Genomic DNA, 45541 nt, shown 5'->3' on the forward strand with positions numbered 1-45541 from the left:
GTCGATCGACGGTCCGTGAGGCACTTCGCGTCCTGCAAGCGCAGGGATTGCTGACTGGCGCGGACACTACGTCGACTGCCAGACCTCGTGTGACGCACGAGCATACGGCCGATTCCGCCGCCACCGCCCTCAGTACGGCGTTGCAGGTGGGTGCAGTTCCGCTGGGCGATCTTGTCGAATTACGAGTGCTGCTCGAAGCCGCCGCGCTGCGCACAGTCGGTGCGGTTCCAGGCGAGGCCAGGGACGCGATCGAGCGGATGCGCGTCGCGACGCTTGCCGACGACTCGGTCGCCTTCCACGACGCAGACGTCGACTTTCACGTCGCGCTCGCCGGAGCGGGCGGGAACAAGGCGTTCGGGTTGGTCATGACGGTTCTGCGGGACAGCATCGCCGGCTACTTGCTGAGCGAACTCGACGCGCGCGAGGACTCGGAAGCCACACTCGGTGCACTGCTGAAAGAACACGAGGGTATCGCCGACGCGATCGAGCGCGGCGCCTCCGACGAGGCTGCCCATTTGGTCGAGCGCCACGTGCGCGGATTCTACGAAGGACGAACGGAATGACCACGAGTATCGATCTGTTGGGCGAACGCTTGCAGAAAGTGCTGGGGGACAGGGCCACAACCGACCCCGACCGAATGGGCGCGTACGTCCGGGATCAATCACTGCTCACTGCGGCGGGAAAGCCTGCTGCACTGGTCAAAGCGCAGACGGTCGACGACGTCGTCGCCGTCATGACGGTGGCCCACGAACTCTCCGTTCCGGTGGTGACGCGAGGGGCGGGAACCGGGTTGGCCGGCGCCGCCAACGCGCTCGACGGATGCATCGTTCTGAGCGTCGCGGGCATGGATCGCATTCTGGAGATCGATCCCGCCGCGCGCACCGCCACGGTGGAGCCCGGAGTGATCAACGGCGACCTCGCCGAAGCTGCTGCACAGCAGGGCCTTTGGTACGTTCCTGATCCCGGAAGCCGGGCGATCTCGAGTATCGGCGGCAACCTGGCGACAAATGCGGGCGGCATCTGTTGCGCAAAGTACGGTGTCACCGGCGATCACGTCGCGGCCCTGACGGCGGTACTGGCGGATGGGCGTCTGATCCGTACCGGTGCGCGGACGCGCAAAAATGTCGCGGGGTTGGACCTGACACATCTGCTCGTGGGGTCTGAGGGCACATTGGCCGTCATCGTCGAAGCCACGATGCGATTGCGAACGGCGCCCACTGCAGCGACCACCGTCGTTGCATTTTTCGATTCCGCGGAGTCCGCGATCGATGCGGTCCTCGCCGTGTCGGCAGTGGCCGAACCGTGTCAGATGGAGTTGATGGACGACGTCACCATCGGCGCGGTCAACCGCCTGACGAAGATGGGGCTGGACGAGTCGGCCGGGGCGATGCTGCTCATCCAGTGCGACGGTAGGTCAGCTGCCGCCGAAGCTGCGGACTGTGCCGCAGCGTGCGAAAGCGTCGGGGCGCGAGAGGTTTTCCACACCGACGATCCGGTGGAAGGTGACGAGTTCACCGCGGCTCGGCGGATGGCATTACCCGCTCTCGAGGCGATGGGCACGGTGCTCCTCGACGATGTCGCGGTGCCCGTGCCCGCGTTGCCGTCGATGCTGGGGTGCATTCGTGAGGCGGCCGAGCGTCACGGTGTCACGATCGGAACCTTCGGTCATGCCGCCGACGGAAATCTCCACCCGACCATCGTGTTCGACGCCGCCCAAGCCGGAGTGCAGAATCGTGCGCGTGGAGCGTTCGACGACATCGTCGCCGGGGCGCTGGCGTTGGGCGGAACGATCAGCGGTGAACACGGTATCGGCGTGCTCAAAGCGCCGTACATGGCAGACATGGTCGGTCAGACCGAACGCGAGATGATGCTCGCAGTGAAGGCCGCATTCGATCCGAAGAACATTCTCAATCCCGGACGAGGCATCTGATCGTTTCGTCTGTCGTGCTCATCGTAAATTGCGCTACCAGACGAACGTGTTGCCGCACGACGCTTTTCGAGTGACGATGGCCGTCATGAAGCTGTTGATGCTCGGAGGAACACGGTTCCTCGGCCGCGCCCTCGTCGACGACGCTCTGGCACGGGGCTGGGAAGTGACAGTGCTCCATCGGGGGCTCACCGGAGCGCCACCGCCTACGGCGGAGGTCCTGTTCGCTGATCGCACCGATCAGCGAGCGATGGCCGAGGCACTCGATGACCGTCGATGGGACTTCGTCGTCGACACGTGGTCGGGTAGCCCCCGGGTGGTCGGTGAGAATGCACGCGTCTTGCGCGGTCACGTCGAACGGTACGCATACATTTCCAGCGGATCCGTCTACCAGTGGGGCTTGCACGTCGACGAGAGCTCACCTGTGGTTGCCGCTTCCGCGACGTCTGACGACGGCAGCGATTACGCGTCCGCCAAACGCGGCGCCGAACTCGCTGTCCTGGAATTCTTCCCGAATGCACTGCTCGCGAGGGCAGGGCTGATCCTCGGACCACACGAGGACATCGGGCGATTGCCGTGGTGGCTGCGGCGCATCGGCGCAGGAGGCCGCGTCGTTGCTCCCGGGGTGCCGACCAGGCCACTTCAATACGTCGATGTCCGTGACATCGCATCCTTTGTCCTGTCCGGACTGGCCGCAGGGATCGGCGGGGCATATGACGTCATCAGCCCGTCCGGGCACACCACAACCTCCGGGCTCCTTCAGGCGTGCGTGGACACCACCGGTTCGGGCGCGGAATTGGTGTGGATCGACGAGGACAGACTGGCGGCCGCTGGAGCGCAGCCGTGGACACAACTTCCGTGTTGGGTGCCGCAAGAGGGTGAGTTCGCAGGCTTCCTCGAAGCCGACACCGCCAAGGCGGCACAAGCAGGGCACGCAGGGCAGGCGGGGCTGCGATGCCGTCCGGTCGAAGACACCGTGCGAGATACCTGGGCGTGGATGCAACAGGAAACTCTGCCGGCCCAGCGGGAGGATCGTGCGGTGCACGGATTGCCTCCGGAGATCGAAAGAGAACTTCTTTCCGCCGGAGACTGAAACGCGTCTGGCCCGGTTCGCATTCGAACCGGGCCAGACGCTTGAAAGACGAGGATCAGGCGTACAAGTCGCTGATCTTGGTCTTGTGAGCTTCGTGAATGATGTTGCGCTTGAGCTTGAGCGTCGGCGTCAATTCGCCGGTCTCCTGCGTGAAGTCGACCTCTAGGATCGTGTACTTCTTGATCTGCTCGGGGTTGGAGACCTTCTTGTTGGCGTCGGCAACGGCTGAGTCGATCTCGGCGATCAGATCGGCGTTCTTCACCAGATCGGCAATCGCGGTGTTTGCGGGCAGGCCGTTGCGCTCGACCCAACCGGGCAGTGTTTCCGGATCGAGGGTGATCAGTGCACCGATGAACGGCTGACCGTCACCGACCACGAGGCACTGGCTGATCAGAGCGTGCGCACGCAGGGAATCCTCGAGGCCTGCCGGTGCGACGTTCTTACCGCCGGCGGTGACGATGATTTCCTTCTTGCGGCCGGTGATCGAGACGTAACCCTCGTTGTCGATCGATCCGAGGTCGCCGGTGTGGAACCAGCCGTCGACGATGGATTCGGCAGTGGCCTTCTCGTTGTGCCAGTAGCCGGCGAACACGACCGGGCCCTGCAGGAGGAGTTCGCCGTCTTCGGCGATCCGGGCGGCGTGGCCGTTGATCGGCTTGCCGACGGTGCCGACGCGCTGCGCGCTCGAGGTGTTGACGGTGATTGCGGCGCTGGTCTCGGTGAGTCCGTAGCCCTCGTAGATCGGGATGCCGACGCCGCGGAAGTAGTGGCCGAGGCGCGCACCGAGAGCTGCGCCGCCGGAGACCGCACGCTCGCACTCGCCGCCCAGTGCTGCGCGTAGCTTCGAGTAGACGAGCTTGTCGAATACCGCGTGCTTGAGCTTGAGTGCCAGTCCGGGGCCACCCTTTTCGAGGGATTCGCTGTATTCGATGGCTGTCGCCGCAGCCTTGTCGAAGATGCTGCCCTTGCCGCCGTCGACGGCTTTCTGGCGAGCCGAGTTGTAGACCTTCTCGAACACGCGGGGCACCGACAGGATGAAGTTGGGCTTGAAGCCGGCGAACTGCTCGAGGAGCGTCGTCAGATCCGACGTGTGGGCGACGGTGACCTTGGCGTCGAATGCGCCGAACGAGATCGCTCGCGCGAACACGTGGGCGAGCGGCAGGAACATCAGCGTTTTCTTGCCGGGGACCATCGACTCCGGCATCGCCAGGCGGCAGGCGTTGGACTCGGCGTAGAAGTTGGAGTGCGTCAGCTGGACACCCTTGGGGCGTCCGGTGGTTCCGGAGGTGTAGATCAGGGTCGCGGGCGAGGCTGCGGTGACCTGGTGACGACGAGTGTGCAGTTCTTCGTCGGTGATTGCGGAACCGCGGCTGGACAACTCGTCGATCGCACCCGACTCGATGACCAGGACTTCGCGTAGGGCTTCTGCGCCGTCGGTGACTTCCTTGTGGGTCTCCGCGTGCTTGGCCGTTTCGACGACCAGAAGCGTCGTCGCGGAATCCTCGAGGATCCACTGTGCCTGATCAGGGGAGGAGGTCTCGTAGATCGCGACGGTGCATCCGCCGGCTGTCCAGATGGCGTAGTCGAGAACGACCCACTCGTAGCGAGTCGCGGACAGGATAGCGACGCGGTCGCCGAGCTCGACACCCGAAGCGATCAGGCCCTTGGCGACTGCGGAGACCTGCTTCGCGAATTCAGCTGCGGTGACGTCGACCCATCCACCGTTCGACGGCCGCTTGAACGGCACGAAGGTGGGGTCTTCTTCGGCATGACGGAACACGGAGTCGGCCATTGAAACGTTCTCCGGAATTGAGAACGACTGTGGAACTGAGAACTCGCGCACTATTGACCCCTCCAGTGACTACTGACATTTCTGATGTGCATTGCATCACATTAGTCGTCATTTTGCACTGTCGTTACTATTCGGTAGAACTGGTCGGGCGCTGACCTGCAGTTTAGTGTGACCGGCTGTTTACAGGTACTCAGGCGACGTGTTGGAGCGTGCGGCCGTGCACGGACAACCAGCGGCGAATCGCGTAGTCCAATCGGTCCGGATCCACGCCGAGTTGCTCTGCAGTAGCTGCAAGGATCTCCGAGGTGTCTCCCGGCAGTTCGGTGGTGCCGAGTGTTGCGCTGATGAAGGTGTCGGCGGCGGTGCCCAGATCGGTGTGGGGGATTCCGGCCAACATCAACAGGTGCGCCCAGGTCACTTCGGAACCGTCGCCGCAGGCGTCGACCCAGGCGTGGTGAACGGCATCGAGAGCGTTGTCGGAATCAGCAGCGGACAGCAGGTCCTCGACGCTGTTGATCCGCAAGTGATGGAGTTTCTCGGCGACCTGTTGGATGTGACGTGCTTCGATCGGGACGCCCGTCGCCGTGTAGCGGCGCTTGTACGAGCCGATCTTGCCTGCCCACTGGTCCGAGCTCCCGGCTTCCTCGAACGTGCGGAGGAGTTCGCGTGCGCCGTCCGTGACGGGTTTGTCTTCGCGGGCTTTCCGGTAGGCGAGGTAGCGATCGACGACGGTCACTTCGCTGTGGCCCGACGTGGACTGCACGGATTCGATGATGCACAGGGCGAGGCTCTGTCGATAAGCGTCTGACGCAACCCATGCGGACGGGTCGCCCAGGCGGTCACGGCACGCAGCTGCGACGGCGTCGACGGTATCGGTCGAGATGGTCACGGTTCCTCCAGAAAGCTGATTCTTTTTGTTCCATTTGGGCTATCGGCACCGAGGAGCGAAATGTTGCACACATCACAAATTCACATAGTTTTCTTGGACTGCGCTCAGGTGAGAAAGAGTCAGGGCTCAGGCGAGGAAGGTCAGAACTTCGTCGTCGCTGAGTTGATGAAAGTCCTCGAATGCAGCACCGACGCCGCCCAACAGGGCAGGAACGAAGGGGCAGATGACGCGATCGGCCGAGCACGCGATCACTCTCATGGCTTCGGGGGAGGCGACGGGTACAGCGACGATCACGCAGGCAGCACCCGCGGTGCGCGCACACCGGCAGGCAACAGCGGCACTCGCTCCCGTCGCCATTCCGTCGTCGACGATCACCGCGGTGCGTCCGTGGAGGGAAACCGGGGTCCGTCCTTCACGCAGGAGGCGCGCTCGCCGCTCCAACTCGAGTCGTTCGTCGTGTTCGACGGCGGCGAGTTCTCTTTTCGAGACGCGAACCGCTGCGATGACGTCGTGGTTGAGGACTCGCACCCCGCCCTCGCCGATAGCGCCCATCGCGAGTTCCGGGTTGTACGGACTGCCGAGCTTGCGCACCACCACGATGTCCAGGGGTGCGTTCAGCGCTGCAGCAACCTCGGCTGCGACGGGTACTCCGCCGCGCGGGAGTCCGAGAACGACCGGCTTGTCGATACGCAAGGTCTCGAGCCGCCCGGCCAGAAATTTGCCGGCGGAAGATCGATCCCGATACTGGGTCACTGCGTTGTCCTCGAGAAGCTCGAACCCCGACCAGTTCGACGCTACTCGCTGCAGGTCACCGCGACGAGACTGTGAACCTCCGCAGCGCGAGAGCAGGATTCTTCTCGCGTACCTCGGCGATGCGAGCAGCCGAAACGAGTGCGGTGGCGACCCCGACCTGCTCGCCAAGGGAACACATCACGACGCCCATCGGGTCGACGATCATGCTGGCACCCGCGCCGCCGCGCGCGCTCTGATCTGCCGCTGCGATGTACATCGTGTTCTCGATGGCCCGGGCGCGCACGAGAGTGGTCCAGTGGTCTTCCTTGAGCGGCCCGGGCACCCACTGGGCGGGCAGGAGCAAGACGTCCGCGCCGACGTCGACGATGCGTCGGGTGACTTCCGGGAAGCGCAGGTCGTAGCAGGTCTGGAGGCCGAAGGTCAGGCCGTCGCACCCGAAAGTCTGCGGTTCGGTGATCTCGCCCGCGCGGATCACGGCCGACTCCTGGTAACCGAAAGCGTCGTAAAGATGCAGTTTCCGGTAGGTCGCCACCAGTTCGCCGTTCGGGTCCATCGCGACGAGGGTGTTGGAGATTCTGCTCACGTCGTCGATCCGCTCGTTCATTCCTGCCACGAGGAAGATTCCGAACTCCGCGGCGACCGCCGCCAGTGCCGAACCGAATTCGCCGTCCAGGTCCTCCGCGGACTCGATCAGTCGCTCGTCCGTCGTCGGGGCGGTGAACATCGAGTACTCCGGCGCCACGACAACTTTCGCGCCCCGTGCTGCTGCGTCGGAAGCCAGTGATCGCAGTGATTCGAGGTTGGCTTTCTTGTCCGTCCCCGGAGCGAATTGGGCAATCGCGACAACGGTCTGGGAGGTGGTGGCTGTGGTGGCTGCGGTCATGCTTCCTACGCTAGGCGAAACCCGCTGGGAGGGTGGATCTGTCGTAAATGCACCCCCGGTATGTCGTCGTGTCTATACTCTATCCGCTAAACTGCTGGTCAAATGAGTGATATTGAGCGTGACCCCGAACCCCCAACATTTGCCGACCTCGACATCGATGATCGGGTACTGAAGGCACTGTCAGACGTGGGCTACGAGTCGCCCTCGCCCATTCAGGCTGCCACCATTCCGCCACTGCTCGAAGGCAAGGACGTCGTCGGTCTCGCACAGACCGGTACCGGCAAGACCGCAGCCTTCGCAGTTCCCGTTCTGTCGCGGATCGACACGTCGATCAAGCAGACCCAGGCGCTGGTGCTTGCTCCCACGCGTGAGCTGGCGCTTCAGGTTGCCGAGGCATTCGGCAAGTACTCCGCCCACATCCCCGGACTCAACGTCCTGCCGATCTACGGTGGCCAGAGCTACGGCGTCCAGCTGTCCGGCCTGCGCCGCGGTGCACACGTCGTCGTCGGTACCCCGGGTCGTGTCATCGACCATCTCGAAAAGGGCACCCTGGACCTGACCAATCTCAAGTACCTCGTTCTCGACGAGGCCGACGAGATGCTCAAGATGGGTTTCCAGGAGGACGTCGAGCGCATCCTCCGCGACACCCCCGGCGACAAGCAGGTTGCCCTGTTCTCGGCAACGATGCCCGGCTCGATTCGCCGGATCTCGAAGCAATACCTGAACAATCCGGTCGAGATCACCGTCAAGTCCAAGACGTCGACCGCCTCGAACATCACGCAGCGCTACATTCAGGTTGCTCATCAGCGCAAGCTCGATGCACTGACCCGAGTCCTCGAGGTCGAGGCTTTCGAGGCGATGATCATCTTCGTCCGTACCAAGCAGGCCACCGAAGACCTGGCGGAGAAGCTGCGCGCCCGCGGGCACTCGGCTGCCGCGATCAACGGCGACATCGTCCAGGCCCAGCGTGAGCGGACCATCGGTCAGCTCAAGAACGGCGCCCTCGACATCCTCGTCGCGACCGACGTTGCTGCTCGAGGCCTCGACGTGGATCGAATCTCCCACGTCGTCAACTACGACATCCCCCATGACACGGAGTCGTACGTTCACCGCATCGGTCGTACCGGCCGCGCCGGTCGTCAGGGTGACGCGTTGCTGTTCGTCGCTCCGCGTGAGCGTCATCTGCTCAAGTCCATCGAGAAGGCGACGCGTCAGCCGCTTGCGGAGATGCAGCTTCCCAGTGTCGACGACGTCAACGCCCAGCGTGTGACCAAGTTCGGTGACTCCATCACCGAGAGCTTGGCATCGGAGAATCTCGCGATGTTCCGCAAGATGATCGAGGACTACGACCAGGAACATGACGTTCCGCTCATCGACATCGCTGCCGCCTTGGCGCTGCAGTCGCGCGACGGTGAGGCATTCCTGCTCGCTCCCGAGCCGCCGGCACCGCCGCGTCGTGAGCGTGAGCCCCGTGAACCTCGTCCCCCTCGCCGTTTCGACGACGGCCCGGCTCCTCGCTCGCGTGGACCCGAGGGTCAGGAATTGGCCGCGTACCGCATCGCAGTCGGCAAGCGTCACCGCGTCGTGCCGGGTGCCATCGTCGGTGCAATCGCCAATGAGGGCGGGCTTCGTCGAAGCGACTTCGGGCACATCAGCATTCGCCCGGATCACAGCATTGTCGAGTTGCCGGCCGACCTCTCCAACGAGACTCTGGAAGCTCTGCGTCGCACACGCATCTCCGGCGTTCTGATCCAGCTGCAGCCTGATTTCGGCCCGCCGCAGGGACGTCCGAGTGGGCGTGGCGACCGTGGTGGCCGCGATGATCGCGGTGGACGTGACGACCGCCGCGGTGGCGGACGCGATCGCTACAACGACTGACGCACAGCCTTCAACGTCTTGATGTAAAGGCTGAAACAGGCGCTGCCCTCCGTGAGGAGGTCAGCGCCTGTTTTTTGTGGGGCGGTGGCAGGGGCGGGCAGTATCAGATCGGCGTCGGTTCGAGGGCGCCGTTCTTCCTGGCGTTGGTGTCGAACTGCGTGCGGTACAACTCGGCGTAGCGACCACCGCGTGCAAGCAGTTCTTCGTGGTTGCCGCGCTCGATGATTTGGCCTGCCTCGACGACAAGGATCAGGTCGGCTGCCCGGATTGTGGACAAACGGTGTGCGATCACCACAGCAGTCCGCCCGGCGAGTGCTTCGCCGAGGGCTTCTTGAACCGCGGCTTCCGACGTCGAGTCGAGATGCGCGGTGGCCTCGTCCAGGATGACGACGCGAGGCTGGGCCAGGAGCAGTCGTGCGATGGTCAGGCGTTGACGCTCACCGCCCGAGAGGCGGTATCCGCGTTCACCCACCACTGTCTCCAATCCGTCGGGGAGCGACGCAACCAGGTCGGTGAGCCGTGCTCGCTCCAGAACCTCACGCAGATCTTCTTCGGTGGCATTCGGTCGCGCGAGGAGCAGGTTGGATCGAAGGCTCTCGTGGAACAGGTGCCCGTCCTGCGTGACCATGCCGACGGTCTCACGGATGGAATCGGAACTGAGGTCTCGGACGTCGACGCCGCCCAGCTCGACCGATCCGGAGTCGATGTCGTAGAGGCGCGGAATCATCTGCGCCACGGTCGACTTTCCGGCACCGGACGTGCCGACCAGGGCGACCATCTGTCCCGCTTCGGTGCGGAACGAGAGGTCGTGCAACACGTCCTCGCCGCCGCGGGTGTCGAGGATCGCGACCTCCTCCAGCGAAGCGAGTGACACCTTGTCGGCAGAGGGGTAGGCAAAAGTGACGTTCTTGAACTCGACGGATACCGGGCCCTCCGGCACCGTGCGTGCATCGGGCTTCTCGGTGATGAGTGGTGCCAGGTCGAGAATCTCGAATACCCGCTCGAAGCTGACCAGAGCGCTCATGACGTCCACCCGGGCGCTGGCCAGTGCGGTCAACGGCGAGTACAGCCTCGTGAGCAGCAGCGCCATTGCGACGACAGCGCCTGCGTCCAATTGACCGCGCAGCGCGTAGAAGCCGCCGAGTCCGTAGACGAGGGCAAGGGCAAGCGCGGAGACGAGCGTCAGTGCTGTGACGAAGACGGACTGCAGCATCGCGGTCCGGACTCCGATATTGCGCACACGCCTGGCACGAACCGCGAACTCCGCAGACTCTTGCGAAGGGCGACCGAACAGCTTGACCAGAGTCGCGCCGGGAGCGGAGAACCGTTCCGTCATCTGGGTGCTCATCATCGAATTATGGTTGGCAGCTTCACGATTGAGTGCCGCGAGTTTCGCGCCCATCCGCCGTGCGGGGATCACGAAGATGGGGAGAAGTACCAACGCGAGCACGGTGATCTGCCACGAGATCCCGAGCATGACGATCAGCGTGATCACCAGCGTGACCAGATTGCTGACAACTCCGGACAATGTGTCGCTGAAGGCGCGCTGAGCGCCGATGACGTCGTTGTTGAGACGGCTGACGAGTGCTCCGGTTCGAGTTCTGGTGAAGAACGCGATCGGCATCTTCTGGACGTGATCGAAGACGGTGGTGCGCAGATGCAGGATCAGATCTTCACCGATGCTGGCCGAGAGCCACCGGGTCAACAGGCCCAGCGCGGCCTCGAGAATTGCGACCAGTGCGATCAGGGCGGCAAGTTTGACGACCACGTCGACGGCGTCGCCGCCGACTATCGCGTTGACCACGCGCCCGGCGAGGACGGGTGTTGCCACGGCAAGCGCAGCCGTGACGACGCTCAGTACGAGGTACCAGCTGAGATTACGTTTCTGCGGGACTGCGAACGTCGCGATCCGCTTCAGTGTCGCCTTCGAGAACGGGCGCCGATCTTCTTGCGCGTGCATCGCGTTGTACATCGCGTTCCACGCGGTGACTTCCATACTCATGACTTCGCCCCTCCGGTCGCCGGCCACGAAGATTACGTGGCCGGTACGACACGAAGGTAGAACCTCAACCAAACTTCAGGTCAAGTGCGGCCTCAGCGGGCCACATCGACCACCACGCGCGGAGGGTCGCTGAGCGTCGTGACCGTGAACGGCTGCTTCTCGGTCACGCCGATGAACGATTGTGTGACTCCCTCGAAGACGTTGGACCCGTTGACCTCGGTCACGACTCCGCCGACACCGGGGACCGGGTTGGGGCCGGAGTACTGCTCGACTCCGCTGTCGAAGGGATAAGCGGAACCGTCGATCAGGACCTGGATCACTGCGGCGCCCTGGATGTCCACGGGCTTTCCGCTGCCTTCCTGGGTGGCCGCGTCGACGTACTTGACGCGCCATCCGGGTGTGCCGGTGCCGCCCATCTCGTAGACGACGCGATCGAATCCGTCGTGCTCGCCCACGCGGATGTCGACGACGGTGAGCTTGGATTCGGTGCCTGCTGCCGATGTCTTGTCGGAGCTGTCCGTCGGGACTGGTTCTGTGGTCGACGCTGCGGCACTCGAGGTCGAGGTGACGGCCGAGGTGGCTGCCGTGGGAGTGGTCTCCGCGTCCTGCGAACAGGCAGTCAGGCTCACGCCCACTGCGATGGCAGCGACAGCGGCAAATGATCTCGTCCGGTTCGTTGTCATGACTCGATCGTAGGGCTCGCGTGATCGGGTTCCGCGGCGGCGGTGCCCGGAGTTACCTAACCGATATCGCCGTCGACGTAGAGCCACTTGCCTTCTGCTCGTGCAAATCGACTGCGTTCGTGGAGCATTCCCCGCTCGCGTCCGAATGCGTAGTGAGCGCGAAATTCAACGATGCCGTCGGAATCGAACAGGCCACCTCGTTCGGTGCCCAGGATCTCCAACCGGAGCCATTTCTGGTCAGGATCGAGATCGAGTTCGGTCGGCCGATGGTCGGGATGCCAAGTCCGCGTGAGGTATTCGTCGTCCATCACAGTGAAAGCCGTGTAGCGCGAACGCATCAGGGTTTCGGCGGTCGGAGCATGCGCCGCCCCCCTGATGTACTTGCCGCAGCACTCGACCAACGCGTTGCCGCTGCCGCACGGGCACGGATCGTTCGGTCGGGGTGTGGTGGGGCGGCTCGAGGTCACCGCCCCATTACAGCACGGGTTCTCAGACCAGCTTGTGTTCGCGGTTCTCCCAGTACGGTTTGCGGAGGTCGCGTTTGAGGATCTTTCCGGTGGGATTGCGAGGAAGGATCTCGACGACGTCGATACTGGTCGGGCACTTGAACTTTGCGAGGCGTTCTTGTGTGTAGGTGATCAGTTCGGTTTCGTCGATCTGTGCATCGGCGGTGAGAACCACGACGGCCTTGACGGTTTCACCCCAGCGGTCGTCGGGAACGCCGATGACCGCGACCTCCGCGATTGCCGGATGCTCCACCAGTACGCGTTCGATCTCGGGGGAGTAGACGTTCTCGCCGCCGGTGATGATCATGTCCTTGAGACGGTCCTCGATGAACACGAAGCCGCCGGAGTCGGCGCGGCCCATGTCGCCGCTGCGCAACCATCCGTCGGCGGTGATGGTTTCGGCCGTCGCCTCGGGCTTACCCAGATATCCGGGTGTGCACTGTTCGGATCGCCACCACAGTTCGCCGGTCGTACCGGTGGGCACGTCCTCGAGCGTGACGGGGTCCACCACGCGCATCTCGACGCCGGGGATCGCTGTACCTGCTGATGCCATGCGCTCGACCTGCGACTCGTCGCGGTGAACGTCCGGCATCAACGCGGTAACGACACCTGCCATTTCGGTCATGCCGTAGACCTGGACGAATTCGGTGTCCGGCCAGGCTGCGAGTGCCGCTCGCAACAATGGGAGGGGCATGGGGGCGGCGCCGTAGGTGATGCGTTTGAGTGCTTTGAAGGCGGCGACTGCCTGCTCGCCGGCGGCCAGGACCCCGGCAATGACCGGTGGGACGAGGAAAGCGATGTTCGCACCGGCGGCGAGACCGGCGAAGATCGACGGCCCGTCGGCTTCTCTGGTGAAGTGACAGCGACCACCGGTGTGAATTGCCATGATGGCGTAGCAGGTTCCGCCGACGTGGAACATCGGCATCGCGATCAGGAATCGATGATCCTCGTGAGCCGGCAGGATTTCGAGAACATTGTTGCTGTGCGCGAACAGGTTTCGATGCGTGAGTTGGACACCTTTGGGTCGACCGGTCGTTCCGGAACTGTAAAGAACCAGAGCGGTGACATCGGGGCTCACCTCGGGTCGGGAACTGAGCGGGGTGACCTCGTCGATCCAGGGTTCGAACTCGTCGTGTTCACCGCCGACGGCGAAGATCGACTCGACGGCCGTCAATCGATCGCGCATGGCGACGATCTGGGGCAGGAGGTCGCTGCCGACGAACAGGATGCGTGCGCCACAGTCCGCGAGAACGTAATCCAGCTCTTCGCCCGAAAGTCGCCAGTTGGGAATGACATTCGCGGCCCCGAGCAGTGAGGCGGCGTACGTGACTTCGAGACAGGACAGATGATTCTTGTCGACGAAAGCGACAGTGTCGCCGGCACCGATGCCTGATTCGGCGAGGGCGGCGGCGATACGCAGGATGCGGTCCCGCCACTGGGCCCACGTGTACTCGGTCCCTTGGAAGGTCATCGCTGCTTGATCAGGCTTGACCGTCGCCCAGTGCTCTAGCCGATCGAAAATGATTCCAGCGGTGGCGTCGGACATTCGGCCGCCTCTCTCGTGTGATTGGTGTCACAAGGTTAGTGCGCGCCCGCCATTCATACCGCTGTTTCTCGCCAATGCACGCCCTTGGAGGGCCGTGAATTCTCAGACCCTGATCGGCTCGGCCGTGGATATCAGGGTGGTCCCCGATGGCGGGCGGGCCCCACACCCGACAGGATGGAACCAACCATTGCGGGCGTCCGTGTTTTCACGGGCGCCCGTCACGCCCGCAAAGTAGCACCGAAGTGAACAGGAAAGGCGATCATGAGTTCGCACGCCCAGGATGTCGCGGCCCGCGCAGTCGGCCTGTCCAAGACCTACGGCACCGGAGATACCCAGGTGCACGCCCTCAGTTCGGTGTCCGCAGATTTTGCCCGCGGTGAGTTCACGGCGATCATGGGGCCGTCCGGTTCCGGCAAGTCGACGCTGATGCATTGCCTCGCCGGTCTGGATTCCGCCAGTTCGGGTTCTGTCCTCATCGGCGACACGGAACTCACGACGCTCTCCGACAAACAGATGACGCAACTACGACGCGATCGCATCGGATTCGTCTTTCAGGCGTTCAACCTGGTGCCGACGCTGACGGCGCTCGAGAACATCACGTTGCCCCTCGACATCGCCGGACGCAAAGCGGATCAGACCTGGCTGAACAGCGTCCTGACCAAGCTGGGGCTCGGGGATCGGCTCGATCACCGGCCGGGAGAGTTGTCGGGTGGTCAGCAGCAGCGTGTGGCGTGCGCGCGTGCGCTGGCGGGTCAGCCGGAGATCATCTTCGGCGACGAGCCGACCGGAAACCTCGATTCGAAGTCCTCCGGGGAGGTGCTCTCGATCCTGCGCGCAGCGGTCGACGAGTTCAACCAAACCGTGGTGATCGTGACGCACGATCCGCGGGCAGCGGCGTACGCCGATCGGGTCGTGTTCCTCGCGGACGGCAAGATCGTCGACGAATTGCGCGAGCCGACGGCAGATTCGGTCCTCGATCGTATGAAGCGCCTCGACGCTCCGCAGGCGGTCGTGAACGCGGAAGCCGGGGCTTGAGCACATGGCTTCGGTAAGCAACTCGCCGATGCGCAAGGTCTCCCTGCGCAATTTGGCGGCACACAAGGTGCGACTTGCGCTGACGGTTCTGTCCGTCGTGCTCGGCACGGCTTTTGTCGCGGGGTCCTTCGTTTTCACCGACACCCTCCAGAAGACTTTCGATTCGATCTTCGAGAACACTGCCCAGGGCGTCGACGTTCGGGTATCGATGGAAGACCGCAACACCAGCGGCGTTCCGGTGGAGGACGTCGACAAACTTGCGGCGGTCGACGGCGTCCGGGCGATCGCGCCGGCGGTCAGCGGACAGATCGTCCTGATCAACGCAGACGGTGGTGCCGTTCAGACCGGCGGCGCGCCCAGTATCGGGCAGTCCTACCTACCTCCGGGCCAGGCGATTGCCGAACCCGACACCTTCGTCGAGGGCGCGCCTCCGACGCAGACCGGTCAGGTCGCGCTGAACACCAGCGCCGCCGAGCGAGCCGGTCTGAAGGTGGGGGACACTGCCAAGGTTCTGGCACCGGCCCGCGGAATCGTGGACGTGACGTTGTCCGGCATCTACGAAGGGGCCGGTAGTGACACCGGTGGATTCATCGGCGCGCTCTTCACCGACGAACAGGCTCGTGGACTTTTCACCGACGGCCGGCATGTCGAGTACATCGACGTCGCGGGCAACGGGGTCTCGCAGACGGAACTGCAGCAACGCGTCGAGCAGGTTTTCCCCGATCTCAAGGTGCAGACCGGTGACCAGGTTCGCGAGGAGACCAAGGCCGAGGTCGACTCGGCGCTGAGCTTCATCAACTACTTCCTGCTGGCGTTCGGTGCGATCGCTCTGCTCGTCGGCACGTTCATCATCTACAACACCTTCTCGATGATCGTGGCGCAGCGTCTTCGTGAGCTGGCGCTGCTGCGTGCGATCGGTGCGAGCCGAGCGCAGGTCGGTCGTTCGGTGGTCACCGAGGCGTTGGTGGTCGGGCTCATCGGCAGCATCATCGGTCTGCTCGGTGGTATCGGTCTCGCCTACGGATTGCGCAGTCTGCTCAACACATTCGACGTCGGTCTGCCGGAAGGCCCGCTCCAGGTGGGCGCGCGCACGATCATCGTCGCGTTGGTGGTGGGCGTCGTCGTCACGACGCTCAGCGCCTACGCTCCCGCTCGGCGTGCGTCGAAGATCCCGCCCGTAGCGGCCATGCGTGAGGAGTTCGCCTCCACGGGCGACTCGCTGCGGGTGCGGACGCTGATCGGCGCGATCCTCGGGGTGATCGGTGTGGCACTGCTCGTGTTCGGCTCTCGCGGGACCGGCGGCGGCGCCGCTCTGATCGTCGGACTCGGCGCGTTCTCGTTGATCATCGCGGTTCTTCTCGGTGCTCCGGCGCTGTCGCGGCCGATCGTCGGTGCGCTCGGTGCCGTGTTCGCCAAGCCGTTCGGTGCCATCGGGCGATTGGCTCGCACCAACGCGGTGCGCAATCCCCGTCGCACGGCCGCAACGGCATTCGCACTGACTCTCGGCCTGATGTTGGTGACCGTCATCGGAGTGTTCGGATCTTCGGCCAAGGCGAGCATTAATGCTCTAGTGGACGTGGGTGTCTCGGCCGACTACATCCTGACCGGTCCCAACGCGATCGGTGTGCCGCGCGGTGCGGCCGACGCCGTCCGGCAGGTGCCCGACGTGCAGAGCGCGACGTCCTTGCACGGAGTGCGCGCGAAGGTCGACGGTGAGGACGAGCAGGGCGCTTCGTTCGACGGCCCGATCGAAGGCGTGCTCGAGTACAAGATCCTCGAGGGCACGGTCGATCTGACCGGCAACAACATGCTCGTCTCGAAGTCGACTGCGGACGACAAGGGGTGGGCTGTCGGCTCGACTCAGACGCTCACCGGTCCCGGCGGCGTCGAATACCAGACCGTTGTCGCGGGAGTGTTCGAGGACAACCAGCTGATCGGTTCGTGGATCGTCTCGGACGAGGCGTACCGGAAGCTGATGCCGGCGGAGAGCCTGCCGGACTTCGTGGTTCTGGTGAAGGCGAAGCCGGGGGCGGATCTGACGACGCTGCGATCCGAACTCGAAACGGCGACGGAGAAGTACGTTGTCGTCCAGGTGCAGGATCGTGAGGAGTTCAAGGGAACTCAGGGTCAGCAGATCAACACGTTGTTGGCGATCCTCTACGGTCTCCTTGCACTCGCGGTCGTGATCGCGATCCTCGGCATCATCAACACGTTGGCACTCTCGGTGGTCGAGCGGCGACGAGAAATCGGAATGCTGCGAGCCGTCGGCATGCAGCGAGGACAGATGCGACGCACGATCTACCTCGAATCGGTGCTCATCGCGGTGTACGGCGCGGCAGTCGGAGTTGTTCTCGGCATCGCGTTCGGTTGGGCGTTCGTGAGCACTCTCGCGGATCAGGGCCTCGACAAGATCACGATCCCGTGGGGTCAGGTAGTCGGAATGCTGATCGGCTCCGGTGTGGTCGGCGTCTTGGCGGCGCTGTGGCCGGCCAACAGAGCGGCCAAGACGAAGCCGCTGGAGGCGATTGCGGACATGTAGGGCCTTCGGCCCCGTGCGCACTTTTGGTAGCGGTAACAGCCGAAAGTGCGCACGGTACCGTTGCCGCATGAGCACCCTTCAAGAAGTCGGCGAACGTGAATCCTGGCGCTGCTGGCTGTGCGACGAACCGGTCGACCCCGACATGTCCGTCAACGATCCGCGTGGCCCGAGCATCGACAGCATCAACACCGCAAAAAAGGGTGGCAAGACCAAAGGCGGCGTCGAACGTTTGGCACATCGCGCGTGCAACACCAAGAAAGGTGCGGTCAAACCTGTTGTGGAATGGCCGGATCGGCTGTTCGTCGTCGATCCCGCTCCGATCATCGGGGTCGTGGAGCAGCTCGAGCGCAAGGGTGGCCGCGTCGCCGTCGCTCGCTGCCCCGGCAAGGACGACGCCCAGGAAGCCTCCGACTGGCTGATCGATCGGTTGTCGCGTCTGGCTCCCGCGTTGAACGTCGAAACGAGCATCGACGCCGCGGGTGGGGGTTACCTGTTGGTCCTCAAAACCGTGTAGGAGCGCAGTTCGGGGGCCGTCTTTCGCGGTACCTGTTCCGCCTCCAGTGTCGTCGGGGTACGGTCGAACCGAACATGAATCCGGTTTCGAGTGCGAAGGAATTCCGATGAACCTGGCATTGACCGACGAGGAACTAGCGTTCCGCGACGAGATGCGGACGTTCTTCCGTACGCAAATCCCCGCGGACATCAGGGAGGCGTACGCCCACGGCGAGGAGTTGGGGCGCGACCGTATGGTCGAGGCGCAGCAGATCCTCAACGCTCACGGTCTGGCGGTGCCGCACTGGCCGGTCGAGTGGGGCGGTAAGAACTGGACCCCGGTCCAGCACAACATCTGGCTCGACGAACTCCAGCTCGCGTCTGTCCCCGAACCGTTGGCGTTCAACGCCAACATGGTCGGTCCGGTCATCGCGGCCTTCGGCTCGCAGGAGCAGAAGGAGAAGTTCCTTCCGGCGACCGCGAACCTCGACATCTGGTGGTGCCAGGGATTCTCCGAACCCGAGGCCGGCTCCGATCTCGCTTCGCTCAAGACTCGCGCGGTCCGCGACGGAGACGACTGGGTCATCAACGGCCAGAAGACGTGGACGACGCTGGGACAGTACGCCGACTGGATCTTCTGCCTCGTGCGTACCAACCCCGATGCGCCCAAGCGCCAGGCGGGCATCTCGTTCATCCTTGTCGACCTGAAGACGCCTGGCGTCACGGTCCGCCCGATCAAGCTGATCGACGGCGGCTACGAGGTCAACGAAGTGTTCTTCGAGGACGTCCGCGTCCCGGGGGAGAACCTGGTCGGTGAAGAGAACCAGGGCTGGGGTTATGCCAAGTTCCTGCTCGGCAACGAGCGCACTGGTGTCACGCGCGTCGGTTTCTCGAAGGTTCGTCTCGCGCAGGCCAAGGCTCGCGCTGCCGAGGTCAAGGTCGGTAACGGAACACTGCTCGAAGATCCGCTCTTCGCTGCCCGCCTCGCCGAACTCGAAAACGAATTGCTTGCCCTCGAGCTCACTCAGCTCCGGGTGGTCGCCAGTTCCGCTGACGGCCAGCCGAATCCGGCGTCGTCGCTGCTCAAGCTTCGCGGTTCCGAATTGCAGCAGGCGAGTGTCGAACTGCTGATGGACGTGGCCGGCCCCGATTCACTGCCGTACGACGCGGGCAGTGACATCGCCTCCGCGAGCTGGGCGCAGCACACTGCCCCGACGTACTTGAACTACCGCAAGGTATCCATCTACAGCGGATCGAGCGAAGTGCAGCGCAGCATCATCGCCTCCTCGATCCTCGGATTGTGAGGCGTGGCATGGACTTCGAACTCAACGACGAGCAAAAACTTCTCCGCGATACCACCAAGGATCTCCTCGCGCGCAGCTACGACGCCGAGAAGCGCAATGCGATCATCGACTCCGATCCCGGGTGGAGCCCGCAGGTCTGGAAGCAGTTGGCCGAGGTCGGCTTGCTCGGCCTGACGTTCTCCGAGGACGACGGCGGCATGGACGCCGGCCCGGTGGAAATCGGCGCGGTCATGACCGAGATCGGTCGACGCTTGGCACCCGAGCCGGTACTCGACGCGGTCGTGACGCCGGGCGGGCTGATCTCCGAAGGCGGCAGCCAAGAGCAGCGGTCGTCGATTCTTCCCGGTGTTGCCGAGGGCGTCACGTTCCTGGCGTTCGCCGATCAGGAACCCGGAATCCGTTGGCCGGCAACCGAACGTGCGACAGCCGCGGCGCAGGTCGACGGCGGCTGGACCGTGACCGGGATCAAGAATCCCGTCGGGCACGGCGCGACGGCGGACATCCTCGTCGTGAGCGCTGCGCTCCCCGGCGGTGGCGTCGGACTGTTCCTCGTCAAGAGCGATGCCTCCGGTTTGGTGCGCAAGTCCTACGCCACTCACGACGGTCTGCGCGGTGCGCAGATCGAGTTCACCGACACCCCGGCCGAAGCGCTCGGTGAGGGCGGCGATGCTTCCGCTCTGATTCAATCAGCGCAGATCCGTGAGCAGGCTGCTCTGTGTGCCGAGGCTGTCGGAGCGATGGAAGAGGCACTGCGACTGACCACCGAATACCTCAAGACGCGTAAGCAATTCGGTGTTCCGCTCGCAAAGTTCCAGACGCTGACGCACCGCGCTGCCGACCTGTACGTCTCGCTCGAATTGGCGCGCAGTATGAGTCTCTACGCGACGATGTCCCTTGCCGACGGCGTCGTCGATCCCGTGATCGCTTCGCGGGTCAAGTTGCAGATCGGGCGTTCGGCTCGGCTCATCGGTCAAGAAGCAATCCAGATGCACGGTGGTATCGGTATGACCGCCGAATACCCGGTGGGTCATTACGTGAGCCGACTCGTCGCCATCGAGCACACGCTCGGTAGTGCCGAAGACCACCTTCGGGTGTTGGCTGCCGGTGTGGCTGATCACGAGATGGTCAGCGTGGTCTGATCTTTCACGAACGACAGAGGGGCCGCATTCCGTTCCAAGGATGCGGCCCTTTCGTCGTTCAGCGGTGATTGCGCAATACATCCAAACGGAGTCGGCGCTGCTCGATATTGACTGCGCTGTCGGTGAATGCTTGTTTCCAGCCGGGGTCGCCCGTTCGGGACGCCGCGTCTTGCAGAAGCGGAATTGCGTCGAAAGGGAAGCGCGCCTGCACACTTCGCAGGGTGGAGAAGTGACTGTGACGCGAGTGGATGCCCAAGTCCTCGCCCGTCGCAGCGTGCTCCAACGCTTCGTTTTCCAAGGCATTCAACAGTTTTTCGGCGACGGCCAGTGGCCAGGGGCGGTCGATGCCGTCGAGTAGCGCGCTGCCGTCGACTCCCAGAAGGTACTCGTCCGCGTGTCCGGCGACGATGTACTCGACGCGCTCGCGCGGGTCGGCGATGGCGACGATTCTCCGGTCCGTCGTGCGCCCGTCCCGCTCCAGAAATGCCGACGCCCAGGCTGTATTCTTCTGGAGAACGGTTGCCGCAGTCCATGATTCGATCATCACGTTGCGCCACTGCTTCTCGATGGGGATGGTGAGGGCGCCGCGTGCCGACCCGGCCATCGATTCCCACAGCGCCAGTGGAGTAGCGGTCACAACTTGCCGTAACCACCAGCGCCGGATGCCTTTGTTCTTGTAATGGACGTCTTCGATGCCGTCTCGGAATGCGAGGTCGTCGAGCGAACCCGGCAATCGGACGGCCAGGCGGGGTCGCAACGGCTTCGTCTCGAGCCGCACCCACGACTGAGCGCGAGTGACCATGCGAGAGGCAAACGGAGATCGGGGGAGTTGCCGCAGGAGTTGAATTGCGCGCTCACGGACCCGCACGGCTGAATCGTCGAGTGCGCGCTCGAGGAGGGCGTAGTCGTGTTCACCCAGCCCGACGTCGAGATGGTCGAGAAAATGCAGGCGGCTTGAAGTGGCCTCGTCGTCCCAAGCGATCTCGAGCTCTTCGCTCGCCAGTTCCGGGTCGACCGTACGTATGTAATCGAACCAGGCCGTACGGTCGTCCGGATCGGGCGAGAGCCACAGCTCGTCCCGGCGTGATCCGATTCGTCGTAGCTGGGCCCAATCCGGATTCTGCTCCGCCAGATACTGCCCACGTCGACCGGCGAGGCGTAGTAGCGCCTCGCGGTGCTCGGGATGCTTCAGCGCGGCTTCCATGAAGAGCGGAACGCTGGCAGCGGGCGCGAGGAATCCGCGTTGGTCGGCCATCGCGAACCATTCCGCGAGAGTCCAGGAACGAACCTGCAACAAGGACTGAAGTTGTTCGATCGCGAGGTCGGGAAGCAGCGGTTGAACCGCTGGATCAGTCTTCGATGCGCGCGAGTGACCTGCGTGCGCGTCTGATCGCAGGGAGGTCACCCGCCTACGGTATGGCAGGGGTGCGTCGACTTTGGGGGCAGGGTCGGCCTGGGCTCACACACGGTGTCCCGGCCGCGTGCTCACGCTCAGTCGTGTTCGGTCCGCACGGAACAGGTCTACCGAGTACTCGACGGGACGCTCATGCTGGTCGTAGCCGATTCGTTCCAGCTTGAGCACCGGGGCCGGCATCGGTTGTCCGAGAAGCGTCGACACCGAGGAGCTGACTTCTGCCAGTTCGATGGATTCGTCGGTGGCCGAGATGTCGATTCCGAATTTGCAACGCAGGGCTTCGTAGACGGAATCCATGTGCGTTCGGAGCAGATCGCGGCATCCGGGGTCGCCCAGATACATCCGTTCCAGCGACAACGTGTCACCGTCGGCAAATCGTAAGCGCAACAAGGAAATCACATCGCGGTCCGGGGAAACTCCGAGTATCTGGGCGGCTCGCGGGCTGGGCCGCTCCAGACGTGCTGACAGCACTCTCGTGCCGTCCTGGAATCCTTGTTCCTGGAGCATTTGCGGTACGCCCATGACTGTATTCAGATTTCGGGACAGTCGTCGGCTGGCACACAGGGATCGTGCGTTCTCCGGAGTGGGTGCGTCTGCGTGGACGCTGGTGAGAAAGGCGCCGCCTGCTCGGCCTTTGACCCGATGTACCAATCCTTCACGTTCCAGCGCGTCGAGTGCGCTGCGCACTGTCGTGCGAGATGTCCCCAGTCGTGCTGCCAGTTCGCGCTCGGGCGGAAATTTGCCCACGGAGCGTCCTTCGAGTTCCTGAGCGAGCCGTAACAGCGCAGATCGAGTCTGCTCCATCATCGACATATGGCGTGACCTCGCAATACGGCAGTTCGTTGAACCCCAAAACTAGTGAGGCACCCGATCCACCACAACACGAAGTGTGATCTGTAACACGCCGTTAACAATTGGTGAGAGAACCAGAAATGGTCTAGCCCGAATCTCTGGGGAGTCCGAAGTCGTCGGTTTCGGACTCCTATTCAGGGAATGGAGGGCACCAGCAGTGAATCGAACGCTTTCGACCCGTGCCGAGATCGCGTTGGCGATTACTCGAGAAGCAGGAGATCTTGCCAGGCACTGGTTCGACAAGTCGACGCTTCGGGTCGACACGAAGTCGGATGGATCGCCCGTCACCCAGGCTGATCAAGAGATCGAACAGATGATTCGCGATGCTTTGTCCGAGAACTTCCCCGATGACGGCATCATGGGCGAGGAGTTCGACGACGTCGTGGGTTCGAGCGGAAATCGGTGGATCATCGACCCGATCGACGGAACGAAGTCGTTTGTCCACTCAGTGCCGCTCTATGCGAACCTCCTCGCATACGAAGAGGCGGGTGAAATTACATTCGGGGCGATCAATCTGCCCAGCGCCGGTGTGCTCGTGTCAGCAGAAAAGGGCGGTGGATGCTGGAGAAACGACGAGCCCGCCGCTGTCTCCGACCGGACGGATCTCGACGGCGCGTATCTGATGGCCACGTGGCTCGAGGACTGGAAGCCGGATACGATCCGCGATCTCAACTCGCGGGGCGTCATTCTCCGCACCTGGGGTGACGCGTACGGCTATGCGATGGTCGCCTGCGGGCACGCCGATGCGATCGTCGATTATACGACCAAGGCCTACGACCTCGCGCCGATGCCGGTGATCATCGAAGAGGCGGGTGGTCGCTTCTCGAGTCTCGACGGTCGTCGGAACTTCGACTGTGGCAACGGAATTGCATCGAACGGTCATCTGCACGACTCCATTCGCCAGCTCGTCAACTGAGGGAAGGTCCGATGAAGGATTTCATCCGCGGGCTCAGTCACCGAAAGATCATGGTGTTCTTCGGGTCCGTTTACGGTATTGCGCTGCTGTTTGCACTTTTCCCGCCCCTTTACCTCTGGGGCAGAGGAGTTTCGACGCTGGTGTTCGGAATCCCGTTCAGCATCATGTACTGGATTCTCGACGCGCTGGTTCTCGGGTTGGGCCTGTGGGGCTTGTACCTGGTCGAAGACCTTCGCGGTGAACTCGACGAAGAGCTGGCGCTGACGCCGGCCGGTCCGAATGGAGAATGACATGGCAATCATGCTCGGAATGCTGGCGTTGTTCTACGCCGGAGTGCTCTTCATTCTCTATGCGACTCAGCAGAAGACGAAGCCGACGTTCGAGGAATACTCGGTCGGCGGCCGTAGCTACGGCCCGTGGTACGTGGCCATGTGCTACGTGAACTCCTGGTGGCCGGGCGCGGTATTCATCGCTTTCTTCGGGATGGCTTCGGGTGCAGGAGTTTTCGGATTCTACGGCCTCGCCTACTCCAGTCTCGGTGTCGCGATGATGTACTTCATGGCTACAAGGGCGTGGCGATGGGGTGCCCGATACAACCTTCGATCACAGCCGGATCTTCTTGGCTTGCGGTTTAATTCACGTTCGGTGAAGATGATCGCCAGTCTCATCGGAATCGTCTCGGTCTTCCCGTGGGTGGTTCTCGGAATGCAGGCACTGGGGGAGGTATTTCAATACGCGAGTGAGGGTCGATGGTCGGTGACCACCTGCTTGCTTGTCGGGTTGGCGCTGATCCTGATCCGTCAGTACTGGACAGTGAAGATGGGCATGCGTGGGTTGATCATGACCGATGCGTTCCAAGGGATCGTCGCGTACGTGATTGCAGCACTTGTATGTCTGGTCTTGTTGTCCGGCGTCGCCGGCGGCCCGATCAGCATGAGTGCGCTGGCGCAGGTCCCGATCGAATTCCTGCGGGTGCCCGGCGACGGCGACGCTTACGGTCCGTTCTACCTCTTCAGCCTGATCTTCACCGGCGTAGTCGGATCGTTGTGCTGGCCGATGAGTTTCCAACGGATCTACACCGCGTCGGGAGTCCGTGCAGTAAAAGCGGGGACTATACGTACCGTGTTGATCTCGAGTGTGTTCTACACGCTGTTGATGTTGTTGGGTATCGCCGCATCCCAGATGCCGGAGGTCATCGCAAACCCACAGGCTGCATGGTTCACGATCATGGAGTCGTACGGGGGAACCTGGCTACTCGGTCTGGGTGTGACAATGGTGTTCGCGGCGTCGATGGGCCACATCGACGGAAGTGTCCAGGTGTGTGGTCTGCAAATTGCGAACGATCTCGTCAACTCCGACAAGCGCAAACTTTCGGATTCGGCACTTACCGTGGTCGCAAAAGTCAGCATGGTGGGGTTCATGGCATTGGCCGGAGTGGTGGCCTATGTAACGTACGACATGACTCGGTTGCAGCTCCTTGCACAAATCTCCTACCAGGGCGTAGTCCAGTTGGCCGTTCCGCTCTTCTTCGGAATCTTCTGGCGGGGTGGCAACAAGTACGGGGCAGTTTCGGGCATGCTGTCGGGTTTCGGGATTGCGTTGGTGTTGACCTTCATCTACCCGGATGACATCGCCGGACTTGGCTCACTGACCGGCGGTGTAGTCGGAATGGCCGTCAATCTCATCGTGTTCCTGGTCGTCTCCGCTCTGACCGGTATCTCGGCGGCCGAGCGAGTTCGGGTGGAAGAGATGTTCGAGATCGCCGCTCGTTCGGTTGTTCCGAATCATGTCTCCAAGGTGGAGGATTCCTCGGTGAGGGTAACGAATGTCTGATTTCCTCGCAGACTTCGACGCGATGTCGAGATTCGGCGCCACCGAGGGAGGTGGAGTGGAACGTCAAGCCGGAAGCGCGGCGGACGGGCAGACCAGAGACTGGTTTCGTATCTGGTTGACGGAGAATGGTTTCCATTGCCGCGTCGACGCAGTGGGCAACCTTTTCGGCTCCCTCGAATGGATCGAAGGCGCTCCGCACGTCTTCGTCGGCTCACACCTCGACAGTCAGCCGAAGGCAGGTCGCTTCGACGGAGCCTTCGGCGTTCTTGCCGGGGCGCATGCTGCCGCCGTTGTCGCCGAACGAGTCGCTGCCGGAAGTATCACACCGTCCTTCAACCTCACCGTCGTCGACTGGTTCAACGAGGAGGGATGCAGATTCAGCCCCAGCTTGATGGGTAGTGGGGTTTTCACCGGGAAATTCGCGGCTGATGAGGTCCTCGACACCGTCGATTCGGACGGTCGGACGGTCCGCGGCGCACTCAGGGATATCGGCTACCTGGGTTCGGACGAGCCGCCGGAGTGCAGTGCATACGCAGAGATCCACATCGAGCAGGGGCGAGTCCTGGAAGAGGAGGGGATCTCGATCGGTGTGGTCACCGCCAACTGGGCAGTGCGCAAGTATCTCGTCCGAGTTCGCGGCGAACAGGCACACACCGGCGCGACGTCGATCGAAGACCGTAGGGATGCGCTCCTCGGCGCAGCACAGATGATCGTCGCGGTTCGTGAGGTGGCGTCGGCGTTCCCTGCGGGAGCTGTTCTCACGTCGATCGGTAGATTGACCGTCCAACCGAACTCACCTGTTGTGGTGGCGTCCGACGTAGTCATGTCAGTGGACATCCGGTCAAGTGAGGAAGCGGCTCTCGACAAGGCTCATGAGCTGTTCCTGCAGGCGAAAGCCGATATCGAAGCGCTGGGCGAAGTCTCCGTCGACATCGAATCGGGTTCGCTGCGCCCCAGCACCTCCTACCATCTCGCCGGTATCGAGTTGTCCGAATCGGTTGCCGGCGGATTGGGTCTGAGCGCTCGGAGAATGCTCACCAGAGCAGGACACGATTCGATCAATCTCAAAGACCTGGTGCCGACGGTGATGTTATTCGTGCCGAGCGTCGGCGGCATCTCGCACGCGGAGAACGAATACACCGAACCCGAAGATCTGTTGGCTGGACTGAACATGTTGACGGGTGTGCTCGAACGGCTTGTAGTAGAAGGATTGTCGTCGGAACAGGAGCAATCGTGATGGACAAGGTACTTCCGCAGAACATGTCGTCGCTCGTTGAGGGGTACCGAACCGGTGAGTTCACGCCCGTGGATTCATTGAGTGCAACTCTCGCGTTGATCGACGCTGTCAATCCGTCGATCAATGCGATGGCGATGGTCGACGTGGACGGCGCCCGATCAGCGGCCGCAGAATCGGCGGCACGATGGGCTGCCGGCACCCCGTTGAGCAGTCTCGACGGCGTCCCGGTCACCATCAAGGACAGCGTCAACGCAGTCGGTATGCCGTGGCGCCACGGGAGCGCAGCGCACTCGGATGTTCCTGATGCCGAGAGTGATTCACCGCCCGCGGCGCGATTGAAGGAGGCAGGCGCCGTCATCGTGGGCAAAACGACGATGCCTGACTTCGGCATGATGGCCGCCGGCGTCAGTTCGCTGTACGGCATTGTTCGCAATCCCTGGGATCTCTCACGCAACACCGGTGGCTCCAGTGCCGGAGCAGGTGCGAGCCTTGCGGCGGGCATCGGATATGCCGCGGTGGGCACGGACATCGCCGGCTCGGTGCGATTGCCGGCTGGACACTGTGGGTTGGTCGCGCTCAAACCAACGCAGGGGAGGATTCCGCACTTACCGTCTTCGATGATGCGCTCACCGGGTCCGATGGCCAGGACGGTGGACGAGGTGGTCGACATGTACCGGGCCATCGCGCGCCCTGACAGCCGTGACGCCTGGTCACTCCCAGCGCAGTCCATCGACGAATCCCGCTGGGAGACAGAGGTGAGAGGTCTGAGAATCGGCGTGATGACAGGAATGGGCTACGGATACGAAGCAGAACCTGCGGTCGTTGCCGTGGTGGATGCTGCGGCGCAGGTACTCGCGGCGGCGGGGGCAAAGGTGACGAGGGTGACCCCGCCGTTCGATTCCGATCCCTATGCACCACTGGATCGATTGTTCCAGGTTCGCGCCCGGGCGGAGTGGGAGTCGATACCTGAGGAACGGAGAGCGGAAGTGATTGCTGCAGTGTCCGAGTGGGCTGAACCGGCGTCGCTCGCGAGCGCTACCGACTATTCACGCGATCTGGACGCGGTGAACACGGCACAGGCACGGCTCCAACGGCATCTCGAGCCGTACGACTTCGTGATAAGCCCGGTCATTCCGGTGGTGGGGTTTGACGCAGATATGGTCGGTCTCGACCCCGAACGGCCCTTGGCGCATTGCAGTTTCACAGCGTGGTTCAACCAGACCGGGCAGCCGGCGTCGACGGTGTGTTTCGGAATGGTCGACGGTTGCCCAGTCGGGGTGCAGATCGTCGGATCACGTTTTGCGGACATTGATGTTCTCGCGATGACCAAGTGGCTCGAGGACAGGCGGCCTTTCGACATGTCGTGGCCTGACGTCACGCTACGTGTATCCGGAGGTGTCCGATGACTGATACCAAACAGCTTGTTCGGCAAGAATTGTCGGCAGGTGGGCTGTTTCTCGACACCGAAGTAAGACTGGACGCTGGATCGCCGGTCATGGCCAGCCCGAGTTGGTGGGGCGCGGACTCCGATCATTGGATCGTCGATGACGCAACGCCGAATTCGGTTGGCAGTGACCGGGTCTTCGTTAAAGTGATGCAGCAGCATTCGCTCGAGTACGTCGATGTCGGAGCGTCATTCCGCGCTACGGTCGCAGCGGGACTAGCGGGTATCGGTCCTCGAGTCCGCCACTCGAATGCCGCAACAGGAGTGCTGGTGATGGACGATCTAGGGCAGATGGCATCGACGGCGACTCTTGATCTCTTCGATGACGTCGAGGCGATCGAACGTCTGGTGCATCTGCGACGGGCAGTCCACGCGCTGCCTCCGTTGACGCGAACATCAACGGTCTTCGACGATCTCGATGCTGCCTTGCTCATCGCGCAGCGCGCCGGTTCGTCACTGCCAGTTGACCTCGACTGGATGCTTCGGGCCTTGGATCCTGCCCGATCACGAATAGCGAGCAGTGGATTCGACGTTGTTCCGTGCCACGGCGACGGCAATGTGTCGAATGTGATGGTCGTGGAAGAAGACGCATCGTTGAGATTGGTCGATTGGGATTGCGCGGCGATGATGGATCCGCTGCAGGATCTCGGCGTCTTACTCGCGGAGTTGGCTCCGTCCGATCTCGAGGCGCGCCCTGTCTTCGAAATGTACTGGGGAGCATGGGATTCAAGCCTGTTCGATCGTAGCCGCATTTACGGGATTGCGGACTCGCTGAAGTGGGGTCTCATCGGCTCCTTCGTTGATGTGATTCGACCGGGAACATTGGAGTACTCGAAGTTCGCAGACTGGCAATTCCTACGTGCGCGAATCGGTTTGCGCGATCCGCATTTCGACGACCGAGTCCGAAACCTGTGAGGCAAGGATGACCATGACCGAGAATACTCAGCAACCTGACCTTACGCACTGCATGGCCGACGAGCGTGTGTGTGGCACTGCTCGAACGGATTTCGAGAGGGGCGTCGAAGAGGCCTTGGCTTCGATCGCCGACTGGCGCGGACGCGAGATCCGATACGCGCCGGTGCACGGTGGCCTGCAGAACAGTAATTGGCGAATCGCCGTCGAGGGCGTCGACCGCCGGTACTTCTTGAAGATTCCCGGTGCCGGAAGCGAGTCGTTTGTCGATCGCGTTGCGGCGAACGAGGCCGCGATGCTGGCGGGTTCGCTGGGAATAGCTCCGGAGATGATCCTGTTCGATCATCGGACAGGAATCGAGGTGATCGAGTACATGGAAGGGTATCGCGGCTGCACCAACGGAGATCTCAAGCGTCCGGAGATCGCGTTGCAGATCGTCGACCTGTATCGGACACTGCACTCGGCCCCGCTGATGTCCCTGACGAAGACGATTTTCGACATGATCGACGAGCATCTCGATCAAGCGCGCGAACACGGCGTGATGCTTCCTCGGGACTTCGCCCTGATCGAGCGTGAGTATCACACCGCAAAGTCTGCCTTGTTGGCTTCCGGTCTGGATCTGGTTCCGTGCCATAACGATCCGATGCCGGGAAACTTCCTGTATTCGGAAGGGCGTCCGCTCAAACTTGTCGACTACGAATTCGCAGCCAACAACGACAGAGCGTATGAGCTGGCGATTTTCGTCACCGAAATGTTCTTCGACGAGCGCCGGACGTTGGAACTGATAGACGCCTTTTACGGAAGCAGCGAGTGGTCCGTCGTGTCGCGTGTTCACTTGTTCGGGGCGTTGGCAGATGTCAAATGGGGCCTGTGGGGATGCATCAACAATCGACTCAATTCGGGTTGGGATTTCGACTATCACAAGTACGGAGTGTGGAAACTGATGCGTGCCCGCGCGAAGATGTCCGATCCGAGATGGGCCTTGTGGCTCGACTCGGTGTGAACGGTGCGGTTGGCCAGCCTATTTCGTACACCCACTTCGGAGGAATTGATGACGGCTCACTTTCACGATGCGAGAACATCACGTGTCTCGCCACTCGACGCAAACGGTTACGTGCCCGAAAACGCTGCAGGACTCGACGCGCGGACGCGAGATCTCATCAGGCGTAGAGCGGATGTTCTCGGCCCGGCATCGCCGCTGATGTATCGAAATCCGGTGGAAATCGTTCGAGCACAGGGACTTCGGCTCTACGATCGTGACGGCACGTCGTACCTCGACATGTACAACAATGTCGCGAGCGTGGGACACTCGCACCCCAAGGTCGTCGACGCCGTGCGTAGACAGATCGCCGAACTCAACACTCACACAAGATATTTGAACGAGGAAATTGTCCGGTACGCCGAAGATCTGGTGTCCACGTTTCCGAGTCAGCTCTCCACTGTGATGTTCACCTGTACGGGATCGGAGGCAAACGATCTTGCCCTGCGCATCGCGAGGGAAGCCACGGGTAATACCGGTGTCATCGTCACCGAAAATGCTTATCACGGAGGCACGATCAACATTGCCGCGTGCTCGCCGTCGATGGGTTCCGCTGATTCGGGCGATGAACCATGGGTCCGTGTCGTGCCTTTGCCTGATCCTCGTGTCGTAGCGGACATCGACCGAGAATCCTGGTTCGCTGACCGTGTCAGAGAGTGCATCGACGGACTGAACCGCGACGGCATCGGTGTAGCCGCACTACTAGTCGACACGATATTTGCTTCCGACGGAGTATTGACCGACTCGTTCCTTTCAACGGCTGTCGATCAGGTGCACCAAGCGGGTGGTCTGTTCATCGCGGACGAGGTGCAGCCGGGCTTTGGTCGGCTGGGGTCCGGTATGTGGGGGTTCGCGAGGCATGGGGTCGTCGCAGATATCGTTACTCTCGGAAAACCGATGGCCGGTGGCGTACCTCTCGCCGGGGTGGTGCTTGGTGACAATTTGGTCGAGCTGACGGCGGGCGAGCTTCGGTACTTCAACACGTTCGGTGGGAATGCCGTGTCGATTGCTGCGGCGCAGGCGGTGCTCGACGTGATTCGGGGAGAAGAGCTGATCGAGAATGCAGCAGTGATGGGGGCTCGTCTGACCGATGGGTTGCGGACGTCTGCACACCGCGACCCGCGCGTGGGTGCGATCCGTGGAGCCGGGTTGTTCGTCGGGGTAGACGTGGTCGATGCGGATTCGGGCGAACCAGATCCGTCCGGTGCGCTCGACATTGTCAACGGGTTGCGTGCACACGGTGTGTTGATCTCGGCGACAGGCAGACACGGCAACGTTCTGAAGATTCGGCCACCGCTCCCGATATCGGCCTCGGATGTCGACGAGTTCCTGACACGGTTCGAGATGGTGTTGGTCGCGTAACGGAGGGTCGACGCGCGTTCGGGCAGATTCTGGAACAGTGGTAACCGGCGACCACCAGGAGGCGTGAGATGACAGACGGAACTGACGACGTCTTTGTCGTGGCGTCGGTGACCGAACGGCGAACGCTCATCTCCACCCGAGTGAGGGAGTGGTGTGCGGCGGGGACCGTCGAGTCGAACCGGCCGGAGTTGTCCGACGACGTCGCACTGCTGATTGCCGGTGGCTATGCGGACGAGTCGACGCGATCGATCCTGGCGAACCGGCGCAGTGTCGGGCGCTCGTTCCCGGAGATCGGCGGCTTCTCGGAGTTGCGCTACCTCACCGACGAACTGGCCCGCACCAGACGCAGACTGCTCGCGACCCGCATCGGTCCTGTTCAGGTAGTCCTCGAACGGCGGGTGCAGACGCTCGACAAGCGCGTGCAGTCGATGCGTTCGGCGATAGTGCATTCCAATCGCCACTTCGCGAGCAGCGTCCGTGCCATTCGCAAGGACCGCCGCGACGGCCTTCATCTCGACGTCGAGCAACGTGAGGCGCTTTTCGCCGGGCTCACCCGCACCCCGGTTCCAGCCAAGCTGCCGGTGGGGTTGGGGGTCGTGGCAAGTGGTGGAAACGCTGCGCTCGACAAACTTGCCGCCCAGCTGGGGAAGGTCCAGGGAACCGGTGTCATCGCCGACGCGGGTAGGCGGATCGCGGAGGTCCTCGACGGACTGGTCGATTCCGAGCCCGAAGGACGTGCAGGGGAGTACGACGCTCTGCTTTACCTCGCCGGAAATCTGTTCGACCGGATCGAAAGCTCCAGCGCATGGCATTCCGACCACTTTGTCATTCAACGCAATCAACTCGACCTGGCCGACGAGATCACCCAGATCGCGGTCGATACCGTAGCGCTGCGTTCGATTCTCGCGGAGTTGGACGACGCGGCTGCGTTGGCACGCGACGAGGGAACCCGAGCCGGGATCGCTTCGCGCAAGGAAGCGCTCGGCGCGGTCTGGGACCAGTTGGTCGAACGCGTCGCGGCGCTCGCGCGGATCGGTGACCTGGTCGCACGGGCCGAGGATCAGTTGAGTTCGCAGCGCGCGGTTGCGCATGCAGCGAGCCTCGACAGCCGGATCGACGACCTACTTGCGCGCTCCGGTTCACGTGAACTTTCGGCCGCAAACACGCACTACGTCGGGGATCAATTCGACGGTGTGGAAGAGCTGATGTTCGCTCACCGCGCTGCTCTTTACGGGGACATTGCACTGCTGACCTCTGGGAACGAGCGTCGGGCGCCGTAGTCAGGCCGACGTCGGAGCTGTAAGGTCGGAGGTACTGACCGGCCGTACGATCGAAGAACAGGCCGAGAATTCGCTCCTTGCTCGACCCCGTGCCGATCCGGTGATGCGGGCGTATCCGCTTCAAGACAGGTCGATCATGGAAGACACCGCAAGCCGCGGCATCAATGCGTTCATTTCCGAAGCTACGCAGCGTGGGGGCAAAGCCGTCCGGCTCACGCACTCGCGTCGTAATCCCGTCGAGGTGACGGGTGCAGACGGCACCAGTCGTATCGTCCGAGTGCGTTCGAAGCTCGAAGGCGACTGGCAGGCCAGGCGTCAAGACGAGTCGCTCGAGAGTGACGACACGCGCTCCGAGTTCTGGGTGTTCGTGGACCTGGCAGCAGATCCGCACGAGTTCTTCATGCTGCCCTCCAATGAGGTCGCGGACGACATCCGTGCCGAGGTCGACCTGTGGATCATGGACAGCCCCGGACGCAATCGCACCGGTCATCATGCGATCCCGCGCGGACGCGTCGTGCACGGCCATGATCGTTGGGACGCTCTGGGCCTCGCTGCCGTCAAGGATCCGAGCATTCACGTCGAGACACCGGTCGCAGCCAAGCGCAAGGCTTCGCCGGTCGCGGCGAAGAAGCGGCGCGCCAGCGGAGTCGAGGAGATCGAAGTTGTCGACAATCGCCTCGAGATGACGGCTGATTGCCACGGATACCGCTGGGTCGGACGCTTCGACGAAACCACCGAGGTGGTCGAGATCATGCGCGGACCGATGGAAGGCCGCCGATTCCCCGATCCGACCGCGGCCGCCAATGCCGTCACCGGTCACATTTCAGGCGACACCGAGAGCCATGACGGCTGGTCGTTCTGGACGATCAATAACACTGCTCTCGGTGCCCATCTCAAAACTGCCTGATCTAGGCGCCGACTGCCGCCGACACCCGTTCGAGCGTGTCCAGTTCATTCGACGACAGCACGAGGTTCGGGGCGTCCAGTAGCGCGGGGAGCTGCTCCGGCCGGCTGACGCTCGCGATCGGTGCGGTGATGCCCGGTCGAGTCAGCAGCCAGGCCAGGGCGACTGTCGAGATCTCGCTGTCGTGTGCCTGTGCGATTGTCGCCAGTTCTGCGACGACGTCGAGTCCGGCGTCGCTGAAGTATCCAGCGGTCAATCGTTCGCGGGAGCTGCCTTCGATGTCTGCGCGGGTCTTGTACTTTCCGGTCAGGAAGCCGGAGGCGAGAGCGAAGTAGGGGAAGACGCTGATGTTGTTGTCGGTGGCGATCTCGGCGAGTTCAGGTTCGTACGACTTACGGTGCACCAGGTTGTAATGCGGTTGCAGCGCGATCGGCGCGGCGTAACCGTTCTCTTCGGTGATCCGCAACCACTCCCGGATGCGGTCGGGGCTGTAGTTGGAGATTCCGAGGTAGCGAACTTTGCCCGCGACGACCAAGGCATTGAAGGCTTCGAGCGTTTCTTCGAGCGGAGTCTGCGGGTCGTCGAAATGCGCGTAGTACAGATCGATGCAGTCCGTCTGCAGACGGCGCAGCGACGCCTCTGCAGCGGCTGCGATGTTGTCTGCCTTCAGCCCTTTGAAATCGGGATGGCTACCCACCTTGGTGGCGACGACGATGTCGTTCTGCAGTCCCCGATCGGTGATCCATTTCCCGATGATCGTTTCGGATTCCCCACCGGAATTTCCGGGAGCCGACGCCGTGTACGAGTCGGAGGTGTCGATGAAGTTTGCACCGGCTTCGGCGAACGAGTCGAGGATCTCGAAGGACGTCTTCTCGTCTGCGGTCCAACCGAAAGGGTTGCCGCCCAAGCTAAGTCGGAAGATGTCGATGTCCGAATTTCCGATGATCGCCACTGTGTGGAACTCCCGTCGATGAAGGTGGTCGCTGCATCCCGCACCGTACCCTCTCACGGCCCTGACGATGGCGCGCCCTCGCCAGGTTCGCCGAAAAATGTATCGGATCGTGATTGCCGCCGTCGGTGTTGGGTATGGCCTCAAATACTGAATTCTTCGATGGACTGCTGATAGGAGCGTCCGATGATGATTGTGGACGAAGCCACCCGCGTCGTCCGTGGTGTGGCAGACGCAACGACGACGGTGGCTGGAGCCGTTGGTGGTGGTGTGATCGGCGGAGTGGCAGGCGGGATACGCGGAACGGCGGAGGGCGTCCGAGACGGAATTCGTTCGGGTAGTTCCTCGACACCGACCGCGGTTCTGACGATGGCCGCCGTCGGAGCGGCAGGGTTGGTGGAATGGCCGGTGCTGTTGGCAGTCGGCGGCACGGCCCTGGTGCTTCACGAATGGGATCGCAAGAGCGGTCGGTCTCATCGCGAGGTCAAGGCGGTTGGCCCCTCGACAAAAATGGAGGCGGCGAAGAAGGAAGCGGCGAAGAAGGTGTCAGGCGGAAACTCCCACAAGGTGGCCAGTCGGTCGCAGGATCGAACCCACAGTTCTTCGCATACTCGATCCACTTCCTGATGTTCACCGCGATGGCCCGGCGTGTGGTGGCGTTGGCAACTCTGCCACCGCGCCTGGCGTTGTCGGGCCTCGCGTTGGTCGGCGGATCCGCGATTTCGCGAACCTCAGTCAGTGATGTGGTGCTGCGGACCGGCACGCTTGCGTTGGCGGGCGTCGGGATGATTCCTGCAGCAGCGGGTTCGATACTTCGCGCCCCTCGAGTGCCGGGTTCCGCCTATGTCTCGGCGGCGGCGTCGGCGATCAATTATCAACCCCGGGTGCGTCGGCGAATCGAACAGGCAGTTGGCCGTTCGTTGACCGACTTCGCTTTGGAGTCGGCGACGTCGTTCGCGGACGTTCTGACCTATGCGCCTGCGTCGCTGGGCGTGGACTTCGGGCTGAGGACGATGCTGCTGCGCGAAGCGATTGCAGCGCGAAACTCGCGGCGTGTGTGGTCGCTCGACCCTGGTGGGCGCGGTTCTTCCGTGTGGCGTGAACCGAGTGGTCCGGGGGAGCGTTACGCCGACAGGATCGCTGGGGTTCAGTTGGTTGCCGGGGCTGCACTGGCGTCCGTGTTCGCCGGCGGTGACACCGTCGCGACGAGCATCAAGGTTTCGGCACCGCGACCGCTGCGGATGTCGCGCGAATCGTTCGCTGCTGGTTTGTCATACGGTCTGTGGCGGACGCACCGCGTCGCCGTTTCGGACCCGGTGGCTCTACGCATGCTCGATCGGGTCGATACCGTCCTCGTCGATCCCACCGTTCTGTTCGACGATGCGCTCCGGGTTTCCGACCTACGAGGAGTGTCGGAGTCGGACCGCCTCGCGGTGTGGTCACAAGCCAGGAAGGCTCTGTCTGACGGAACTGTCGGAGTGGGAAGGCACCGCATCGGCGGCGCCGAAGTGGTCGTGCGACCCGTGCGAAAAGGGCTGGCGGAAACACTGATAGGTGAAATACGTGCGGCCGGGGTCGCAGCCGTCACGATCGACGACGACGGGCTCGGATCACTGCGAAGTGGATTTGACGAGCTCTATCCGGCGCAGGCGACTCCCGAAGCCGGCCTACGCGAAGCGCTCTCGGCGTTGGCCGCCGATGGTCGGACAGTTGCGATCGTGTCGAGCAGGGCGATATCGGGACAGACAGTTCTACGCATCGGGATTTCACCACCGAGCGGCGAGCACGTGAGTGCAGACATCCACACCGACTTGGCTGGGGCGTGGCGGGTTGTCCATGCGCTCCCGGCTGCCCGAACAGCGACCAGGCGTGGAGTCGAACTCTCTTCTGGCTCTTCGGCATTGGGTGGGTTAGTCATGCTTCCAGGAGTTCGAGGCGTTGGGCCGGGACCGGTCACGGCTGGGTCCGCTGCGGGCCTGTGGACCGGATACACCTTGTCCCGATCGGTGATTCGGACTCCCGTCCCAGTCGGTACGCCCAGCGATACCTGGCATGAGATGGACGGTGATGCTGTACTTGACGAACTGTCCGAATCCGTCCGACATGTACCGCACCGCGCGGAAGCTCGTGTGCGAGCGCCCGCACGGTTCAGGTTGATCCGTGACGGATTGTCGGCGTTGCGAACAGAATTGGCGGACCCACTGACTCCGGTGTTGGCAACCGGCTCGGCTGCCAGTGCAGTCCTCGGTTCACCGGTAGACGCCGTCCTGGTCGGCTCGGTCTTGGTCGGCAATGCCGCGATGTCCGCTGTTCAACGTCTGCATTCGGAACGGGCGGTGCAGCGGCTTTTGCGGACTCAGGAACCGGTCGCTCGGCGAGTGACCAACGCTGGTGAGGTCGAGGTAACGGCAGACGCGCTCGAACTCGGTGACGTCGTGGCGCTCGAGTCCGGAGACATCGTGCCCGCCGATTGTCGCCTGTTGAGCGCCGAATCGTTGGAAGTCGACGAGTCGTCGTTGACGGGGGAGTCCCTGCCCGTCGACAAGCAGACCGACCCGACCCCTGGGATGCCACTGGCCGAGCGAACGTGCATGGCCTACGCGGGGACAACTGTGCTTGCCGGTTCCGGTCGAGGCGTGGTCACAGCCACCGGAGCCCGAACAGTGACCAGGCGCGCCGATGTCGGTGTGTCCCGATCCGGACCTGCGGTGGGCCTGACCAACAGACTGCGCGAACTCACCAGGGCGACCCTGCCGGCCAGTATCGGCGGTGGGGCGATGGTGACAGTCGCGGGTCTGGTTCGTGGTACCGGTCTGCGCCACGCTGTCACCGGTGGTGTGGCAGTGGCGGTTGCCGCCGTCCCGGAGGGGCTGCCGCTGGTCGCGACTCTGGCTCAACAGGCTGCGGCTCGAAGGCTCACTGCAGCAGGCGTTCTGGTTCGTGCTCCCCGTTCGATCGAGGCGCTCGGCCGTGTCGACGTGGTCTGTTTCGACAAGACCGGAACCCTCAGTGAGAACAAGCTACGGGTGGCCACGGTCGAACGCGTCGACGGTTGGAACGAAAGCGAGATTTTGGAAGTTGCGGCGCGCAGTGCCTTGGGAAGTCGCGACGATCGCGTGTTTCATTCGACGGATGCCGCCGTCGTCGATGCAGCCCAGCAAGCACTGGACGAGGCTTCGGTTTTCGGTGATGCCGACGCCCTCAACCTTGTTCCGTTCAGATCTGGGCGGCCGTACTCCGCGGCCTTGCTGGGAAGACGGATTGCGCTCAAGGGTTCACCGGAATTCGTGACGGAAGCAGGGCGAGATCCGAATGCTGTGTCGGCGAGGCATGTTCAAAGCATGGCCGGACGCGGACTACGGGTGGTTGCCGTCGCACAGCGAGAGCTGTCGGAACACGACGCGCGACGTGCTGGGAGGGACTCGGAGTTTCTCGAACGGTGTTGTTCCGAGGGACTCGAGGCGGTCGGCCTTCTCGGGCTCTCGGACACGTTGAGACCCGAAGCCACGCAACTTGTTCGAGCACTTCAAGGCAAGGGGCAGCAAGTGCGCGTGCTGACCGGCGATCATCCGACAACAGCTGCTGCAGTCGCCACCGAACTGGGGATGGATGTCGCACGCGAGGACGTTGTCACAGGTCCCGACTGGGAGAACTTCTCTCGCGCCGAACGACGGGACGCCGTCCGCTGTAGGAGCGTCTTCGCACGTGTGACCCCCGAACAGAAGGTCGAGATCGTGCAAGCGTTGGAGACGGACGGGCGGGTGTGCGCCATGGTCGGTGACGGCGCGAACGACGCCGCGGCGATCCGAGTCTCCAGCGTGGGGATCGGCGTGGCGTCGACCGACAGTGATCCGGCGCGCGGCGCCGCGGACATCGTGCTCCTCGACGGCCGAGTCGGAGGATTGACCGACGCATTGGACGAGGGCAGTCAATTGTGGCGGCGGGTCAGATCAGCGGTGGGGGTGCTACTCGGGGGCAACGCGGGCGAAGTGGCATTCGCGCTGATCGGTTCTGCGTTGTCCGGCGAATCACCGCTCAATGCAAGGCAGTTGCTGCTGGTCAATCTGATGACGGACGCGCTGCCTGCTGCCGCGCTTGCGGTGAGTACCCCGTCGGAGAACGGATCCGAGAAGTCTGGACACATGGACATTCACGCGTTGTGGCAGACGATCGCTGTCCGCGGCGGTGCCACGGCAATCGGCGCGCTGGCAGCGTGGCTGCTGGCCCGGACGAGTGGCAGGCGGCGGCGAGCGTCGACGGTGGCGTTGGTTGCCCTGGTGGGCACCCAACTGGGGCAGACGCTGCTCGAATCGCGCAGTCCGTTGGTGGTCGCAACCGTTGCCGGATCCGCTGCGGCGCTGGTGACGCTCGTCAGTACGCCCGTGGTCAGCCAATTCCTCGGTTGTACGCCGCTCGGCCCTATCGCGTGGGGCCAGGCGGTGGGGTGTGCGTCGGCAGCGACGCTTCTCGCGGCGTTGGCTCCGCGGGTGTTGGAACGGATCGCAGAACCGGAGGAGAACAAGGAAGGTCAGTCGACGATTCGCAAGACCCCGACGCGGACGAGCACCGCGTACACCTCCCGGACCGGTGGAGTCAGCGCTCGCGACAACGTTGAGATCAAAGAAGCGGAAACCAGTGAATCGGACACGCTTGTCAGCGTCGCTGCTGGAAGTGACACGTCGCCGAACTCCCGGGCGACCCGAGATGAATCCTGAGGAATCGTGACATGTCCCAGAACGCCGTCGACCAGCCGAACACCGTGGATCACCGTGCAGTGGTGGAATCCGTCCGTTCGGCTCGAAGCTTCGAATTGGAGTTGCCGATCGTCGGCGCCATTCCGGTGCCGCGCCCTGAACAGATCGCCTACTTTGCGGTGATGGGACTGATGGTGGCCTTCGAAATCATCGAGTGGCCCGTGGCGGTGACCATCGCGGCGGGGCATCTGCTCGCGACAGAGCAGCACAATCACGTCCTCGAAGAGATCGGAGAGGCGCTCGAGGGCGTCTGAAGCCAGCGCTGCCTAAAGACAGATCGAGCGGCCCCGCATTTCGCGGGACCGCTCGACGTGCGGAGAAACCTACTGCGCGAGTGCGCGCTTCATGCCGCGTTCGACTGCTGCGATGATCTGCGGACGCAGTTCTGCGGCAGGGACGATCTCATCCACCGAGCCGACCTCTCGGGCCCGCTGGATGTTGTGGATCGCTTCGAATTCGGATGCCACTTCGCCGAGCTTGTCGGAGCGGACGGCGATGCGCTGAGCGTTCAGTTCGACGCGCAGATGTGCTTTCTCCGTGTCGTCCTTGGCTGCTGCCAAGTCTGCTTCGAGTTGCTGCACCTTCGGATCGTTGTTGGTGCGGGTGTTCACCTCGCGGGTGAACACCACTGCGGCGGCCGGGGCGCCGCCGAGTACCGAGGCGAAGGAACCTTCGACAGCAAGAACTTCCATGTTGTCGTTGAGCGCGCCGGAGAACACGACGAACGCGCCGCCGTGGTAGCGGGAAACGACGCAGAACACGATCGGTCCGTCGAAGTTGACGATGGCGCGGCCGATTTCGGCGCCGTACTCGAGCTGGATGTTGCGCAGCGACTCCGGCGAGCCGTCGAAGCCGGACAGGTTGGCCAGCACCACGATCGGACGGTTGCCGCTCGCAGCGTTGATCGCGCGGGCCGTCTTCTTCGACGAGTTCGGGAACAGCGTTCCCGATGTCCAGGTGTCGGGTCCGTCGGCGGGGAATCGACCCTTACGCGGGATCGCGCGGGACTCGATGCCCACCACCGTGACCGGATGTCCGGCGAGGTGCGCGTCCAGAACGACCGAGGTGTCGGCGCCGGCCATGTCGGCCCAACGCTCGAGTACCGAGTGGTCCTGGTCGACCACCGAACGCATGACGGTGCGAATGTCGAAGGGCTTCTTGCGATCCGGGTTCTTCGCCGAGGAGAAGATGTCGCCGACCGTCTCGAAGTCGCTCGACGGGTGGGTGTGCGGGAAGCTACGCACGTCGCGATCGACGGGGTCCGTGGTCGCCGCGCGCCTCGGGAACCGTTCGCCGGGAGCGAGGTACGAGTGTGCGTAGTGACGGAACAGGATCTCGCACGCCGCGGTGAGGTCGGGGGCCCAGTACTGGGCCTGGCCGTTGGGGCCCATGACGCGGTCGTAACCACCGATACCGAAGTTGTCTTCGGCCGACACACCGCCGGAGTAGTCGAGAGACTGCTTGCCGGTCAGCACCATTGCGCTGTCCGGGGTCATCACCAGAATGCCCTTGGTGTGCATCAACATGGTGGCTTCGGCGTTCCAGTAGGGCTGAGCGCCGACGTTGATTCCCGTGACGACGATGTTGATCTCGCCGCCGTTCTGGGTGAAGGTGATGATCCGGCGCAGACCACGCGAGACCCAGTCCATGTTCTCGGTGCCGCTCTCCATCGAGATGGTGGCACCCGAGGACAGTGCGAACCACTCGACCGGAGCGTTCAACTTCTCGGCCAGGTCGATGGCGGCTACCACGCGTGAGCACTCGGCCTCGGCGACTGTACCGAGCGCCTTGGTCGGATCACCGAAAAGCGCTACGCGGGTCATTCCCTCGGGATAACGCGGCGTCGGAGTGTTCACGAGGCCGACGACGATGCCGGCCTTGTTGAGTCCGTACGGACGCTCGACGGGGGACAGGACGCCCGCTTCGTCGAAGTCGTGCTCGACGAAGGTGCCCTTGGTGCCGGTCAGCAGCGGAATCAGCTCGTACGGGTACACCGTGCCACGTGCCCGCGAACTCTGAACCTTCTGCGCATAGGCGTCGAGGGGGAGCAGAGGTTCGGTGGGGGGAGTGGTCTTGTTGATGACCACACCGGCACCCGCGCGGTAGGAGAAGCGCAGCGCAACTTCCTTGGGTGCGCCACCCTTCCGGTCCTTCAAGCGGGTGATGAGCGTGATCTCTTCGATCCCGGCACCGACGGTCAGTCGGGCTGCGTTCTGAGCGATCACCGAGAAGCGTTCGCTGGGAACGTCGGCGACCGGCCACACGTAGAGCACGACGCGGTTGGCCGCGAGTCGACGCTTGTCCCCGCGCTGGGACTGCGCACGGCGGATGCCGTCGAGGCAGGCCGCAAGAGTGCGCTCGATGGCCGGAAGCGCAACCATCTGGCCTTCGTCGTCGAGTTGCGGTGTCACGTCGCGGATTTCGGCCAGAGCGATCAGACGCTCGTCCTTCGGGTTCTCCTTGGCGGAGAGGTGGAACAGGTAGGTGTTCTCCGGAGCCGGTAGGCGCTTTCCGTTGAAGTTCTTCAGGCGCCACATGTCCAGACGCTGACCCGTGAGCGGGTGCATGTCGCGAATGATGTGGTCCTCGACCAGTTCACCGTCGACCGGCCGGAAGGTGACCCATCGGACCGGATCCCCGTTGGGGTTGCAGATGATCACCGTGGCGCGCCGTGAACGGGTGATCGTCTCGTTGCGCGAGAGTTCGGTACGCAGCGTCTCGACGAGCGCGTCGCCGTCAGCGGGCTGATTCGGCCAGTCGAGGTAGATGTCGACCACCAGGCCGCGACCCGACGGAGCATCCTGCGCGATCGTGGCGACATCGTCGAGAGCGGTTCCGAGAGCATCGAATTCGGCCACCGTCGAGACCAGGTGCAGACCGTCGCCCTTCAGATCGAAGTTGCCGGTTACGAAACGGCGGTCGACGTGCTCGAAAACGCGGACGTCCTCGAAGGAGTGAATCTTGTAGTAGCGACGTGTGATGACCTCGAGCAGCGGTCCGCCGTCGCGGTTGCCGAGGCCGATCTTTCGACCCAGCAGGTCCAGGAGCGGTTCGGGGGTGGCGACGAGGTTGGCGATCCGCTCGTTGAAATCAGCAGCGTCCGGCTGCTCTTCGAGGTAGGCGAGGTTGCCGCGTACTCCGTCGTAGACGTCTTCGCGGACCTTACGGATTCGCGGCTCGTCGAAGAACCGGAAGCGAAGGTTGCGGGCGACGTCGCCGATGACGGGGTAGCGGACCTGCGTCGCGACGATGAGTCGATCGAGAACCTCGTTCAGCTCCTGAGCCGAGCAACCGGGAGCCTTGTCACCGACCAGCCAGCCTTCGAGAAGTGCTGCAATGACCGGGATCTGGGCTTCCATGCGCTGCAGAGCCAGGAAGAGTCGGTAGACCGCTTCCTCGACTGCCTGGCGATCTTCCAGATCGGTGACGTCGTAGTGGCGAAGTGCGCGTTCGAGTCTCGTGCGGAACGACGCGGGCAAACCTTCACGCTCGGCGTCGAGCGAGTGCAGAAAGGTGTGGAAGTGCTCGCGGGGGCTGTGGACGGATTCGTCCTTCGCCGACTCACCCGAGGTGGGCTTGTTGCGCGAGAGCTCACAGATGTCGGCGAACGTGGTCAGCACGGCGAGTTCGGCCTGTACCAGTTCGCGGTCCTCGGATTCGAGTGCGCTGCGAAGTGCGTCGTACTCGGCCAGAACAGCGTTGGCGTGCTTGCCGCTGACGTCGTAGCCACTGAGCATTGCGGTCAGCGCTTCGAGCTGTGCCAGTGCGTCGTCGCGGGCGTCGGTACCGGAAGTCGCAGCAGGAAGGTCGAATTCGACGCGCGGAGCCTTTTCCGTGACAGCTTCCTCACTGACCTGGTCGACGCGCAGGAGCGGCGCGCCGGCATCGACCTGCGAGTTGACGGTAGCGAGAACTTCTCGCACCTTGCCCGCGTAGGGAGCGCGAACTGCGGTCTCCATCTTCATGGATTCGAGCACGACCAGAGTGGAGCCGGCTTCGACGTCGTCGCCGACCGCGACCGGTACGGCCACCACGACGGCAGGAGCCGGCGCGCGGACCACTCCGGCGTCGTCCTGGCTGATCTGGTGGCTGATGCCGTCGACCTCGACGAGATAACGAGCCGGGCTCACAACGGAAACGACGTGGAAGCGGCGATCACCGATCACCAGACGTGACTCGAAGTCACCGAGACGATCGACGTCGACCTCGATGTCGCCTGCGTCTCCGTCGACGCGGTAGCGGTGCGGGCCGATGCGCCCGACGGTCAGTTTGTATGCCTGACCTTGGTAGTTGAGCTCGACACTACGTCCGATCGCGTGATTGGCGCGGGGGCGACCGCCTCGTGCCGAGGCGAGGAAGGCCGCACGCTCGAGGGACTCTTCGGCGTCGTAGGCGTCGATGGCGGTGGCGATCAGTGCGACGTCGGCGCGGCGTGTGGCGCCGGTGAGGGCGCCAGTGCGGTCGAGCCAGCCGGTATCTGCGGATGCCGAGATGACCTCGTCGCGATCCAGGAGATCGAGGAGGAACGACTTGGTGGTGGTGCCGCCGTCGAGTACGACGGTGGTTTCACGGAGGGCGGTGCGTAGACGCGCGAGTGCCTCCGAGCGGTTGCGGCCCCACGCGATGACCTTCGCGACCATCGAGTCGTAGTCAGGCGGAATGACGTCGCCGGCCGCGATACCAGTGTCGACGCGGATGCCCGAGCCGAGCGGGAACTTCAGCAGCTGAACGGTGCCGGGCGCGGGAGCGAAATCGTTGTCGGCGTCTTCGGCGTTGAGGCGAGCCTCGACGGCATGACCGAACGCGGGTGGGCAGTCGCCGACCAACTCTTCACCGCTGGCCACGAGAATCTGCAGTTTGACGAGGTCGATGCCTGTCGTGACCTCGGTGATCGGATGCTCGACCTGAAGGCGCGTGTTGACCTCGAGGAAGGTGAAGAGCTTGTTCTCGGGCTGGTAGAGGTATTCGACCGTGCCGGCGCCGTGGTACCCGGCTGCCTTGACGAGTTCGGCCGAGACCTCCTTCAGGTGGTCCGACTGTTCTTCGGTGAGGACGGGGGAAGCGGATTCTTCGATGACCTTCTGGTTGCGACGCTGAATCGAGCAGTCACGAACGCCCGGAGCCCAGACGTTGCCGTGGTTGTCGGCGATGATCTGTACCTCGACGTGGCGCGCATCGGTGACAAGGCGTTCGAGGAAGACTACGGGGTCGCCGAACGAGCGCTCGGCCTCACCCTGAGTGCGCTCGAGCGCAACTTCGAGCTCGTCCTCGGCCCACACCTTGCGGATGCCGCGTCCGCCGCCGCCGCTGCGAGCCTTGATGATCAGCGGGTAGCCGATCGCCTGCGCGTGACGGCGTGCGTCGGCGCGAGTCTCGACCGGCCCGCCGCTCCACGGGGCGACCGGTACGCCGACCTTCTCGGCGAGGATCTTGGCGGCAACCTTGTCGCCGAGCAGGCGCATCGCGTCGGCGCTCGGACCGATGAACGTGATGCCCAGCTTCGCGACGATCTCGGCGAACGTGGGGTCCTCGGCCACGAAGCCCCAGCCGACCCAGACGGCGTCGGCCTTGGCTGCGAGAAGTGCTCGCTCGAGTTCGGCGTAGTCGAGGTACGGGCTGCCCGTGCCGGTGCTGCGGAGAGTGACACCTTCGTCGGCCTGGCGAACGAACATGGCCCGACGCTCGGCCTCTGTGTGCAGTGCAATGACGCGAATGCCGTGGTCGTGTTCGGCGTTCAGTTCGCGTACAGCCCTGATCAGGCGGACCGCGGCCTCACCTCGATTGACCACTGCGATTCGTTTGAACATTGTCACTGCCACCGTCCCTTGATGAGATTCTTCGTCACGTACGTTGCGATATGAGCCGACCGTGTCCCACATACCCGGATTGTCCGGTTCGTGAACTAAGCCGCGATGCGCTGTGTTTCCCCCGGTTGCGCGTTGGCAAGTGATTGCCCTTCCGGTTCGTCGAGTCCCTTGCGCCGAAGCACCGTGTGCGCTGATGCACCACGTGTGCCTTGTGCGCCACCCTGCAGGCGTGGACTCAGAACCGCTCCAATCACGAATCAGCAACATATTGTGTCTGCTTCCAGGGAATCCCTGGTTTATCTAAGGATGCAGTATGTCGACGCTCATGTCACCTGGGCGAATTGAAGAATATTAGTCAACGTGAACCACGGTTACAT

34 protein-coding genes (1 of these 34 cut by a window edge) are annotated in these 45541 nt (G+C 63.1%); 22 read left to right on the plus strand and 12 right to left on the minus strand.

The genetic code is table 11. The features are described 5' to 3' along the window. From ACFQ6H_RS11920 to ACFQ6H_RS11930, 3 genes are all read left to right on the plus strand, one after another. Positions 1 to 563, plus strand: partial view of a FadR/GntR family transcriptional regulator gene (locus ACFQ6H_RS11920; RefSeq protein ID WP_378646231.1) — the 3' portion only. It extends 139 nt beyond the left edge of the window; only the last 563 of its 702 coding nucleotides appear in the window; the start codon falls outside the window, past its left edge; the stop codon is at positions 561 to 563. Next, positions 560 to 1930 (plus strand): FAD-binding oxidoreductase, encoded by a 1371-nt coding sequence (locus ACFQ6H_RS11925; protein WP_378646233.1) that lies wholly within the window; start codon positions 560 to 562, stop codon positions 1928 to 1930. Before ACFQ6H_RS11920 ends, ACFQ6H_RS11925 begins: the two co-directional genes overlap by 4 nt. A gap of 85 nt (positions 1931 to 2015) precedes the next feature. Beyond that, positions 2016 to 3020: an NAD-dependent epimerase/dehydratase family protein gene (locus ACFQ6H_RS11930; protein ID WP_378646235.1), complete on the plus strand. Its 1005-nt coding sequence runs from the start codon at positions 2016 to 2018 to the stop codon at positions 3018 to 3020. 55 nt (positions 3021 to 3075) lie between these two features. Here ACFQ6H_RS11930 and ACFQ6H_RS11935 read toward each other — a convergent pair whose 3' ends face one another. The 4 genes from ACFQ6H_RS11935 to ACFQ6H_RS11950 all read right to left on the minus strand — a co-directional run bounded on the left by ACFQ6H_RS11935 (position 3076) and on the right by ACFQ6H_RS11950 (position 7337). Further along, complete coding sequence (locus ACFQ6H_RS11935; protein ID WP_378449081.1) at positions 3076 to 4863, minus strand: AMP-dependent synthetase/ligase; 1788 nt, start codon at positions 4861 to 4863, stop codon at positions 3076 to 3078. A gap of 139 nt (positions 4864 to 5002) precedes the next feature. Next, positions 5003 to 5701 (minus strand): hypothetical protein, encoded by a 699-nt coding sequence (locus ACFQ6H_RS11940; RefSeq protein WP_058228429.1) that lies wholly within the window; start codon positions 5699 to 5701, stop codon positions 5003 to 5005. Positions 5702 to 5827: 126 nt separating this feature from the next. Further along, complete coding sequence (locus tag ACFQ6H_RS11945) at positions 5828 to 6454, minus strand: phosphoribosyltransferase (RefSeq protein WP_378646237.1); 627 nt, start codon at positions 6452 to 6454, stop codon at positions 5828 to 5830. A 55-nt stretch (positions 6455 to 6509) separates the two neighbouring features. Continuing rightward, on the minus strand, positions 6510 to 7337 hold the full coding sequence (locus ACFQ6H_RS11950) for a carbon-nitrogen hydrolase family protein (RefSeq protein WP_378646239.1): 828 nt from the start codon (positions 7335 to 7337) through the stop codon (positions 6510 to 6512). A gap of 102 nt (positions 7338 to 7439) precedes the next feature. Between ACFQ6H_RS11950 and ACFQ6H_RS11955 the strand changes: the two genes are divergently transcribed. Then, on the plus strand, positions 7440 to 9215 hold the full coding sequence (locus ACFQ6H_RS11955; protein WP_378539170.1) for a DEAD/DEAH box helicase: 1776 nt from the start codon (positions 7440 to 7442) through the stop codon (positions 9213 to 9215). A 103-nt stretch (positions 9216 to 9318) separates the two neighbouring features. On the opposite strand, the gene ACFQ6H_RS11960 is transcribed toward ACFQ6H_RS11955, so the two are convergent. The 4 genes from ACFQ6H_RS11960 to ACFQ6H_RS11975 all read right to left on the minus strand — a co-directional run bounded on the left by ACFQ6H_RS11960 (position 9319) and on the right by ACFQ6H_RS11975 (position 13952). Then, positions 9319 to 11217: an ABC transporter ATP-binding protein gene (locus tag ACFQ6H_RS11960; RefSeq protein ID WP_378549550.1), complete on the minus strand. Its 1899-nt coding sequence runs from the start codon at positions 11215 to 11217 to the stop codon at positions 9319 to 9321. 92 nt (positions 11218 to 11309) lie between these two features. Beyond that, positions 11310 to 11900 (minus strand): hypothetical protein, encoded by a 591-nt coding sequence (locus ACFQ6H_RS11965; RefSeq protein ID WP_283301357.1) that lies wholly within the window; start codon positions 11898 to 11900, stop codon positions 11310 to 11312. Between the two features lie 56 nt (positions 11901 to 11956). After that, on the minus strand, positions 11957 to 12367 hold the full coding sequence (locus ACFQ6H_RS11970; protein ID WP_378646241.1) for a YchJ family protein: 411 nt from the start codon (positions 12365 to 12367) through the stop codon (positions 11957 to 11959). A 22-nt stretch (positions 12368 to 12389) separates the two neighbouring features. After that, entirely contained in the window at positions 12390 to 13952 is a 1563-nt protein-coding gene (locus tag ACFQ6H_RS11975) for a long-chain-fatty-acid--CoA ligase (protein WP_378549541.1), read from the minus strand. Positions 13953 to 14213: 261 nt separating this feature from the next. Between ACFQ6H_RS11975 and ACFQ6H_RS11980 the strand changes: the two genes are divergently transcribed. The 5 genes from ACFQ6H_RS11980 (at position 14214) to ACFQ6H_RS12000 (ending at position 20461) form a co-directional block, all read left to right on the plus strand. Continuing rightward, positions 14214 to 14987: an ABC transporter ATP-binding protein gene (locus ACFQ6H_RS11980; RefSeq protein ID WP_378539166.1), complete on the plus strand. Its 774-nt coding sequence runs from the start codon at positions 14214 to 14216 to the stop codon at positions 14985 to 14987. Between the two features lie 4 nt (positions 14988 to 14991). Then, positions 14992 to 17526 (plus strand): ABC transporter permease, encoded by a 2535-nt coding sequence (locus tag ACFQ6H_RS11985; protein ID WP_378549538.1) that lies wholly within the window; start codon positions 14992 to 14994, stop codon positions 17524 to 17526. A 67-nt stretch (positions 17527 to 17593) separates the two neighbouring features. Further along, a complete protein-coding gene (locus tag ACFQ6H_RS11990; protein WP_007736175.1) occupies positions 17594 to 18040 on the plus strand; it encodes a hypothetical protein in 447 nt (148 codons plus the stop codon). 106 nt (positions 18041 to 18146) lie between these two features. Further along, entirely contained in the window at positions 18147 to 19322 is a 1176-nt protein-coding gene (locus ACFQ6H_RS11995; RefSeq protein ID WP_378646243.1) for an acyl-CoA dehydrogenase family protein, read from the plus strand. Positions 19323 to 19330: 8 nt separating this feature from the next. Beyond that, complete coding sequence (locus tag ACFQ6H_RS12000) at positions 19331 to 20461, plus strand: acyl-CoA dehydrogenase family protein (RefSeq protein WP_378646245.1); 1131 nt, start codon at positions 19331 to 19333, stop codon at positions 20459 to 20461. A 58-nt stretch (positions 20462 to 20519) separates the two neighbouring features. Here the strand turns inward: ACFQ6H_RS12000 and ACFQ6H_RS12005 are convergent, their stop codons facing one another. Both ACFQ6H_RS12005 and ACFQ6H_RS12010 read right to left on the minus strand, forming a co-directional pair. Beyond that, positions 20520 to 21866, minus strand: coding sequence for a DUF5691 domain-containing protein (locus ACFQ6H_RS12005; RefSeq protein WP_378646247.1), 1347 nt, complete (start codon positions 21864 to 21866; stop codon positions 20520 to 20522). A gap of 54 nt (positions 21867 to 21920) precedes the next feature. Continuing rightward, a complete protein-coding gene (locus ACFQ6H_RS12010; RefSeq protein WP_172403418.1) occupies positions 21921 to 22682 on the minus strand; it encodes a GntR family transcriptional regulator in 762 nt (253 codons plus the stop codon). A gap of 202 nt (positions 22683 to 22884) precedes the next feature. On the opposite strand from ACFQ6H_RS12010, the gene ACFQ6H_RS12015 reads away from it, so the two are divergent. The 10 genes from ACFQ6H_RS12015 to ACFQ6H_RS12060 all read left to right on the plus strand — a co-directional run bounded on the left by ACFQ6H_RS12015 (position 22885) and on the right by ACFQ6H_RS12060 (position 33657). Continuing rightward, on the plus strand, positions 22885 to 23643 hold the full coding sequence (locus ACFQ6H_RS12015; protein ID WP_378646251.1) for an inositol monophosphatase family protein: 759 nt from the start codon (positions 22885 to 22887) through the stop codon (positions 23641 to 23643). A gap of 11 nt (positions 23644 to 23654) precedes the next feature. Further along, complete coding sequence (locus ACFQ6H_RS12020; RefSeq protein ID WP_378646253.1) at positions 23655 to 23933, plus strand: hypothetical protein; 279 nt, start codon at positions 23655 to 23657, stop codon at positions 23931 to 23933. Position 23934: 1 nt separating this feature from the next. Beyond that, complete coding sequence (locus tag ACFQ6H_RS12025; RefSeq protein ID WP_378646255.1) at positions 23935 to 25476, plus strand: sodium:solute symporter; 1542 nt, start codon at positions 23935 to 23937, stop codon at positions 25474 to 25476. After that, the gene (locus ACFQ6H_RS12030) at positions 25469 to 26713 is read left to right on the plus strand and encodes a M20 family metallo-hydrolase (protein ID WP_378646257.1); all 1245 of its coding nucleotides are present in this window, start codon (positions 25469 to 25471) and stop codon (positions 26711 to 26713) included. The genes ACFQ6H_RS12025 and ACFQ6H_RS12030 overlap by 8 nt, the downstream gene beginning before the upstream one ends. Then, a complete protein-coding gene (locus ACFQ6H_RS12035; RefSeq protein ID WP_378646269.1) occupies positions 26713 to 28119 on the plus strand; it encodes an amidase in 1407 nt (468 codons plus the stop codon). The genes ACFQ6H_RS12030 and ACFQ6H_RS12035 overlap by 1 nt, the downstream gene beginning before the upstream one ends. Next, entirely contained in the window at positions 28116 to 29072 is a 957-nt protein-coding gene (locus tag ACFQ6H_RS12040) for a phosphotransferase (RefSeq protein ID WP_378646259.1), read from the plus strand. Before ACFQ6H_RS12035 ends, ACFQ6H_RS12040 begins: the two co-directional genes overlap by 4 nt. Before the next feature lie 13 nt (positions 29073 to 29085). Beyond that, positions 29086 to 30072 (plus strand): phosphotransferase, encoded by a 987-nt coding sequence (locus ACFQ6H_RS12045; protein ID WP_378539158.1) that lies wholly within the window; start codon positions 29086 to 29088, stop codon positions 30070 to 30072. A 48-nt stretch (positions 30073 to 30120) separates the two neighbouring features. After that, on the plus strand, positions 30121 to 31470 hold the full coding sequence (locus tag ACFQ6H_RS12050; protein WP_378539157.1) for an aspartate aminotransferase family protein: 1350 nt from the start codon (positions 30121 to 30123) through the stop codon (positions 31468 to 31470). Positions 31471 to 31538: 68 nt separating this feature from the next. Continuing rightward, positions 31539 to 32750 (plus strand): hypothetical protein, encoded by a 1212-nt coding sequence (locus ACFQ6H_RS12055; RefSeq protein ID WP_378539156.1) that lies wholly within the window; start codon positions 31539 to 31541, stop codon positions 32748 to 32750. Positions 32751 to 32886: 136 nt separating this feature from the next. Then, positions 32887 to 33657, plus strand: a complete 771-nt coding sequence (locus tag ACFQ6H_RS12060; RefSeq protein ID WP_283302988.1) for a hypothetical protein — start codon at positions 32887 to 32889, stop codon at positions 33655 to 33657. Position 33658: 1 nt separating this feature from the next. On the opposite strand, the gene ACFQ6H_RS12065 is transcribed toward ACFQ6H_RS12060, so the two are convergent. Then, entirely contained in the window at positions 33659 to 34606 is a 948-nt protein-coding gene (locus tag ACFQ6H_RS12065; RefSeq protein ID WP_378646261.1) for an aldo/keto reductase, read from the minus strand. A 183-nt stretch (positions 34607 to 34789) separates the two neighbouring features. Here ACFQ6H_RS12065 and ACFQ6H_RS12070 point away from each other — a divergent pair, with 183 nt between their 5' ends. From ACFQ6H_RS12070 to ACFQ6H_RS12080, 3 genes are read left to right on the plus strand one after another with little or no spacing between them, the layout of a single operon-like run. Continuing rightward, a complete protein-coding gene (locus ACFQ6H_RS12070; protein ID WP_378646263.1) occupies positions 34790 to 35230 on the plus strand; it encodes a hypothetical protein in 441 nt (146 codons plus the stop codon). After that, positions 35230 to 39318: an HAD-IC family P-type ATPase gene (locus ACFQ6H_RS12075; RefSeq protein ID WP_378646265.1), complete on the plus strand. Its 4089-nt coding sequence runs from the start codon at positions 35230 to 35232 to the stop codon at positions 39316 to 39318. The genes ACFQ6H_RS12070 and ACFQ6H_RS12075 overlap by 1 nt, the downstream gene beginning before the upstream one ends. Before the next feature lie 11 nt (positions 39319 to 39329). Continuing rightward, on the plus strand, positions 39330 to 39611 hold the full coding sequence (locus ACFQ6H_RS12080; protein WP_378549501.1) for a hypothetical protein: 282 nt from the start codon (positions 39330 to 39332) through the stop codon (positions 39609 to 39611). A gap of 69 nt (positions 39612 to 39680) precedes the next feature. Here the strand turns inward: ACFQ6H_RS12080 and ACFQ6H_RS12085 are convergent, their stop codons facing one another. Beyond that, positions 39681 to 45164, minus strand: coding sequence for a carboxyl transferase domain-containing protein (locus tag ACFQ6H_RS12085; protein WP_378646272.1), 5484 nt, complete (start codon positions 45162 to 45164; stop codon positions 39681 to 39683). Positions 45165 to 45541: the final 377 nt, after the last annotated feature.

The organism is Rhodococcus sp. NPDC056506, assembly GCF_042794945.1.
GTDB lineage: Bacteria > Actinomycetota > Actinomycetes > Mycobacteriales > Mycobacteriaceae > Rhodococcus_F.

Bases quoted from the DNA above. Each gene is read 5' to 3' on its own strand.
- ACFQ6H_RS11925 (WP_378646233.1), top strand. From the start codon at position 560: ATGACCACGAGTATCGATCTGTTGGGCGAACGCTTGCAGAAAGTGCTG.
- ACFQ6H_RS11930 (WP_378646235.1), top strand. From the start codon at position 2,016: ATGAAGCTGTTGATGCTCGGAGGAACACGGTTCCTCGGCCGCGCCCTC.
- ACFQ6H_RS11950 (WP_378646239.1), bottom strand. From the start codon at position 7,337: ATGACCGCAGCCACCACAGCCACCACCTCCCAGACCGTTGTCGCGATT.
- ACFQ6H_RS11955 (WP_378539170.1), top strand. From the start codon at position 7,440: ATGAGTGATATTGAGCGTGACCCCGAACCCCCAACATTTGCCGACCTC.
- ACFQ6H_RS11960 (WP_378549550.1), bottom strand. From the start codon at position 11,217: ATGAGTATGGAAGTCACCGCGTGGAACGCGATGTACAACGCGATGCAC.
- ACFQ6H_RS11965 (WP_283301357.1), bottom strand. From the start codon at position 11,900: ATGACAACGAACCGGACGAGATCATTTGCCGCTGTCGCTGCCATCGCA.
- ACFQ6H_RS11975 (WP_378549541.1), bottom strand. From the start codon at position 13,952: ATGTCCGACGCCACCGCTGGAATCATTTTCGATCGGCTAGAGCACTGG.
- ACFQ6H_RS11980 (WP_378539166.1), top strand. From the start codon at position 14,214: ATGAGTTCGCACGCCCAGGATGTCGCGGCCCGCGCAGTCGGCCTGTCC.
- ACFQ6H_RS11985 (WP_378549538.1), top strand. From the start codon at position 14,992: ATGGCTTCGGTAAGCAACTCGCCGATGCGCAAGGTCTCCCTGCGCAAT.
- ACFQ6H_RS11990 (WP_007736175.1), top strand. From the start codon at position 17,594: ATGAGCACCCTTCAAGAAGTCGGCGAACGTGAATCCTGGCGCTGCTGG.
- ACFQ6H_RS11995 (WP_378646243.1), top strand. From the start codon at position 18,147: ATGAACCTGGCATTGACCGACGAGGAACTAGCGTTCCGCGACGAGATG.
- ACFQ6H_RS12000 (WP_378646245.1), top strand. From the start codon at position 19,331: ATGGACTTCGAACTCAACGACGAGCAAAAACTTCTCCGCGATACCACC.
- ACFQ6H_RS12010 (WP_172403418.1), bottom strand. From the start codon at position 22,682: ATGATGGAGCAGACTCGATCTGCGCTGTTACGGCTCGCTCAGGAACTC.
- ACFQ6H_RS12020 (WP_378646253.1), top strand. From the start codon at position 23,655: ATGAAGGATTTCATCCGCGGGCTCAGTCACCGAAAGATCATGGTGTTC.
- ACFQ6H_RS12025 (WP_378646255.1), top strand. From the start codon at position 23,935: ATGGCAATCATGCTCGGAATGCTGGCGTTGTTCTACGCCGGAGTGCTC.
- ACFQ6H_RS12030 (WP_378646257.1), top strand. From the start codon at position 25,469: ATGTCTGATTTCCTCGCAGACTTCGACGCGATGTCGAGATTCGGCGCC.
- ACFQ6H_RS12035 (WP_378646269.1), top strand. From the start codon at position 26,713: ATGGACAAGGTACTTCCGCAGAACATGTCGTCGCTCGTTGAGGGGTAC.
- ACFQ6H_RS12040 (WP_378646259.1), top strand. From the start codon at position 28,116: ATGACTGATACCAAACAGCTTGTTCGGCAAGAATTGTCGGCAGGTGGG.
- ACFQ6H_RS12045 (WP_378539158.1), top strand. From the start codon at position 29,086: ATGACCGAGAATACTCAGCAACCTGACCTTACGCACTGCATGGCCGAC.
- ACFQ6H_RS12050 (WP_378539157.1), top strand. From the start codon at position 30,121: ATGACGGCTCACTTTCACGATGCGAGAACATCACGTGTCTCGCCACTC.
- ACFQ6H_RS12055 (WP_378539156.1), top strand. From the start codon at position 31,539: ATGACAGACGGAACTGACGACGTCTTTGTCGTGGCGTCGGTGACCGAA.
- ACFQ6H_RS12060 (WP_283302988.1), top strand. From the start codon at position 32,887: ATGGAAGACACCGCAAGCCGCGGCATCAATGCGTTCATTTCCGAAGCT.
- ACFQ6H_RS12070 (WP_378646263.1), top strand. From the start codon at position 34,790: ATGATGATTGTGGACGAAGCCACCCGCGTCGTCCGTGGTGTGGCAGAC.
- ACFQ6H_RS12075 (WP_378646265.1), top strand. From the start codon at position 35,230: ATGTTCACCGCGATGGCCCGGCGTGTGGTGGCGTTGGCAACTCTGCCA.
- ACFQ6H_RS12080 (WP_378549501.1), top strand. From the start codon at position 39,330: ATGTCCCAGAACGCCGTCGACCAGCCGAACACCGTGGATCACCGTGCA.
- ACFQ6H_RS12085 (WP_378646272.1), bottom strand. From the start codon at position 45,164: ATGTTCAAACGAATCGCAGTGGTCAATCGAGGTGAGGCCGCGGTCCGC.